Here is a 56,951-nt window from a genome sequence, read left to right on the forward strand (position 1 = left end):
CCATATGAGTCTTTCTAATGTGAGTTTGGTCGCTTTTCATTATAAGTCATATGGGACTTTTTTCATACAGTCAAAAAGCCCTATAATATCTGAATGAGATTTACCCACTACAGATATTATAGAGCCAATAAAAATTTATTCTGGGTATTTTTTTATTTTTTTGAAAATAGCGGAGTTTTTAGGCGGCACTCCTGCTTTCTCTTTATTTAGAGCTGAAATTTCAGAAGATTTTTGCTAAAATAGAAAGGAATTAATAAAAAGGAGCCCATCAATCGTCATGGCAAATCAACATATAGACCCACAACTCAAACTCTTTTCACTAAGCTCAAATACTGATATTGCTGAAAAGATTGCCAAAGCTGCGGGTCTGCCACTTGGAAAAGTATCTTCCCGTCAGTTCTCAGATGGCGAGATTATGATTAATATTGAAGAATCTGTCCGCGGAGATGATATTTTCATCATCCAATCTACCAGCTATCCCGTTAACGATCACCTCTGGGAATTGCTCATCATGGTTGATGCCTGCAAGCGCGCCAGTGCCAACTCAGTCAATGTGGTCATTCCTTATTTTGGCTACTCACGGCAGGATCGTATTGCAGCTTCTCGTGAGCCCATCACAGCCAAACTGGTCGCTAACATGCTGGTCAAGGCTGGAGTTGAACGGGTACTGACTTTGGATCTTCATGCCGTTCAAGTACAAGGTTTCTTTGATATTGCGGTAGATAACCTCTTTACCATACCGCTTTTTGCTAAATATTACACTGAAAAAGGACTGAAAGGTTCCGATGTTGTTGTTGTCAGTCCAAAAAACTCAGGTGTTAAACGTGCACGCAGCCTTGCTGAGTACCTAGATGCGCCAATCGCCATTATTGATTATGCCCAAGACGATGCTTCGCGCGAGGAAGGTTATATTATTGGGGAAGTCACAGGTAAAAAAGCAATCTTGATTGATGATATTCTCAATACTGGTAAGACATTTGCTGAAGCAGCTAAAATCCTTGAACGTGCTGGTTCCACTGAAATTTATGCAGCTGCCAGCCATGGACTCTTCGCAGGCGGTGCAGCAGAAATTTTGGACGTCGTTCCTATCAAGGAAATTTTAGTGACCGACTCTGTTGCTACCAAAGAAAAGATTCCTTCAACCGTTAAATACCTGACAGCCAGCGGTTTGATTGCTGATGCTATTGTTCGTATCTACAACCGTCAGCCGCTCAGTCCGCTCTTTGCCTACACTTCACATGAGGATTAAGAATGATCTACCTAGATAATGCAGCCACAACACCTATTGGTTCCAGTGCTGCTGATGCTATGACCCGTGTTATGACTGACACTTTTGGAAATCCTTCCAGCATCCACGCTTATGGCCGAGAGGCCTCTAAAATTCTGCGTCAGGCACGTGAGAGTATGGCAAAATTGCTCCAAGTTCCTGCCCGCAAGCTCATCTTCACCTCAGGCGGTACTGAAAGCAACAATACTGCTATCAAAGGCTATGCTTTAGCTAACCAAAACAAGGGCAAACATATTATTACAACTGCTATAGAGCATCACTCTGTTCTCCATACAATGGACTACCTGAGCGAACGCTTTGGCTTTGATATCACCTATATTCAGCCTGAAAATCAGGTAATCACTGCCCAGCAAATTGCTGATGCCTTACGATCTGACACCATTTTGGTTTCTGTTATGTATGCGAACAATGAGACTGGCCAGCTTCTCCCTATTAAGGAAATAGCAGAGCTTTTAACCGAACATCAGGCAGTCTTTCATGTAGATGCCGTTCAGGCAGCAGGAAAGTTAACGCTACAGCCAGAAACAATCGGTATTGACTTTCTCTCTATAAGTGCTCATAAATTTCATGGACCAAAAGGTGTTGGACTCCTTTACCATAATGATTTGCATTTTGATAATCTGCTTCACGGAGGAGAACAAGAAGATAAACGCAGAGCCAGTACAGAGAATCTGATTGGAATTGCAGGCATGGCCGCTGCTTATACAGAAGCCAACCAAAATATGAAAGACAATTATGCTGCCATTGAGGAGCTTAAAACAGCCTTTCTAAACCATTTGAAGATAGATTATAAACTCAACATGGCTGGTGCAAATCTGCCGCATGTTATCAACGTCAGTTTTCCCAAACAAAACAACAGCACCCTTTTAACTTTACTAGATCTAGCCGGCTTTGCTGTTTCTACAGGCTCTGCCTGTACAGCAGGAACTGTGGAGCCCAGTCACGTCCTTCAAGCCCTTTATGGCAAAGATTCGGATAGGTTAAACAATTCCATCCGAATCAGCCTTTCTGATCAAAATACCCGCTCAGAAGTCATCGCACTGGCAGAACAGCTTAACAAAATTATAGGAGAATAACATGGCATTTGAAACCTCTGTCCACTTGGCTGATAGCAAATACAGCTATACCCTTAGTCCTAAAATCAAAAAATACACCTTACGTGATACTACCTTCATCCAAAATAAAATTGGACATTACGAGCTCAGCAGGATTTTAGAAAAAATCCCCAATTCTGGAGAAGGTTTTCCCCTTAAAATCACTATCAATAATGATTTGACTGCTTTCAAACTCAGCATCACAGACAAATCTGGTCTGCGCAACGTGAATATCTTCAAACATGAGGAAAATCATATCCTACAGGAAAAATTTTACTTTCTCATGCAAAGTTTAGTTGACCGCGATATTTTTGAACAGACCGAGGTCTAAGCAAATCATTTGTCAAATGGCTGTTCTAAGTTTATAATCTTTCTATACTTTCAATATAAGGAGAACGATATGATTGAAGTAACCATTCTAAATGCCAGCAAGCAAGAACAAACTATCACTTACGACAGCTATGACGAATTCGAACGGGCTCAGTTTGCCTGCCTGACAGCTGTTGCTGATTACTATAAGGTTATCAAACTCGTTTATAACGGGCATGAATTGGACTACTCAGATAATTGGGGTAACCTCTACTTCTATCTGTCACAGCTGGAACGCAGCCAATTTGAAAATTAATCATAGAAAAAACCTATCAGCAGATAGGTTTTTTCTATCTTAACTTGTCAAAGAGTTGTTGCATTTTTCACAAACTTTTTCTAAAATAGTAATAACAGGAAGGAGATTATGATGACATTTGAAAAAAACATTCCAAACGCGACAGCCAAACGGCTTTCTCTCTATTATCGCATTTTCAAACGTTTCAATCGCGAAAATATTGAAAAAGCAAGCTCCAAACAAATTGCTGATGCTATTGGAATTGATCCAGCAACAGTTCGCCGTGACTTCTCTTACTTTGGTGAATTAGGACGCCGCGGTTTCGGTTATGATGTTAATAAACTGATGACTTTTTTCGCCGATATTCTCAATGATAACTCCACGACCAAGGTTCTCTTAGTAGGAGTCGGCAACATTGGCAGAGCCCTGCTTCAATACCGCTTTCATGAGCGTAATCGTATGCAGCTGGTGATGGCTTTTGATACTGATGATAATGCTTTAGTTGGCAGCAAAACAGCTGACGGCATTCCTATCTATGGCATCACTCAGCTTAAGGAAAAAGCAGAGCAAGAAAAAATTCAAACAGCCATTTTAACAGTTCCATCTAACAAAGCGCAAGAAGTTGCCAATGAATTGGTTTTGGCTGGTATCAAAGGAATCCTCTGTTTTTCTCCTGTCAATCTCACCCTGCCTAAAGGTGTGGTGGTTCAATACGTTGATTTGACCAGCGAATTACAAACGCTTCTTTATTTCATGAAAGAAGAGGACAAGACAAGGAGTTCAGATGACTAAACCCATAATAGGAATTACAGCAAATGTTAGACCAAATCCAGCCCATGATGACATTGAATGGTCATATGCCCCTACTGGCTTTGTTCAGGGTGTTCAACGTGCTGGAGGACTCGCTTTACTATTACCTGTATCAGAAGTTTCAGAAGCCAAAACTTATGTCAATATGATTGATAAACTCCTTTTGATTGGAGGACAAAATGTTGACCCCAGATTTTACAATGAAGAAAACCTAGCCTCAGAAGACGATTTCTTCTTAGAAAGAGACCTTTTTGAATTGGCTTTGATTGAAGAGGCTGCGAAACAAAAAAAACCGATTTTTTCCATTTGCCGTGGAACTCAGCTGATGAATGTCGCTCTTGGAGGAACTCTTCACCAAGATATTGAAAACCACTGGCAGGACAAACCTTCTGATTATCTCTATCATGAAATGATTGTTGACAAAGAAAGCAAATTAGCTGAAATTTATGGCACCAAAACCGAAATCAACTCTTTCCATCATCAAAGCATCAATCACTTAGCCTCTGATTTACGCATTATTGCTAGAGACCCTAATGACAACACCATTGAAGCTGTCGAATCTATATCACCTGATTTACGCTTTTTAGGCGTCCAATGGCATCCCGAACTCCTTTTAGACAAACGAAAAGAGGATTTAGAGCTCTTTTCTTATGTCGTCAATGAACTTTAAAAATCGCGATTTTCCTCCCGAAATGAGTAATAAGCAAATTTACCAACGATTATGTGATCAAGGAAGCAAATTCCCAAATCATCACAGGATCGTTTTATTTTGTTTGTAAATTCCATATCATTGGAACTTGGCTCAACAGCTCCTGAAGGATGATTATGAATCAAAATTAAAGATGTTGCCATTAGTCTGCAGGCATGATGCAAAATCTCACGAGGCTCTGCTATGGATCTACGAACGCTGCCAATAAAAACAGTTTTTTTCTGAATAATGCGGTTTTGTGTATCAAGGTAGACAGCTACAACATGCTCCTGCCGTTCATCACCTAGTTCAATCATCATCTGATGAGCCATCTGTTTACTGGACATGATTCGTTCGCTTTTAGCAATTTCTGATTTATGAATTCGCTTAGCAAATTCTAGCATGGCTTTCAGTTCAATAGATTTGACTTTACCAATACCCGAGATTTGCTGTAGCTCTTGCAATGACAGAAGTGAAAAATCGGTAAGACTGTCCATATCAGACAAAATTCGGTTAGCCAAATTGAGCACAGATTCCTGCTTGGTTCCTGTCCGCAGCAAAATAGCTAGAAGCTCCTGATTTGACAAATGCTCTGCTCCTTCTTGCATCAAACGCTCACGCGGTAAGATGGCAACTGGATCATATTGAATCGTATACATAAAAACCTCCTTATCTTACTATTCGTAAAATTAGGAGGTTAATTTATTATACAGCCTGTGAAAATATAATTCCCAAATAGCTAAGCGATGGAATGATAGAAATAATAGCTAATAGCAGCATATACCAATTTTTAGATAAGCTAATTCTAGAATTTATAGAAAAAATTAAAAAATAGATTGGAATAAAATATCGTGATTGAACTCCGTCAATTATAGGTGAACCTATTAGAGAGAATTGTAAATATAAAATTGTGAAAACTAAAATAACGAAAGAAGCTGCAATAGCATATTTGATTGTCTGAAAACTATAGTAAAATATTTTATGATTATCAATGGAAAGCCTAGTAGTGTTTCCTTTCCAAAATATAGCCATTAAAAGAGCAATCAAACCAAAAATAGAAATATTTTCAGGTATATTAGTAATATCTAAACTATCTGTATAACCAATTGAAAAATCAATGAAACGATAGTGAATAATTGAATCCTTCAATAAACTAAGATAACCCAAAATATCAGACCTAATATGAGACAATTGCTTAAAGGTATCTACATTTCTGCCAAAAAATGCTCCTGTATTAACATCTTTAACAATTGCCAACCATAACAAAGTTAAAATAGCACAGAACACAATTGTACCACTCAAAAATAAAACTTGCGGTATCTTTTTTTGAGTATATAAAATAAAAATGATTGGCAGGAATAACCCCATTAACACAAAAATAGGAATTTTACCCATAACAAGTAAGATGGATAATATCATAATAGCTAAATAATCATTTATAGTCAGTGCTTTTCCCTTATTGAGTATTTGCTGCATAATATGAAATACATAAGCTGTAAACAAAGAAGCTATAGCTAATAGATAACCATCTGCTGAAATAGATGTTAAATTAACAATAGTGGTCGGAATGACCATAACAATACCTAGTGTAATTTTTCCAATTGGGGTAATGCGAATAGCTAAAGTAATTAGCCCAAAATAGAAAAGAAAACCTATAATACGCATCCAAAGATATTCAGTAACTGGTTTTATGCTAAACGTCTGAGATATTTTAGCAACCACTATATAAGGTAAATAAGAGAAAGGGGTATAGGGAACACCGTTTGTAGCTGCAAAAAATTCTCCTTCTTTGGAAAAAGGAATATCTGAGTAACGCTGTTGCCATTCATTATCTATCACATTCCCCTCAGTAGAATTCACGAATGATTCTACTCCACGATCTAAAAATTGTCGTTGTGTCTTTGAAATATAACCACCCACCTGTGACATATCACCATTATTAGAAACAACCAGCTGACCTGTCGCCAACTGAATACTCCTTGCATAATGCGATGATTCATCCAAACCAGACATCGGACCTTTATAGGCAATAGTAATAAGACACATTATAAAACTAAAGAATAGGAAAAAACAGATTAAAGCTCCTGTTTTATCATCCTCAGTGTTAAATAATTCCTTTAACATAAAATCTCTCCCTATTTAGCAGGTACCCTAATATAGTAACAATATTTCTCAATATTTTTGTCTATAATCAACTTTTAGTTTTCTTATTTACTTATGACGATCATAATAATCATAAATTTTTAATTCATATTGCATACGATTTTGACGAACAACAGTATCTAGAATAAAACCTGATACAAATGATAATGCCGATAAAATCATAAAACCTGTTGCTAAAATAGCTGATGGCATCTTATCAATAAACCCAGTTTCAGCAAATTCAGCAACAACTGGAATTCCCACAATTAATCCAAGAATGAAAAAAATAAGAGAAACAAGACTGAAAAAAAGCAACGGTTTATAATCCTTAAATAAATTGAAAATCATCTTGAGTACTTTGAAACCGTCTGAAAATGTATTTAACTTGGATTCAGAGCCTTCTGGACGATCCTGATAGGTAATCGGCACTTCTACCAACTTAAACCTTTTATCTAAAGAATGAATGGAGAGTTCTGTTTCAATTTCAAAACCAGGAGATAAAACTGGAAAATTTTTGACAAACAAACGATTAAAACCACGATAACCAGTCATAATATCTTTATAATTCCCTTTATAGAGCTTATTAACTAAAAACTTGACCAGATTATTACCAAAATCATGGAAACCTCGTTTATTTTCCTGCGTATATGTTCCATTGGATAAACGATCTCCAATAGTCATATCAGCTATACCTAATTGTAACGGTTTAAGTAACTTCTCCACTTCATCAGCCGGATAAGTGTTATCTGCATCTACCATAATATAGTAATCTGCCTCAATTTCACGAAACATTGAACGAACAACATTTCCTTTTCCCTGACGTGGTTCGAAACGAACAATGGCACCTGCCTCTCTGGCCAATTCATTTGTTCGATCCTTTGAATTGTTATCATAAACATAAATGTCAGCCTCAGGCAACACTCGTTGAAAATCCTTAATAACAGTTTGAATTGTTAATTCTTCATTATAGGCCGGTAAAAGCACAGCTATTTTTTCCATTTATAAATCTCTCCATTCAAATAATACTCACTAAACATTGTTTTTTGTAATAGGCTAACCCTTTTCTTTGATAATATAAACGGGTCTTTTTTTGGTTTCTAAGAAAATTTTAGCGATATATTTACCAATAATTCCTAATGCTAGCAATTGTAATCCACCAATAAATAAGATGATACAAATAGTTGAAGCCCAGCCAGAAACACTGCCACTTCCAAAAACCTTCTCTATAATAACGATAAAAATCCCTATAATTGAAGTTAGAAATGAAGCACCTCCTGCCCACATAGCAAGATTGAGCGGAGCTTCTGAGAAATTGATAAAACCATCCATAGAATAACGCAGAAGACTCCAAAAATTCCAAGAAGTTTCTCCTGCAATACGCTCACGATTTTCATAAGCGACATAATCAACATCAAATCCTACCCAAGAAAAGAGCCCCTTTGAAAAACGATTAACTTCTCCAAGTTCTAAAATACTATCAACCACCTGACGGGTCATCAATCGAAAATCACGCGCGCCATCAACCATCTCAGTACTCGAAATTTTGTTAATCAGCCAATAGAATGTCTTGGCAAAGAAAGAACGGATAGGAGGCTCGCCCTTGCGATCTGCACGGCGTGTACCAACCACATCATACCCTTGCTTTATCTTGGCATACATCTCAAGTAAAAGCTCAGGAGGATCTTGCAAATCAGCATCCATCACAGTGATAAAATCACCATCTGCTGCTTCTAATCCTGCTAATAGCCCTGCTTCTTTCCCAAAATTACGAGAGAAAGAAAGATAATGAACATTGTCAAAACGAGCAGACACTTCTCTAAGGATAGGCAGTGTTTTATCTTTAGAACCATCATTGACAAAATAATAATCGAAAGTCAATTCGTCTGACATCTGCTTTTCAATTTTCTGAGTCTCTTCCAGAAATGGATAAATGGTCTCTTCCTCATTATAACAAGGAATGACTATTGAAAGTTTTCTCATTTCTTCTCCTTACATATTTTAAACAAGTTCAACTCAAATGATTTTTACTGTAATTTTTTAGCACATTATTTTCTTTAACCAATGGGAAAGCTTCTTTTATAAGAAGCAAAATAACGACTAATATCGCAAAAACTAAGGGAATATATGTTCTTAATTGGGAAGCATAAATAGTTGGGGATAAAGATACCAGCATTCTCGTTGCATACCCCGAAACCAATATAACAACTGCAATTAACCCTTTTACTTTTTCCTCAAATAAGAAAAATATAATTATTGCCAATGCCACTAATAATACAGTATAAACAATTAATGGATATAAGTTTTCTTTAATACTAAAGTAAAGCATATCTGCTCTATTATTTTGACCATCAATAATTCGCTGAATTGCTGTAAATAGATTGGTGATGCCTAGTCTATTTATAACTATTGTATATAGAGTTAATCCTGTTATGGTTGTTGCTAGAAATTGTCTTTTGAGAATAGATAAAACTATAATAACAATTAGAAGCAGCATGAAAATATTTAATTCCGCCGTTACAAAAAGAATCCTATTTGTTTCTAAGTACCCTTTTAAAACTTTTGTTAACAATGACAATTTTTCAAACCCAGGGTACCAAGTAGCAATCTCCTGAGTCAACCGTTTGTCAGAACCGGGAGAAAGTACAACCGATATAAGTCCTGCAAGCGAAAGCAGAAATACAGCAGCATACCTCCAATCAATACTCCTTTTCCTAACGAATTCTAACACAAGGAAAAATCCTGAGAGAATAAAACCAAAAACAGTAAACTGCTCTTGCATAAACGCGAAAGCAACAGCAATAAAAGCTAGCAGTATTAAAATTTTATTTTTTTGACTTAATAAATACCAGCCAATAACCAGTGAAAATAATGGAAATAAATAATTAGTTACGGTAGGAATTAAACCCGCACTGGTAAACAGCAATCCAGGAAAGGTTACAAGTAAAATTATAGGAAAAATATACGAAGCATAACGATAATTCTCTTCTATTGGAAAAATAACTTTATTCAAAGAATATAGAAATAAAAACATTGCTCCTAAGAAAGTGATATCAAAAACTATATAATGATGCCCCGACATAAACATTGTTAGGGATTCAATAAGCAGTCTGCTTGACCAAGTTTGATAGCGATAAATGGCATATTCAAAAAATCCATATTTTGTTGATTCTGCTGCAAAAACTGTTTGATCGCCAGAGTCATTGATATAGACGATTAACTCTAGTGTGAAAACAGCGCTAATAATAAGGTAAAACAATAATAGTTGATAATTATTTTTAATAAAACGCGTTGCCTTTTCCATAAATACTCTCTTTCTACTAACTTATCGTATGTTGAAAAATCCCTTATAGTCATTAATATACCCTTTTCCTGCAGTTATATCATACTGTAAGAGTTTCAAATCCTCTGCTATTCTCTTTTGCTGAGCAGAGAGTTTTTTCTTATCACCTGCAGGAATATTATTCAAAACTTCTGTCAATAAAGCATAGTAAGGAGAAACTTTGGAATTGGTCTGAGTAAGAAGTTCAGCTGTAAAGTCACTAGAAGTGACATAAGGGTAGTTTAACTTCTTAGTCTGGTAATTACTCCAAATGAAATAATCTGTTTGATACTGACTTTCTGGAGCTGTACTAAAAATACTTTCAGGATATAAACCTGGCAGATGATCTCCATAAAAAACAACAGTTACCTTATGATCCAACTGGGATAATTGATTTAAAAAGTTTTGAGTTTCTTGATCCGTATACGTCAATAATCTTGCATAACTAGACAACGAATCATTTTCTTCTTTTGTAAGCCCTTTTCCTGTAGCTATAACATCACTCGGTTCGGACGATGACCAAGGAATATGATTCTGCATAGTGATAACAGAAAAGAATTGATTTTGAGAAGTATCTAAATTATCTAAAACATTTTGGTAAGTAGTTTTATCACTAACATTAAGTCCTACATTCTCAGAATTAGCAATTTTATCCTTTGTACCATTTGAGGCAATAAAAGTTGAAAAGCCTAATTTATTATAAATATATTTTCTGGAATAATTGGATGCTTCTGACGGATGGATAACAATTCTGTTATCTGCCTTGAATTGATTACTTATAGAAGGAAAAATAGCCATATCAGGAACAACTTCAGTATAAAGAGTTGATACTGATGAATTAAAATTATAATAGGGCAGACCTGTTAAGGTTTGGAATTCCATATTTGCAGTACCACCACCATAACCGTCCGAATGCATCAATCCGCTAGTGGTTTTTGACTCAATCTGATTAATGTTAGGAATAACATCACGGCTAAGGCTAACGCCTTGAATACGAGTAGGATTCGCAAAACTTTCACTTAAAATATAGATAACTGTCTGATCAGAGATGCTTGCTTTCCGTTCTTTGTTCATTTTACTAGCTTCGTTATCATATTTTTTAGCTAATTTAAGAATACGCTCTTTACTGTACCCCTCAGGCCTATCCATAATAGATTTAGTTACCTGTTTTGTCCAAACATACATTAAGGATTTGTAACTGGCATTTGAATAAAAGCCTTGATAACCTATATCAACCCAGTTATTAACTTCAGATACTACAGGAATTCCATTTAGAATTTTACTATCTTTCTCATTTCTAAAAATAACAAAAATGCTAAACCCAAGAATACAAATACAAGAAATGAGCCCCACTCTTGCATGAATGTTAGAGGTTATTTCCTTTTTAAACAGCCGTTTTCTAAAAAATAAATATAAACCAATGACAGTTGCCAGAATCACTATCGTGCTAATAATAAAACCAGTGCTTACAAAACTAATGAGTAAATCTGGATTAGTAATCCAAGTGAAATCAGTCACTAATAGTGGTTCATTACGTAAGTCTGACTTAAGAATATTAACAGTTGAAACAATTGTACCTAAAATCGCAATAATAAAAGTCATTAATAAATAGCGATTAACAACCAAATAAAGGAAAAAACCTACTGCTGTTAACACCAATATCTGGTATACTGTTGCTCCCGGAACAATATAACGCCCCAATAATTCAGCATCATTTCTTAAACCATATTGAAAGCTGTAGTTAAAAACAATCGCAAAGAAAAGGCTTGAAGCAAAAGCTAAAGAAAGACTTGAGCGGTTCTCTATGATATCCCTATAAGCATTAATACAGCTCTTAACAATGACACTAAAAATTATTAGCGCTGCTAAACTATATATAAATAGAATACCTTCATAGGTTAATGGAGAGCGACTTAGATTATTTAAGGATTCATCCAATGATGTGTTGTAAAGTTTATCGCTCAGGATATAAGAAACAACTAATCCGCTCAAAAGCTGGTCATCTTCAGAAAAATTCTCTAAAAATGCATCAAATTTTTGGGAAAAGTGCGAACGCTTACCCTTTGTAAGGTAACTTAGCAATATTGCAAAAGCTACAATTAAAAATAAAGTTGGAAAAAAAGAAAATTGAAAAAAATGATTCTTAGCTAAGTCCAACAGTTTAAAGGACTCATTATTCAAATTTCGAGTGACATTTAAAAAATAGGAAACTATTATATAAAAAATGTACCCCAATAATAATTTGCTAATAAACGATTTATTTAAATTTCTAGATAAATAAATTGCTAATCCTATAATTGAAAATAGATAAACAACTAAACTTATTCCGCCAATGATCTGAAATAAAGGAGAGAGTTTCTCCCAATCTTTCATTAAGAAAAATATATTCTTTAAAGCAAAATTAAGAAGCAAAATAAGTAAAAAAATAATTGTGTTATGCTTTTGTTTTCCCGTTACAAAACTTTTCAGTTTCTTCATCATTTAACTTTCTCCAATGAACGTTTGATAATGTATTTTATCGCACGCGCAGGTCCTAAAAATATATACTTAACCGCACCTTTGATACCACCCATATAATTGAAATCAACATAAGTATGCGGAGCACTGCTGCCACGTTCATTGTACAATTTATTATCTACAAAAGGTGTGATATCAATTGGATTTTTAGAAATCTTGAAATCATAATGTTCATTCCAAGCGATATAAATTAGCAACCGTTCGATTGCATGCAAAATAGAATTCTGCGGCAGCGGCTCTTCTGGCACATCTTCATCTGTTAGATTTAAATCAAAAAGAGGCTTCAAGGCATCATATTTGAACCAGACAAAAGTCCCGTAGCTCATGACAAAAGTGTGAAAACGATTGAAATCAATAGGTTTTACCATTCCCATTTTTTTCCAAAGTTCATTCATTTTCGGTGCAATGAGATTTTCATTCCAAGCATCTACAATTTTATTGTATCTAAAGAAAGTTGGTATATCTGCGATGACCAAACCAAGTTTGTCATTGTCAAAACCTGATAAGATACTATCAGCCGGTTTAACCATCATCTCAATTAACTCTTTACGCCAAGACTCTCCTGCCCAGAAATCTGCTTCTTTTGATTTTTTAGTATGAAAATGACCAATATAATCATAGTCAGCAAGATTTGATTTTAATTTCAGCATAGGCAGTACGTCACGGCCGATATTTCCCGTTACAAAAATGCGTGCCTGAACATGATTATGAAGCAATATCTTCTCAATATCAACTTCTTTTTCCTTAACATCTGTCGTAATGAAAAGATCATAATCAAAATGAAAGGCTTTAAAAGCATCTAAAAATTCCTGCAGCAAGTCAACATAGAAGACATGCAAATGAACAGCAACTTTTTTAGAAAACGTCTCAGGCAATTCTGCTGGTTTAAGGTACTTCCGTGCTAGTAGGTATTTGAAATCTGGAAAATTGATTTCAGACATATGTGAAACAATCAAATCAACAGGATAAGCAGATATACGTTCGATTTCATCCAACAGATAAGGTGTAATGTGCTGGTTGTTATCAATTGCTTTTACCTTAATGAAAGGGACTCTGTGATTTAGGATAGCTGTCGGATTATAGTAGGAGAAATCCGCATGCAGCATGCCCTCAGTTGGTTCATTAATCGTGTTAAAGATCGTTTGATACTGAAAGCCAGCCTCCAACAAGGTTGTCGTTACCTGAGTTTCATAATCGTCAATAACCTTTTGAACATCCGTATGATTTTGGATGTTTTCCCAGAAATCATGAAAAGCATCAGACTGCAGGACAGCTTGCTTAAAAGTAATGAAGTAACTTTGGATATGTTCATTAAACTGCTTGGTAGCACGATTATTGGTTAATCCCCAAAAATCAGTCTCCGCTTGATTTTCATAATGAAAATAATAATCCTTAATATCCCACAAAGGTCCAAAGCAAGTATCATTCATAATGGTAAGGACATCATAATCATTTAGATTGTCAAATCCCACATGATTCATACCATCACGCCAAGCAGCAAAATCAAAACCAACATTGCTTCGTTGCAAAAAGTCATCCATTAAATTCTGATTACGCAGCTTTTCTTGATCTTCAGATGATACCGTACTATTGGTAATAAAGACCACTCGTGAAAATAAGGGACGCATCTGAGTCAGCTGATAATAGACATGTGAACTGACACGATTATATTTATTAAAGTGAACATACAAAAGCAGTCGCTTCATTTTTTTCTCCTAAATAAATTGATAAATTTGGTCGGGATAGTCCAACGGCGAGAAGTCACTACAGAATTATAGCGATAAACCATTTCTTCCAATTGCTTCCTCAGCTTCTCATTATCTGATTCAAGATTCGCAGCCTGATTTCTAAGTATCTTTAATTGTTTCATATCAGTATCATATTCAAGCAACTGCGAGGCTATCTCTGAGCCAAGATACTGACTGGTCAAGGGCTGATCCGTATTAAACAGTTCAAAACTCAGACTATATTCTTCAGAGTCTGTATGGCGAAGATCATAAATCAGTTGAGGATCTGGCTCTCCAAAAAGGTAGGACTGTCCTATTTTAGCTCCATTAGACTGAGAGGGTTCAAGTTCTGTTCCATATGCCTCATCAACCAAACTGACTGATTTGACATAAATTGGTAATTCTGACAAATCTACACGTAGAAGACTACAATCTGCCGGAACTTGAAGGGTCTGCTTTTGTCCTGGTTTAAAGGGCAATTGCAAAGCGGTCTCATCTGAAAAGGGACTATCTGGACGCTCCGTGAAAACCGTAACATACTGTCCATCCAAATAATGATTGGGAATGTGGCTACGAGATAATGCTTTTTCAAAGTCATTATATTTCCTAAGAAGAATACAAAGAATTGCTTTATAGTCCACATCCGAATACTTATCTAAGTAATAATATTGTGTTTTAAGTAATTTATCAAAGCGATTCTGAAGATCTTTGAAATTTTGAGGACGAGAGTCAGATCCCTCATTAACACGATAGGCAACTGTTACTTCTGGTAAAAAGCTGAATGTTGTTTGATGAAACAAATCTAATTGTAGATTGAAAGTATCATCAGCTGTCTGAATATCTTCATCCAACATACTATTAACACTTAACATTAATTCTCTCTCAACCAACCATGTTGAAGGAGCTGTAAACCCACGTGTAGCAATCATCTTTTCATATGTATCAGCAATATCAATGATATGATTTGAAAATACTGATTCTGCAGTAACAACACTATCAGAATCTACAAAATCAATATCTGTTCCACACCATTTTGAATCAGGAAAACTATTTAACAATTGAACTTGTTTTGACAACTTATAATCATCAGTCCAATAATCATCCCCATCACATCTAGCTATATATACTCCGGAGGCCAACAAACAGGCTTTCTTCCATGTTTTGGTTATACCTAAATTTTCCGTATTATATACACTAGTAATTATTGAAGGGTACATTTCCGAAAATGATTGGATAATTTCTTTGGAATTATCTGTTGAATTATCATCAATAAGAATAATTTCAAAACTTATTTCTTTTTGTTTTAGAAAACTTTCAATAGTTTGATTGAGCCATTGCCCTTTATTATAGACTGTACAAATAACAGAGACAATTGGCTTATACTCCACATCCTTCTTCATATTCTATCATTCCTCTACCTTGATAAAATTTCCCAAGTACCATTTCGTTGAATGATACCAGAAGCTGAATCTCGTGCAGATAAGTCATCTAAAGCAATATCATCACGATTAATAACAATGATTGGAGAGTTTTCTGAATTTGCAAAGGCATACATTTCTTTAGATTTTCCTAAAATCGTCACTTCAAGTTTCAAATTCATATCATTGACATGTTCTAAAGAGCAAGTGTATTTGAAAGATTTATGTCCAACTCCTTTTGTAGGAATATCTAAGGCATTATCATTATACATCCAAATTTTACGATCCATATCTGTCAAAGAAAAAACAATATGTGTCTCTACATCTTTGAGAACATCATAAGAAATCTCAAATGCTACCTTATCTTTAGGAGTTGTCTTAGCTGGTGATATAAGCTTAACTTTTAAATTATCTACCATCAACTCCGCTTCTTTCTTCTCACTTGAGTCACTATCGTTAACTTCTTGAGGTGCAGCTGAAACTGCATTATCAAAGCTATACTGATTAGCCACATCTTCTGGCTCACCGTAAGCCTTGACTAGGCCATCATCAATCAATACCGCACGGTTGCAGTATTTTTTAACAGCAGCCATATCGTGTGTTACTAAAATAGTCGTTTTTCCTGAAGACTTGCGCTCCATGAAATAGTCATTACATTTGCGCTGGAAGGCTTCATCACCTACAGCAAGAACCTCATCCAAGATAAGGACATCGCCCTCTGCCTTGATGGCAACAGAAAAGGCCAGCCGAACTTGCATCCCACTGGAGTAGTTCTTAAGCTTTTGGTTCATAAATTCGTGCAGCTCAGCAAAATCAACAATATCATCATACATAGCGTCCACTTCCTCAGTTGTAAAACCAAGCATAGCACCATTCATATAAACGTTTTCACGGCCAGTCAATTCAGGATTAAAACCAACACCAAGCTCAATAAAGGAGACCAATTTCCCATCAATAGTAATTGTTCCTTGTTCAGGCACATAAATCTGTGAAATAATTTTAAGCAAAGTTGACTTTCCAGAACCATTTCGTCCAACGATACCAAAAAAATCACCCTTTTGAACATCAAATGAAATATCTTTTAAAACATGCTGCTCACGATAACCTTTTATCCCTTTGAAACGATTAACCAAGGCCGTACGTAAGCTCTGAGTTGCCTCTGTTGGCAAACGAAAATATTTGCTGACATGATCAACTTTTACTGCAATTTGATTTTCTGACATTATAGAATCTCCGCAAATTTCTTAGCATTTTTATGAAAAATCATATACCCTAGAATAAAAATAATAAACGGCAAAATATAGGGAATCAGCCCCCAAAGATGGTGATTATAAAGATCCCAGCCACGTGTGCTGCCTTCATAAACAACGTAGTGGCGTAAATCTTGAATAATTTGGGCCAATGGATTAAGCATCATTACTTTTGCTACCGTAGGTAAGCCTTTTTGAAGAATGAAGGTCAATGAATAGATAACTGGGGTCGCATACATTCCGCCTTGTAAGACAACTTCCCAAATTGGTCCCAAATCGCGAAACTTAACAAACAATCCAGCTAAAATAAAAGCAATCCCTGTAGATAGTAAGACTAATTCGATGAAGAGCGGAATAATGACCAGAAAACTCCAGTTGATAGTAATACCATTGACCAAAGCAAAAACAAAAACAACGAGAAGGTTGATGACATAGTTAATACCAGCCCCTACAACCGATGAAATAACAATAATTTCTTTCGAAAAGTTCAGTTTACGCAGCAAGTCACCGCGATTAACAATGGACAGCATTCCCATACTAGTTGCTTCTTGGAAAAATGACCATGTCACCATTCCTAAAAGAACTCCAATAGCATAGTGAGGTGTCCCATCATCCAAACGCAGGAAACGAATGAAAACCAAATACATAATGGTAAAGAGCATGAGCGGCTTTAAAATTGACCACAAATGCCCGATTAGACTGCCCTGATAACGCAGTTTAAAATCTGTTTTAACCATTTCTCGCAAGAGAATACGGTTTTCTCTACTAAAAAAATTCATTTATTTTCTCCTATAAGCAAATTTGGTAATAATCAGCGTTCGAAAAACAAAGGTATGAAAACTGCGGTTTTTACGCAGATTGTAGGTTCTCAAGATATGAATCCGCTGAAAGAGTCCCTTATCCAAGATAGTAACAAACTGTTCAACTAAATCACGATCTGCCCGTGATAATTCTAAATCTAATAAGAGACTGGCTTGCTTTTGACTGGAATCAATCAGCCACCAATATTTCTCAACAAGTTTATGGGGACGCAGCCAATTTTTTAGACGTTTAGACCAAGTACGAGCCCCCAGTACGTTATTATCATGCTGACGGTAAAGCTCTGTAGGTCTATCCAGATAAACTAGGTGTCCCTTAGCAGCTGCTATCAGAGCTAAATACCAATCGTGCATAATTAATTGATCCGTTTGTGTCCAAAGCTTTGCCAAGGCATGATTAATCATAGCCACACCGCCAGTTACCGTGTTTTCAGTCAATTCCTGTACAAGCTTCGTATTGGCATGGTCCGACTGCGTTCGAATCATACTATCGTGCATGACCTGTAAGTCTTGATTCACAATGGTTAGATCCGTATAGACTAAAAGCGGTTTATTTTTTGGATAATGCTTTGCTTCTGCCAAAGTCCACTCCAGTTTTTCAGGAAGCCAAACATCATCTTGATCGCAGAAGAAATAATAATCTGCTCTGCTATGTTTCAAAAGTGTAAAAAAGTTTTTAATAACACCAAGATTAGTTGGATCATCAGCATTAATAAAACGAATCCGACTGTCAGTCTCGGAAAATTCTTTTATAATCTGAGTTGTTCTATCCTTAGAGCCATCATCACGAATATAAAGCGTCCAATCTGAAAAGGTCTGCGACTGTATACTCTCAATCTGTTCCGCAAGATAAGCCTCACCATTGTAGGTGGACATGAGAATATTAACTTTCATTTAAAAATAAGTCCTCGTACTCTCCTACAATTTTCTTCCAGCTGTAAAGCTCTGTCATTCGTTGCTTAGCCTTTTGTCCAAGCTCTGAAAAATCACTTTCTGAATCCACCTGATTAATGAGCTGACGCAGGCTGGAGCTGCTTTTGCTCCAGTAGAGAGCCGTTTTATCAGCCACTGATTGGTTAAACTTAACATCCAGAACCAAATTAAGATCTGTCGTCGCAAGCGCTTCAAGAAGGCCTGGATTTGTTCCGCCCACTTCATGCCCATGGATATAGGCAAAAGCCTGCGCCCGCAAATAGCTCAGCAATTCTCGGTCGTAAACCGTTCCAACAAACTTAATCCGCGAGTCCTTATCAAAGCCCGTTTTTTCTCTGAGCTGTTCAAAGTAACTGCTGCCTTTGTGATTGCAAATAATCAGCAAATCCCGCTTAGTTTCTGAAGCCATAAATTCACGAATGGCTGTTTCGTAGTTGTTTTCGGGAACAAAACGTCCAACAATCAGATAATAGCCTTTTTCTTTGCTCTGCCATTGATCAAAAAACTGACGAACCAAAGGACTTTGACGAGTTAAAGGCGAAGGCGTCACATCTGTACCATAAGCAATAAATCGTGTTTTACTCCAAGGATAACTTGACTGGATATAATCCTCAATACCCACATTATCTGAAATAACTAGATCAGCCGTCTTGGTCATCGCTTTTTCTGCGTACTTGAGATAAATTTGAACAGGCCGCGACCATTTACTGCGCTTCCATTCAAGACCATCAGGATTGATGAAAAAACATCCACCTAAAGACTTGATCTGGCGAGCGAGTGGTTTCATAAAAGCACCAATGGTATTTCCCAAAATATAAAAAACAGGTTTTTTTATAGCTTGTTCGCGGCAAATCTGCAGACTATAACGAATCGCTTGGACATCATAAGTCATAACACGAGCAGGACCGAGCTTTAGGGCATTAATCGTAAAACAATCTGCCCCTAAGTAATCAAAATGAGTCTTGTGCTCCTCATCACTGAGACAGGCAACATGGTATTTAATTTTAGATGACTGTTGATGTTTCACCAATTCTTCAACGAAAGTCTCAAAACCACCATATTTAGCTGGCAGTCCGCGGCTTCCAATGATAAAAACATGCTGCATGTGCACACTTCTCCATTCTAAATTACAATCACTTTATTATATCATATTTGCCCCTTTAAGAGCTATAAATAGAGGAGGTTTATCCGTAATTTTCATAAGATAAGAGCCTAGATGGATGCCCATCTGCATTTTTGACCACAATAAAAAACTTGGATTACTCCAAGTTTCTCTTACTATAGCCGAATGCGTTCGCGTGTTTTCTCATAGGAAGACACAAAACGCTCAGTTACGCCTGGCTCTACTGTTTCCAATGAATAAGAAATTTCTTCCAATGAAGCTTCATAGTCATTTTCGACCTCAAACAAATGCAAAGAACGCTCAAAACTGCTCTGAACAGCTGGTTCAAATGAACGATAACGATTTGAATACTGCAGAAGCTGCTCTGTCAAAGTTGCATTTTGAACAACATTATAAGCAGTTTCTTCCAAATGATCCACCGCATGACGAGAGGCTTCTGTTAGACGCATAACAGACTCAATATTAACACGTTTGCGGTTAAGCTCTTCCATGAGAGTTTCCAATTGTGTACTGGTTGAAAAGAAAATACTAAGAAATTCCTGTGGAATCCCTGGCAAATTGCGTTTCTCCATAAAGCGTTTGATCACATGCAGCTTATTGATAAAGACATCCAACTCTTTGCGAGATTCAGAATCATTTTTCTCAACTGCTTTTAGATTTTCAAAAACTTCCAGCTGAGCACTTTCAACAGCAGAGAGGGTCTTTAAACTCTTATCAAACGTTTTCTCAAGTTCAGAAAATGGTTTATCTTGATCATCAAAACCTTCAAGTGTCGGGGTGATAGCCTCCTCAACACCTTTTAAATCGGTCTCAAAACCATGAACTTCTCCTGCATAAGCTTCATCGAAAATATACAGGGCATTAAGACGTTTGATTTCTTCTTGCAGCTGAGCATTGTTTTTCTTTGCATGCTCCAAGTAATCCGGCAAAACTTTTTTATGTTTCAAAACAGCTTTGTTCGCAGCAATCTCACGCTCGAAAATACCATAGAGTTCATCAATTTTTTCTTGAATATCAACGTTTTCATCTTCGGCACGGTCAAGGTCTAACGACACCAATTCAGTTGAATTAGAGCGAATAGCTTCACGAACCTCTTGAAAACGCTGTTCAATATTTTTCTCTGGAAAATGATAATTGTCTTCAAGAAGTTTACGATAGCCTGATTCCAAATCATCCAGCTGATCTGGAAAATCATCTTCCAGTTTAGCCACTATAGCAGGAACTTTTTCTGAAATTTGTCCCAAAGCAATGGTGTGCTCTTCTGCACGATCAAGAATAGCTGCTGCTTCTACAGGATCGCCTGATGAATTGAGGGTTACAAACTCCGAGAATTCTGCTTCTATATTTTTAAGCTGGTTATTAATTTCGGTCATGGTTGTACCAAAATTATCAGCATTCTCCTCAATAGAGCTCTGCAATTCCTCATACAAATCAAGAGCATGTTTAACGCGAGCGCTATTTTTTTCTTCCTGCTCTTTAAGAGTTGAAAGTGCCTCACGAATAGCCTTCATATCTTCTTCAATCAAGCTAAGTTGACTTTCAATGTTCTTGATTTCATTGCCGGCTTTGATGAAATGGAAACTATCGTTAAGATTCTCAGCTTCAAAAATATGATTTTCAATATCAGCAAAAGAATTAGTTGCGATATCAGTCCATTTTTGATTCCATTCACGGAAATTAATCTGACTTTGACCAATCAAATGCAGTTCTTTTACAGCTTCAATTTCATTATTAATCGGCCAATCAAATAAATTTTGCTTGCGTTCTTCAAAATCAGCAATCCGCGAATCATTTCGTTTTCTAATAATAATACCGACTAAGTAGGCTGCAATCACTAAAAGGACTATAGCTACAATCAGTATAACAATTCCGCTAGACATTCGTATCTCCTTAATAGTCTATTATAGTCATAAAGTCATAAATAACAGTACGATTATATCATAGTTATCTTGGCAATGCACCCTTTTGATGAGAATAATTAGATATCTAGGGTACTATAAACTGCATTTTCTTCGATAAATTCGCGCCTAGGCTCAACTTTATCTCCCATAAGCATATCAAAAATTTTATCAGCCTCCGCAGCATCATCCACTGATACACGCGCCATAAGACGATTATTAGGATCCATAGTAGTTTCCCAAAGTTGATGATCATCCATTTCACCAAGCCCTTTATAACGCTGAACAGTCGGTTTGGAACGGCCTGTGCTATATTTTTCAATAGCCAGCCGCAGGTTTTCTTCCTGCTCATTACCCGGCTGAATATATTCTTTCACTTCCGCTCCTACTTTAATACCATAAATAGGCGGCTGAGCAATGTAGACATAGCCTGCTTCAAGAACAGGACGCATAAAGCGATAGATAAGGGTCAGCAAGAGGGTTCGAATATGAGCACCGTCAACATCGGCATCTGTCATGATAACCAATTTTTGATACCGAGCTTTGGAAACGTCAAATTCTGCACCAAAGCCAGTTCCCATAGCTGTGAAGAGACTGCGAATTTCCTCGTTCGCTAAAATTTTATCCATGCTGGCTTTTTCAACATTGAGAATTTTTCCGCGAATAGGCAAGATTGCTTGGAATTCGCGATTACGTCCCGACTTAGCTGAACCTCCAGCAGAATCCCCTTCGACAATGAACAGTTCGTTCATTTGAGCATCATTTGAAGAACAATCAGCTAGTTTACCTGGCAGATTTGAAATTTCAAGACCAGATTTTTTACGTGTTACCTCTCGTGCCCGCTTAGCAGCAATCCGCGCCTTGGAAGCCAGCACACCCTTTTCAACAATCTTTTTAGCAACAGCAGGATTTTCCAATAAGAAGCGGCCAAAGGCTTCACTGAAAAGACGATTAGTGATTTTAACGACTTCTGAATTTCCAAGCTTGGTTTTGGTTTGTCCTTCAAACTGCGGATTAGGATGCTTGACAGAAATAACAGCTGTCAGTCCTTCACGCACATCTTCACCGGTTAAATTATCATCTTTTTCTTTGAGAATTTTATTTTGACGGGCATAATCATTAATGACACGGGTCAGGGCTGTTCGGAAGCCTTGCTCATGCGTTCCACCTTCGTGTGTATGGATATTATTGGCAAAGGACATGACTGTTTCATGGTAACCAGTAGTATACTGCATGGCAACCTCAACAGAAATACCATCTAATTCACCATCTGTATAAATCGGCGTCTCAAAGATAACATCCTTGTTTTCATTGATATATTCAACATAAGAGGTAATCCCGCCTTCATAGTGGAATTCTTTTTTCTGAGCCATTCCTTCACGTTTATCAGTGATAGAAATGCGCAGCCCTTTATTTAAGAAAGCCAACTCTTGAATACGTTTAGCTAATTTGTCAAAATCAAATTCAGTTGTCTCTGTGAAAATTTCTGGATCAGGAGTGAAGTGAACTGTTGTTCCCGTACGATCAGTGTCTCCAATGACTCTAAGATCCGAAACAACAATCCCTCGCTGATATTCTTGGAAGTGGATCTGACCGTTTTTATGAACTTTCACATCCAATTGTGTTGATAAGGCATTTACAACCGAAGAACCCACACCATGGAGTCCTCCAGAAACCTTATAGCCGCCGCCGCCGAATTTTCCTCCGGCATGAAGAACCGTAAAGACTGTCTCAACAGCCGGTCGGCCTGTTTTTTTCTGAATATCAACGGGAATACCACGCCCATCATCAACAACAGTAATGGAATTATCAGCCTCAATATAAACTTGGATATGGGTAGCAAAACCCGCTAAAGCCTCATCAATAGAATTATCAACGATTTCCCAAACCAAGTGGTGAAGGCCTTCCTTAGAGGTTGATCCAATATACATTCCGGGACGCATCCGCACAGCTTCCAGTCCTTCCAAAACTTGAATCTGGCTAGCATCATATTCTTGAGCCTTGGCTTCAAACTCTTTTAAATCATCAGTCATGTTACTTAACTATCTCCGTTAATTTTTTACTGCCGTCCACCATCAGGGTATCTAGCCCTGCTGCCTGACCAGCTTCACTGTCAATTAGCCGGTCTCCAATAACCAGCCCATTTGTAATCTTATATTTTTTAATCAAGTAGTTGATGCTGTCTGGACTTGGCTTTCTAGCAAATCCATTGGCTGCTGTCACCACCTCAGTAAAATAACCATCAATATGAGCAGCCTTAAGAATGCTGCGCACTTGCTTGCCGCGATGGGAAACCAAAAAATTACGACCACCATCAGCAACTATCTGAGCCAAAACCTCAGCCGCACCAGCGAATAAAACTGGCTGAGCTAAATGTTGAGCTTCTTCTTGTCTATAGGCATTTATAAAATCGGGAATATCAGTAGCAAAATAAGCTACTGCAGTATCTGTTGACTCTTTCAATTTATCATAAACAACAGACTGCTCAGCTGTCTTCCCAAATTGAGCTAAGGTCGCGACAAATGCCTGTGTGGACACTTGGTAGTTATCCAGCAAAGTCCCTCCCAAATCCCAGATATAGTCACTATAATTCATAAACTTAATTATACCATAATTTATCCTAATTTTGCTATATTTTCACTATTTTCAAACCAAAAAACAGCCCTATTTTAAAATTAGAGCTGCTATTAAAGGACTAATAAAAACATAAAGGATACCAGTCACAGCAATGGATAGACCAGCCATGGCTCCAGCTATATGACCGTATTTAAAGGCTGCTCCGGTACCTACCGCATGGCCCGTTCCACCCAGAGCAAGTCCTATAACTACAGGATCTTTAATTCCCATCCACCTAAGTAAAACCGGTCCCAAAACAGATGTCAAAATACCTGTAATAACAACTGCCACCAAAGTTACTGTCATAATACCTTGCATCTTTTCAGAAATTCCTACTGCCATTGCTGTTGTGACAGATTTTGGGAAAAGCGAAACTGCTAAAAAATAATCCAATCCAAATATTTTAGCCAGTAAAGCAGTGTAGACTGTATTAACCAGACAGGCTGCCGTGCTCCCCAAAAGAATACTTTTATAATGATGTCTAAGAAGGGGAAGGTTTTTGTAAAGAGGAATAGCTAATGCAACAGTAGACGGTACAATCAAACTGTTAAGGTAGGAACCGCCTATATAGTAATCATCATAGGAAATTCCTGACAAAGTCAGAAAAACGATAATCATACCTGTTGCAAGCAGCAAAGGGGTTGTTATAGGATGAGGAAAGCGCCTAAAAATTAACAAGCCTAAAGTATAAGCCAAGACAGAAACTGTCAGTCCAAAAAGAGGATTACTGTAAATATCACTCATGAGGTTTCTCCCCAAAATCTCCTTCAAAATGTTTCTTAACAAAAGCAACGACCAAAGCGATGGTTACAATATTAAGTGCCAAAGCTCCCAAAATGATTAGTGCAATTGGAAACAAATAAGATGAAATATCGTCCCAGCGCTCCATAATACCGACTCCGGCTGGCAAAAAAAGAATCGTCATATTGGCCAGTAAAAATTGAGCCACAGCATTAATGTGACGAAGCCTTAAGAGTTTAAAATAAAGGGCTAAAAAAAGCAAGAAAAGTCCAATGATACTGCCAGGTATGGGCAGGTTAAAAAATGTTGACAAAACCTCGCCTATAAGGGCAAAAAGACAAATCAACATAAATTGGACATAATATTTCATTGAAAATCTCCTCACAAAGGGCTTTTCTTATTAGTCTACTCCTTCTGCTGATAATTTCAAGTCTTTTTCAAAAAAAATCCAGCCATTTTCATGACTGGAATCGTAAACAGATGCCACCACCGAGAATCGAACTCGGAACGGAGCATTACCATTGCTCTATTATACCATTTAACTATAGCGGCAACCATTTAATAATAGCATAGCCTAAAGGAGATTGCAAGAACAAAATTCACTTTTTGAAAAGTCAATCCAATCCCAGACTGGCATAAGACTTGCGGTAACCAATTTGAATTAGCTTCCCGTCCTTAATTAAGATTGGACGTTTGATAAGCATACCATCAGATGCTAAGAGGGCCACTGCTTCATCCACAGATAAGCTCGGCAATTTTTCTTTAAGATCTAAAGTTCGGTAAGACTGACCGCTAGTGTTAAAAAAAGCTTTTAATTCAAGTCCCGATTCGTTTAAAAGTGTCTGTAAAGAGGCAGCCTTAGGCGGAGTTGCTTTGATGTCAATAGCTTCAAAATCAAGTCCCAAATCCGTCAGTTCCTTTTTGGCTTTACGGCAAGTTGTGCATTTGGGATATTCATAAAATGTATACATAAATCTTCTCCTCTAGTAGTTAAATTTCTTATACTTTATGTTCAAAGATTGGAGCCAGTTCTGAAATTCTATAACATCCCCAACAATAAAGGAACCTTTCAAAATCGGAATAAACAGTTTTCCTTTGAAGCGCAAAATAAACATATCTTCACATTCTAAAATGGCTGTGATATCCTGAAATGAGATGCTTAAGGCTTTTTCTTGATTTTTATAAGTTACAATCTGAGATGAGTTTCTTTCAAAATGGTAAGCCAATCTGGGAATACTCCCTTGATACAGTACCTTAACTCTCTCTTTTTCAACATTGATAGATCGCTTCATTAACCAATAGAGAAATATCATATAAAAGACAATAGCACACGGAAATAATAGATAAAGCCAGTTCCCTGTCCATAAAGCGGCCAGAGTCCCTGCAATAGCTATAAAAGGCATGAGAAAAAATCAATCTTTTGTACATTGATAGCCCGAACATATTTTTTCATAATTTTTTCAATTAAGTCAAAACTGTAGTCATATTCGTTGATAAATTTATTCATTCTCTCCACCTTTATGGGTTTCATGCTCCAAAAGCCAGATTTTGCGCTCAAGGCCGCCAGCATATCCTGTCAACTTTCCATCTGCCCCTAACACTCGATGGCAAGGAACGATAATAGACAGTGGATTTTTTCCAACGGCTCCGCCGATTGCCTGCGCAGACTTGCACTTTAAAGAATCAGCCAACTGACCGTAAGTCACCGTCTGTCCATAGGGAACTTCTGCTAACGCCGCCCAAACTTTATGCTGAAAATCTGTCCCAGTAGGAGTCAAAACCAAATCGGAAAGATCAGGGTTTTGAGCTGCAAAATAGGCTGTCAGCCAAGACTTGGCTCGGTCAAGCATATCATTGGACTGCACAGCTATTTCTCTATCCTCATAACCGCGCAGCTCGTATTTTTGACCTGCAAAATAAACACCTAGAAGTCCTGCATCATCCGCCAATAAAATCATCTGACCCAAAGGTGAATTGTAAAACTGTTTTCTTAACATAAAGCCATTATACCAAAGAGTGTTAAGAATGGTAAGGAAAAAGCAAGGAAAATAACTGCCTTACTTTAAGTCTCTACTAGAGTTTGCCTTCCTTCCACAGCTGATTAATTTTTGGTTTACCCTCAGCGTCTAGAAGGGGAGTAAATGATGACGATGATGTAATACCGCCATTAACAAGGTATTCAACTCCTGTTTCTTTGTCTACAATAAATTGAAAAAGTTGATATTTATTATTAAAGTTCAGTCCCCAAAAACGTTCTGCGAGTTCCTTTTTGTATGTTTGCAGCTCTTGTTTATCCATTGATTGCAGCCTCCTAAATTATTTTTTTCATTGTAACAAATTTCAAGAAAAAAAGCAGAAGGTAACCTTCTGCTCATTAACTATTATTTTCCTTTAATTAGGCGCACACGAACAATATTATCATTGGTTTCAAATTTTGCGACTAAGTCATCAATCTTAGACTTATCTGTTTCATCAAGATCTAAAATAGTATAGGCATAGTCACCTTTTGAACGATTGAGGATATTGTCAATATTAATATTAGCATCAGATACCAAAGTTGAAATACGAGCCACAATATTTGGTACATTTTTATTAATCAGAGTAATACGGAAAGGGGCATCTAAAGCTTGGTGCATATTAGGGAAGTTAACTGAATGGGTGATTTCCCCTGTTTCCATAAACTGACGAATTTCCTGACTGGCCATGATAGCACAGTTAAGCTCAGCTTCTTCTGTTGAACCGCCGACATGTGGAAAAACTGTAATCCCCTCTTTATTAAGCAGCTCCTCAGTCCCAAAGTCAGTAATATAGCGTTTAACAACACCAGTCTCAATAGCATCAAAGAGCGCAGCATTGTCAACCAATTCTGCACGGGCAAAATTGATGATAGTCGTTCCTTTTTGCATAAGAGCAAAGGCTTCTTCATTAAATGTTCCTTTGGTATCATCTGTCAAAGGAACATGAATGGTAATGTAATCACAGTTAGTGAAAATTTCCTTTAATTCCTTAACGCGTCTAACATGATGTGAGATATTCCAAGCGGCATCAATAGAAACATAAGGATCGTAACCAAATACAGTCATACCTAAGCGGCGAGCATCATTAGCAATACGAGAACCTATAGCTCCAAGTCCAATTACACCAAGACTTTTTCCACGTACTTCTGTTCCTGCAAATTGTTTTTTACCAGCCTCAACCTGCTTAGGGACATCAGCTCCTGAGAGAGTATTTGTCCAAGCATTGGCTGAAATATAGTCCCGTGCTGATAGCAGAATAGATGCTATAACAGCCTCTTTTACTGCATTGGCATTGGCACCAGGTGTGTTGAACACCACAATCCCAGCTTCTGATGCCTTGTCAATAGGAATATTATTAGTTCCAGCACCTGCACGGGCAATGGCTTTTAAATTAGAGGGAAATGCCGCATCATGAAGATTTTGACTGCGAATAATATAAGCATCCGGATTATCGGCCAAATCACCATCAATCTGGAAATTATTCCCCAATTCTTTCAAACCAATTTGATTAATATTGTTATACGTTTTTACACTAAATACCATATTTTTTTACCAGTAAAGCCTCTTCTCAGGCCTCTTTCTTTAGTTAATTTCTGATTCTGCAACTTCTTGATAGAAGGCTTTTTCGTGTTTTGTCTTAATTTTTTGGTAGGCTAAGCGTTCACCATCAATAGGAACCTTACCACAGTAGACATACCCCAACTTCTCAAGAATATGTTGCATAATTTTATTTGCCTCATGTGTGTCACAGCGAAAATCATGAGCATTTTGACCTTCAATCAACCCCTGCAAAAAGGTCTGTGCAACCTTTTGCCCAGAGAAATCTGACAAGACTGCAAGACGGTGAAAGGTAATATAACGATGATTATGATGTATCCAATCCCCATCGTAAATCTTATCGTAAGCAGTTTCCCCACTGTCAATCACTGCAGCATAGGCCACAATCTGACCGTCAAGAAGCGCAACATAGCCCCATCCTTGCAGAATATCGTTGAAAATGTCGTTTTCACTGGGATAGCCGCTCTCATTCTGCCATTGACTACTGCCTGATTCAGCCAAAAACTTCCTAGCTGAGTCAATAACCTCCATAACAGGGGCAATTTCATTTGGAAAAGCTTGTCTAATTTCCATTTTCTACCTGTTCCTATCCAATTGGCGAAAGTCCCTATTTCTACCAATAAGTCTTTGTCAATAAGTACGGAAGTCTGACATTATTTGTTTTCTGCTTCAAATTTTGCCATAAAGTCAATGAGATCCAGCACACCTTGGCGTGGGAAAGCATTGTAAAGACTGGCACGCATGCCGCCAACAGAGCGATGGCCCTTGATATTTTTGAAGCCAAGAGCATCTGCTTCTTTGACAAATTTAGCATCCAAGTCTTTGCTTGGTGTGACAAATGGGATATTGGCAACCGAGCGATCTTTAGCAAATTTGACAGGGCTTGTGTAAAATTCTGATTGCTCAATGAAGTCATAGAGCAGACCCGATTTTTCACGGTTGATAGCTTCCATCTTATCAACACCGCCAATGTTATTTTTGACCCAGTCAAAAACCAATTTTGAAATATAGATATTATAAGCTGGTGGTGTGTTGTAAAGAGAACCTGCTTCTGCTTGGATGCGGTAATCAAGCATAGCCGACAGCTGCGGCTCGTCATTCAAGAAATCATCACGCACGATAACGACAGTCACACCAGCAGGACCGATATTCTTTTGCGCACCAGCATAAATTAGAGCAAAGTCTTCAACATTGTAACGTGCAGCTAAGATATTTGATGACATATCTGCCACGATTGGCACACCATTGGTATCAGGAAGATCATAGATTGATGTTCCTTCAATGGTATTGTTGGTCGTGATATGAACATAAGCTGCATTTGGATCAATAGCTGTTGCATCAAACTCTGGAATATGGTCATAGGTTGTATCCTCTGACGAAGCCAAGAGAATTGGTTCAAAAGGAATTGTCTTTGATAGTTTAACCGCCTCTGTGTAAGCTTTTTTACCCCAAGAACCGCCAACAAGGTAGTAGGCTTTCTTTCCTTGTGCAAGATTGAGCGGCACCATGGTAAACTGTAGCGAAGCTCCTCCTTGTAAAAACATGACCTTATAATTATCTGGAATAGCCATCAATTCGCGTAAGGTCTTCTCTGCATCTTTAATGATTTTGTCAAATTCTGGAGATCGATGGGACATTTCTAGCACGGACATACCGGATCCTTGATAATCAAGCATTTCATCACGTGCTGTTTCAAGCACCGGTTTGGGCAAGGTAGCAGGTCCTGCTGAGAAATTGTAAATGGTCATAATGACACCTCCAAAATAAAATTACCCCTATTATATCACAATTTTCTGACAATGGTAAAGCTCATCCAGCTGATTTTGTGAATCTTTTCGCAAGAAAAATCTAATTGAAAGTTCTAAAATGAAGTTAGCCACTTAAGGGTATTAAAAAACACCTCAGAGAGATATAATTGTCATCACAACAACAACAATTATAAAGACTCTGAGATGCAAGTTTATTATACACCAAAAGGGAAATAGTTGACACTAGCTGACCATCGAAATATTGAACGGTGGCTAAAATCATGTCAAAAAAGCTTTAACAATCATCTGACAGCAGTGTTTTTACTTTTTCTATCAAGGCATCGGTCATGCGACGGGGACCGCGAATATTAGTGACACCATTTTCTTTAAGACAATCCCTGCTCAACAGCTCATCATCTAAAGTCTTCAGCAGTTTCAGACGCATTCTATTCTTGCTTCCATTTTTATCGCTGTAAGCATCATTAGTAATATCTGCATCTAAAACATAACAAAGGTAGCGGAGCGACTTGATTGGTGCTGTCATGTAAATCCCTACATAATCCCCTTTTTTAATTCTAGCTTTTTGTGTCCATAAAATCTCTTTTGAGGCTGCAAACTCTGCATCAATATCATAATAGTTAAGATTAGCTGGAATAATCCAATACTGGGGCTGACCAGACAGTCTATCATTTATTAGAGCAACTAGCTGACGACTTTTCGAGACTAATCCCCAGAGCTCTTCATCGGAGAGACTGTCGTCTAAAACAACCGAAACCCAAGATTTTTTATTCATATGATAACTAGGATAGATACCATCTTTTTTTAATAGATCCGAAAGTTTATCTGGTCCAACCTTGAGGTTTATCACTTCTGTTTGCTGCTCTGCCATTTCCCCATCAAAATCAGCCAGCTTCCCCTTAGCCAATGGAAAAATCAGCGCATACCACTTGCCGCCAACACGGTAAGAAACGTAGTCAGGGTACCTTTCAAATGGGTGATCATAGACATCTCCCCACTCATCTGCGATACGGCTAACTAGACGGTTAGTCTGTCCTTTGGAAAATGGCTGTGCTGTAAAACAGCTAGTGGCAATCTGTTGCAAAAGATTAGAATAAGCATCGCGAACCTGTCCTACAAAAGTGCCCACTGCCTGAGAGGAACGAAAAATTTCGTAGGGCTCACCGAGATCTTTATCAATGATCTGCCCGCTGACTTCGCCTTTTTCATCTACTCTCAGCCTTACTTCAAAAATTCCTTCCATCAAATCCTGTTGATAAATTAAAGAGGTCTCCTCTTCCGTAAAACCAAATTCAAGCAGACGCTTTTTGTCTGCTTTTCTTTTTATAAAATAGTCCTTTTCAAATGTCATTATTTTTACTTCCAATCAACTGCTGCGGTAAACATTAGCTATCTGATGCGAAAAGAGGCAGGACCTAAGTGAACTGCACCCCAATCGTTAGGTTGATTGTCTAACTTTTGGGGTGCCGTTCATAAGTCCAACCTCTTTTTCATTTGGTTGATTGACGCAGACTAAGACCATGGTTGAGAAAGACATCCTTTTCTTCCAATTCTTCCTTGTTCATGATTTTAGTCAGCATGCGCATGCTGACAGCTCCGAGATCATAAAGCGGCTGACTGATTGAGCTGAGATTAGGACGCGTATAACTGGTAATCGGTGAATCATTGCTGGTTATGATTTCAAAATCTTCCGGCACTGACTTACCAGCAGCAAAGAGTCCATTCAAGAGGCCTGCTGCTAATTCATCCTCGCCAACATAGGCAGCCGTCGCACCTGAATTGAGAACGCGTTCAGCCATGTCAAAACCATCTTGATAGCTGTATTTCGCTTCAAAAACCAGACCTTCGTTGTAGCTGAGCTGATTTTCTTCGAGGCCTGCCTTATAGCCTGCCAGACGGACTTTACCATTAATATCATCAATTAGAGGGCCAGAGACAAATGCAATTTTCTCGTGGCGTTTAGCCAGAGTATCAACGACATCTTTAGTAGCTGATTTGTAATCTATATTAACGCTGGGAATTTGATCTTCTAAATCAACCGTTCCTGCCAAAACAACTGGTGTACGTGAACGTGAAAACTCCGCACGAATCTTTTCAGTCAAATGGTAACCCATGAAGATAATACCATCAACTTGTTTCGCAAAGAGTGTGTTAATGACATTAATTTCCTTATCATCGTCTTCATCACTTGAAGCCAAAACGATATTATACTTGTACATGGCGGCAATATCGTCAATCCCTTTAGCCAAAGCTGAAAAATAGCTGTTAGCAATATTTGGAATAACGACACCAACTGTTGTCGTTTTCTTGCTGGCAAGACCACGTGCTACAGCATTGGGACGATAATCTAAACGGTCAATAACTTCCAGAACCCTTTTACGAGTGTTTTCTTTAACATTTTTATTACCATTTACAACACGGGATACCGTCGCCATGGAAACACCAGCTTCTCTGGCAACATCATAAATAGTAATCGTATCATCTGTATTCATGATTAGCATCTTCCTTTCTAATTTAACAATTACATTCTCGCATTTTATTATAACAAAAATTGAAAACACTTTCAAATATTTCGACTTTTTTTAGATAAAAACTTGAAAGGGGTTTAGAAAGCTTTATCAAAATGATGGAAACAATTTCAAGTTTTTTCGTTTTTCACAATAGCAAAGCAGCCAAACAGATTGGCTGCAATCACCTGAGCTGGTATTATTTTATTTGTTCAGAAAAAATAAATGGTTTTCAGAAAATTTTCTTTATCGCTTAAATAGTCAAATTTGAGCTTGCAATTTCGAGGGAAAAGTGACAGAATGAAAGTCATCATATCTTATAAGGAGAATATCATGCCCAAACTTGATCATATCCGCTCTTACCTTGATAAAAATGAGTCGCATCTCGCTATTTTTTCTGACCCCGTAACCGTTAATTATTTAACCGGCTTTTATTGCGACCCGCACGAGCGTCAGATGTTCCTCTTTGTCTATAGCGATCGTTCACCTCTTCTTTTTGTCCCAACCATTGAAGTTGCTCATGCGAACGCTATGCTTGATATGCCAGTCTTTGGTTACTTGGACTCTGAAAATCCTTGGCAGAAACTTAAAACCATTCTTCCTGACACTAACAGCGATAAGATTTTTGTTGAATTTAACCATCTTAATATTACTAAGTTTCAAGGCTTGCAGACGGTTTTTGAAGGACATTTTGAAAATCTAACACCGTTTGTTCAGCAAATGCGTCTCATCAAATCACAAGATGAAATTGATAAAATGATTGTCGCTGGCAAGTTTGCAGATAAAGCTGTCCAGGCAGGATTTAACAGCATTTCGCTCAATGTGACTGAAACGGATATTATCGCACAGATTGAATTTGAAATGAAAAAACAAGGCATTTCCAAAATGAGTTTTGATACCATGGTTTTAACAGGCAGCAATGCGGCCGATCCTCACGGACTTCCCGGAACAAATCACATTGAAAATAATGCCTTGCTCCTGTTTGACCTTGGAGTGGTTTCAAACGGATACACCTCAGATATGACACGAACAGTCGCTGTCGGACAGCCCGATCAATTTAAAAAAGATATTTATGAGATTTGCTTGGAGGCACAATTAACAGCACAGAACTTTATCAAGCCCGGTGTAACAGCTGCCCAAATTGATACTGCCGCTAGAAGTGTCATTGAAAAAGCGGGGTACGGTGACTATTTCAACCACCGTCTGGGGCACGGTCTTGGAATGGATGTTCATGAATTTCCATCTATTATGGCAGGAAATGATTTGATTATTGAAGAAGGCATGTGCTTTTCTGTCGAGCCGGGTATCTATATTCCTGGCAAAGTTGGCGTACGAATTGAAGACTGCGGTTATGTTACTAAAAATGGCTTTGAAGTTTTCACTGAGACACCAAAAGAATTGCTATATTTTTAGAATAGCTGCCTTGACAAAAATGAATGAGGAAGAACAAGTGACCTACCACAAAATGACTTACTGCTCTGATTGCGGGACAAAGCTAACTGATAAATTTTTAGAACATGAGGGCATCATTCCCTTTTGTCCTCAGTGTCAGTCTTTTTGTTTTCCTGTTTTCAATACAGCTATCAGTGCCATTCTTTTTAACGAAAATCATGATAAGGTTCTCCTAATCAAACAGTACGGTATGTCTGAACACATTTTGGTGGCTGGTTATGTCAGTCAAGGGGAAAATTTAGAAGATACTGTACGTCGGGAAATCCAAGAAGAGCTAAATTTAGAAGTCAGCAGCCTAGCTTTCAATGCCAGCCATTATTATCAGCGCAGCAATTCGCTAATGGTAAATTTTGCAGTGACCGTTACGGGTCAGCTGTGTCCTAATCATGAAATTGATGACTGGGACTGGTTCAGCATTGAAGCAGCAAAAAGAGCCATAAAAACTGGCTCTTTAGCTGAAAAATTTCTTCTGAATTATCTAAATAAAATATAACAGCTGATTGAGTTTAATCGCCACAGCAAAGCAAGTGACATAATAACATTTAAGCTGAGTAAAAAGCATTCCAAGAAGGAAATGCTTTTTTACTTTTGATTATTTAAAGTCTCTGTTGTATTTATTTTCGGTAATAAATCCAGCAGCATTAGGCCATTTTAGACTTGAAGCCAGACTTTGTAATGTCCTTCTACTATCTTGAACACGCTTTTTGACTAGGCAATATTTTGCAGCCTTGATGCAAAGAGCTATCCTTTTTGGGGATTATTTTTGATACATTTTGACTTGCAGATAGAGATCATTGTAAATGCCCAGCCATTCAGATCCTAAATTATTGTAGACTTCTAAGTTGGCAATAGTCTCATCATTTGGATAAAAGGCAGTATCATTTTTAATAGCGTCTGGAAGCAAAGTTTTAGCTACGGTATTAGGGGTTGAGTAGCCAATATACTGGGCATTTTGCGCAGCATTTTCAGGTTTCAGCATAAAGTTAATAAAGGCATATGCTTCATTAATATGCTTAGCTGTTTTTGGAATGACAAGATTATCAAACCAAAGATTAGAACCTTCACTTGGAACAAAATAGGCAAGATCAGAATTGCTATTAAGCATCTCACTGGCTTCACCAGAAAAGGTCACGCCAATGGCAGCATCACCCTGAATCATATAACCCTTCATCTCATCTCCAACAATAGCTTTGATGTTGGGCGTTAAGCCATTAAGCTTATCTTTAGCTTTTTCAAGTTCTTCCATATTTTTTGTGTTAAGGCTGTAGCCCAAAGAATTCAGAGCCATTCCCATGACTTCACGCGCACCGTCAACCATCATAATTTGGTTGCGATAATCGCTAGACCAAAGGTCATTCCAATGCTGCGGAGCTTTTTCCACCATCGTTTTATTATAAACAATGCCTACTGTTCCCCAGAAATAAGGGATGGAATAGTCATTCCCAGGATCAAAGCTGCGCCCTAAAAATTCATTCCCAATGTTATCAAGGCCTGTAATTTTAGACTTATCCAGTTTGATGAGAAGATCTTCATCAATCATCTTATCAATGGTGTAGTCAGATGGGACAGCAATATCATAAGTTGTTCCGCCCTGCTTAATTTTGGTATACATAGCTTCATTGGAATCAAAGGTTTCATACTGAACTTTAATACCCGTTTCCTTAGTGAATTGGGTCAAAAGAGCTGGATCAATATAATCACCCCAGTTGTAAATGACCAATTTATCCGAGGCCGAACCAGACTGACTTTCCATATAAAACGCGATTCCCCAGAGAATTAGAATAATGGCAATGATGCCGCTTAAAAAAGAATAAAGTCTACGCATCTTGCCCTTCCTTCCTATCTGTTGATATAAAATAATAGCCAACAACTAAGAGAACAGAAAATAAGAAAACAACCGTTGAAAGTGCATTAATATCAAGAGAAATCCCTCGACGGGCACGTGAATAAATTTCAACAGACAGCGTTGAAAATCCATTCCCTGTTACAAAGAAGGTCACAGCAAAATCATCCAGCGAGTAGGTGAAAGCCATAAAATAACCAGCAATAATCCCAGGCGTCAGATAAGGCAACATAACTTCTCGCAACATTTGAAAACGTGTTGCACCTAAGTCGTAGGCTGCGTTTACCATATCCACATTCATTTCCTTAAGCCTTGGCAAAACCATCAAAACCACTATAGGAATAGAAAAGGCAATATGGCTGAGAAGAACTGAGACGAAGCCCAGTTGAAAACCAATTATTGTGAAAAAAATCAGAAAACTAGCCCCAATCATAACATCAGGCGCCACCATTAGAACATTATTCAGCGACAGAATGCGATTTTGTAACCTGCGCCGGCTGTCATGGATAAAGATAGCTCCAAATGTCCCAATAATAGTTGCACAAAGCGAGCTTAGAAAAGCTAGCAAAAAAGTCTGAACTAAGATTAACATGAGACGGCTGTCTGAAAACATCGTGATATAATTAGCAAAAGTAAATCCTGTAAATGCATTCATATCACCGCCGCTATTAAAGGAATAGACAATCAGATAAAAAATCGGAAGGTAAAGAATCAGAAAAACAAGTCCTAAATAAATCCGTGCTATTTTTTTCATGAACGTCTCTCCTTTGTCAGCCACATGGTGACCAGCATGGCAGCAATAAGAACAACACCAATGGTTGCACCCATGCCCCAATTTTGTGTTGTCAAAAAATGCTGTTCAATAGCCGTTCCCAAAGTAATGACCCGATTACCGCCAATCAGACGTGTCAGCATAAAAAGACTGAGACTGGGAATAAAAACCGACTGTACACCAGAGCGCACACCATTTAAAGACAAGGGGAAGACCACCTTGGTAAAAGTCTGCCAGTCACTAGCTCCTAAATCTCTGCTGGCATTGATAAGATTTTTATCAATATCATCCAGCGCATTAAAAATCGGCAAAATCATAAAAGGAATCTCAATGTAGCTAGCTACAAAAATAAAAGAGAAATCTGTGAAAAGAATCTGCTGCGGAGCTATTCCGAAAAAGCCCAAAAAGCTGTTGATACCGCCCTTTTGACCAAAAATTCCCATAAAAGCGTAAGCTTTCAACAAAAGATTAATCCAAGTTGGCAAAACCACTAACATAAGCCAAAGCTGCTTATGTTTAAGCTGAGTGAGAATAAAAGCTACCGGATAACTAATCAGAAGCGTTACCAAAGTAATGACAGCTGCGTAGAAAATCGAATTAACGCTCATTTTGAGGTAAGTCCAGCTAGAAAAGAAAGTAGCATAATTATCAAAAGTCATCTGCCCTTTAACATCAAAAAAGGACTTGTAAAGCAAAAAAGCAACAGGTGCTATAACAAAAAGCACAATCCAGAGCAGATAAGGCAGCGAAAAAAGACTAGCGTTTTTCCTCATGACGCTCCTCCTCAATGGCATTAATCAAGCCGTCCTCATGTTCTTCGACATCCACGTACTCTTCAAGACGTGCATCAAATTCTGCCTCAGTCTCATTAAGACGCATGATGTGAATATCTTCTGGTGTAAAATCAAGACCGATAATCTCACCTTCAATGGCCTTACGAGTGGAATGAATTAACCATTCATTGTTTAGCTCATCATGGGCAATAATTTCGTAATGAACTCCGCGAAAGAGCTGTGTTTCTACTTTAACTTGCAGCTTCCCTTCTTCTGGCAAGGTGATTTGCAAATCTTCGGGACGAATAACGACTTCCACTGCTTCATTGGGACGCATACCGCCATCAACCGCTTCAAAACGTTTACCGTTAAATTCTACCAGATAATCTTCAACCATAATACCTGGCAGAATGTTGGATTCCCCAATAAAAGTGGCAACAAAATGGTTAATAGGTTCGTCATAAATATCAACCGGTGTCCCTGATTGAACAATTTCACCATCATTCATGACAAAAATCCAATCAGACATAGCTAGCGCTTCTTCTTGATCATGCGTGACAAAAACAAAAGTAATGCCCAGACGCTGCTGCAAGTCGCGCAGTTCATACTGCATTTGCGTTCGCAGCTTCAAGTCTAGTGCTGACAATGGTTCGTCAAGCAGAACCAGACGAGGCTGATTGATAATAGCGCGGGCGATAGCGACACGCTGGCGCTGACCGCCAGATAATTTCTGAATGGAGCGTTTTTGATAACCATCTAGCTGCACCATTTTGAGTGCTTCTGTCACACGTTCTTTGATTTCTGTTTTGGGAACCTTTTTCAATTTTAAAGCAAAAGCCACATTATCAAAAACATTCATATGCGGAAAAAGGGCATACGATTGAAAAACGGTATGAACATCACGTTTATTGATGGGAACATCATTAATTCGTTTTCCATCAAGCAAAACATCTCCAGACGTAGCTTCCAAAAGCCCAGCAATGATATTGAGAATAGTTGATTTCCCTGAACCAGAAGCTCCTAAAAGTGTATAGAATTTCCCTTCTTCCAATTCAAAATTGATATTTTTTAAAACCTGTGTGCCATTGTCTTCAAAGACTTTTGACACATTCCGAAAGGCAATAATTGCGTTAGTCAATGGACATAAAACCTCCAAAATAAGAAAGGGGCCAAATGCCAAATCTGCATTAACCCAAGTTTGGTTGAAACAAAGTGAGCTATTTTAGGATCTTTAAAATGACTGCTCTGCTATTAAAAAGCCATAAAGAATGGCAACTCTTACAAATAGAAAAACTTCCGACTGCCTTTAACAGACTGGGGGAAGTCATTTACTCACGAAGCAGCGCTTCTTACTTTATGTCAGATGCTCACCAATAATACGAACTTCCGGCTCCAGACGAACGCCGGAATTAGCTTGAACCTTTGTGATAACATCAGCGATTAAATCTTCGTAATCCTTGGCAGTGCCGCCAGCAACATTGACCATAAAACCAGCATGCTTGGTTGACACTTCCACGCCGCCAATCCGATGCCCTTTGAGATTAGCTTCCATGATAAGCTGTCCGGCAAAATGACCCAGAGGACGCTTGAAAACGGAACCGCAAGAAGGGTACTCCAGAGGCTGTTTGAGCGCACGCAAATGATTAAGACGCGTCATTTCATTTTTTATCTGGTCGTAGTCTCCTGGTTTTAGGGCAAATTTAGCTGAAATAACGACATCGCCAGTCTCTTGAAGAATGGAACGACGGTAGCCAAAACGCATGTCATGCGCTTCAATCGTTTTAATATCTCCTTTTGGCGTCAGCACCTGCGTTGACACCAAAATATGAGCAATCTCACCGCCGTAAGCACCAGCGTTCATAAAAACAGCACCGCCAATACTTCCAGGAATACCAGCCGCAAACTCAAATCCTGTCAGGCTGTGAAAACGTGCAACCTTAGTTGTTTCAATCAGATTGGCACCCGCTTCTGCTTCAATGGTATAACCATTGATGGCCACCGAATTCAGTTTGTCAAAAAGGATGACAAAACCGCGAATGCCGCCATCTCGGACAATGAGATTACTGGCATTGCCCAAAACCAGCCAAGGAATGTTCTTTTTATTGGCAAATTTGACAATACGGCTGAGTTCGTAACGATTACGCGGAAAAGCCAAATAATCAGCAGGCCCGCCAACTTTGGTAAAGGTATAATTTTTCAGTGGTTCATCGAAACGAATATCAATGCCCACCAAGTCTTCTTTTAGTTCATTTAACATGTTTTTTCCATACATTTCCATACTAAAAAATCGGCATAAAACCGATTTATATTATATCAAAAAATTTCTAACTTGACGACAGAGATCCTTCATTCAGAGTAAAAATATTCATCCGAGCTATTTGGCATAGCCTTTTAATAAAACAACCCCAGTCTGATCCAATTTTTCCAAAGCAGCGGAATAAGAAGGTTCGCCCGTCGGATTAGACAGTCCCTCTGCAATTTCCAATAGAGGTACCAGCACAAAAGCACGCTCTGTCATAAAAGGATGCGGCACCTTGAGATTGTCTTCATCAATGACCCTGTCACCATAGATTAAGATGTCAATATCTACCGTCCTAGGCCCCCAGTGCTCATGCCGTACTCTGTCCAGAGATTTTTCGATTATTTGACAATGGCGGAGCAAGTCTTGCGGCTCTAGCTCTGTTTCTATCTGACAAACCAGATTGAGAAAGTCAGCTTGATTGGTCATTCCCCAAGCAGCTGTTTCATAAAAAGATGACACCTTGACCAATGCCGTTCTAGGCAGCTCATCCAAAGCAGCTAGCGCTTTCTTAAGATAATCTTGTCTGTCGCCCATATTTGAACCCAGACTTAAATACACTTGGTTCATCGGCTGCGCTCCAATTCGATACCGACACTTTTATAGTGCCCTTTAATTGGCGGATTTTCTTTGCTGATACGAATTTTAATAGCCGAAACAGATGGAAACTGGACAAAAATATCCTCACAGATAGCACCTGCCAGACGTTCGATCAGAGTGTATTTTCTTTGCTCTGCCTGAAGCTGGATGGTTTCAAAAACCAAGCCGTAATGAACTGTATCTGCCAGCTCATCCGACTGCGCAGCTTTAGTCAAATCCACAGATAGCTCCGCATCAATAACAAACACCTGCCCCAGCTTTTGCTCTTCCTCAAAAGCACCATGATAGCCGTAAAAACGGCAGCCTTCTAAAATAATTTTGTCCATATTTTCCCTTTTAACGAAACCGTTCTTATACCAGCTGGCTGATTACCTTGACAATATCAGTGTTATCAGCGACATTGTGAACGCGGACAATCTGACAGCCTTTGGCAACAGCATAAGCAGATAAGGCTGCTGTTCCTTTATCGCGCTCCAGCGCAGCCGTATTGCCCCCTAAAAGATAATCCACTACCCGCTTACGGGAAATTCCAAAAAGAACAGGGTAGCCTAATTGAGTTACTTTATCCAGTCCCTTAAGCAAATCAAGGTTTTGCTGCGCCGTTTTAGCAAAACCAAAACCGGGATCAATCCAGATATTTTCTCTGGCAACACCTGCATCAAGCGCTGCCTGTGCACGTTTCGTCAGAAAATCACAAACGTCTTGTGTGACATCTTCGTAGACCTCTTCTTCTTGATTGTGCATGAGGATTATAGGGACTTGTTTTTCTGCTGCCAGAGCCAGCATGTCCCCATCGTAGAGCCCTGCCCAAACATCGTTAAGAATATCAGCACCAGCTTCGAGAGCTGCTTGCGCTGTTTCAGTTTTATAGGTGTCAATACTGATGAGGACATCAAACTTTTCCTTAATCGCCTTGATGATTGGGACAATGCGGTCAATCTCTTCTTCTGCTGATACAAATTCAGCCCCAGGACGAGTCGACTCTCCTCCGATATCAATAATGGCTGCGCCAGCCGCTATCATGTCTGCAGCCTGCGCCAGCTGATGCTCCAGAGTCGGGTAAGAACCACCATCAGAAAAAGAGTCAGGCGTTACATTGAGAATCCCCATAATACAGGCTTCACCTGCAATTTCGTGTTTACCGATAAACATGCTTACCTCCTAAAAATCACGAATGAGACTGAGAATTTCGCTGCGTTCAGCAGAATTTTCCTTATAAAGGCCTCGTGCTACCGTCGTCACAGTCTTACTTCCTGGCTTTTTAATGCCGCGCATAGTCATGCACATGTGTTCTGCTTCTACCATGACAAAAACTCCCCGCGGTTTAAGTGCTTCCTCAAGAGCCGTTGCCACCTGCTCTGTCAGCCGTTCCTGTAATTGTGGACGGCGTGCCGCCACTTCCACTGCACGCGCCAATTTTGACAAGCCTGTCACCTTATCACCCGTAGGAAGATAGGCCACGTGAGCAAAGCCGTAAAAAGGAACCAAGTGGTGTTCACACATAGAATAAAAAGGAATATCCTTAACCAAAACGACTTCGTCATGTACCTCTGAAAAGACCGCTGTGAATTGATCTTTGGGATCCTGACCTAAGCCTGAAAACATCTCGGCGTACATTTTTGCAACACGTTTTGGAGTCTCCAAAAGTCCTTCACGCTCTGGGTTTTCACCCAATGCTTCTAAGAGTTGATAGATTGCTTCTTCAACTTTTTTCTGATTTGACATGCCTGTCTCCTTTTAGTCTAATGGCTCTATTATAGCCTATTCTTGAGGACTTTTCAAAAGAGCTTGACGCACCTGAGAGATAAAATAAAGAGAGCCGGTTATCACATAAAGGTCTTTATCACTTTTTTGATAATGCTGCGCCAACCATGTTTGAAAGTCTGCTACCCTTGGATAAGCGGACGGATAAGCCTCGAGTGCCAGAGCATTTGGATAAGAAAAACTCGTTACCGTCACATCTTCATAGACCGATAACTGCTCCAGCATACTGTCAATAGGTTTAGTATCGATAGCCGAAAACAACAGATGAATCTGCTTATCTACGTAACGTTCCTGCAGCAAAGCAACTAAGGCCGCAATGCTTTCATTATTATGAGCACCATCAATCATCAGATTAGGAAAAATGAGTTCTGTTCGGCCAAGCCAGAAACTCGTTTTAAGCGCAGCTGCAATGACAGCTGTGGTAACCTTTGGATAGGATTCAGCCAGCAACAGGCTGGTCATGATTGCCAGACTGGCATTAGAAACTTGGTGCTGACCATTCATAGCCAAGCTCAAGCCAGAAAGTGCGATATCTCCGTAGCTAAAATCAAAAGCAGAGCTATTGCCCTTAGCTTCAAAATCACGTCCCAATTCATAGACCTTAGACTGAGTTTCCTTGGCTTTTTGGTAAAATAGCTGACGCACATCAGCCCGATTTTCCGCAAAAATAAAAGGAACATTTGTTTTGAGAACATCAGCTTTCTGCGCAGCTATGTCTTTATAAGTCTCCCCCAGAACCTTCTGGTGATCCAGACCAATAGAGGTGCAAATGACCGCCAAGGGATTAAAACTGTTAGTCGAGTCATCACGTCCACCCATACCCGCTTCAATAACCGCAAGATCCACTGGATGGTATTGACCAAAATAAACGAACATGATGACTGTTATAATCTCAAATTCTGTGGCTTCTTCGTGGTTCGTTTCACGCGGCAGGCGCTCAACAACAGGTTTAACGCGTTCAACCAGCTTGACAAAATCATCTTTAGACAGCATGTGTCCATTGATTGAAATGCGTTCTCTGAAATCCATAATAAAAGGAGACGTAAAGGTGCCCACCTCATAACCCGCTGCTGTAAAAATATGCTGCAAATAATTGACAGTTGAACCCTTCCCATTAGTTCCTACAACATGAATACCAGCTATATTCTTTTGAGGATTGCCTAATTCTTCAAGCATCCAGGCCACACGTTCTAAGCCGGGCTTGATTCCAAATTTTAGCTGACTGTGAATCCAATCCAACGCTTCTTGATAAATCATAATGCTTCTTTCTTTTTTCTTTTCATTATACCATGAAAAGAAAAGCAAACAAAAAATCAAGAAGGAAACCATGCATTGCCTTTAACCTTTTTGAGGATTGTTTTAAACAAAGCATTTCTATTTATGTTTCAAGAGATAGTTTGGGACTTCGTCAATAGAACTGATTAGTTTTCTCTTGATCAGCACAATCAGTAACGCATCAACTAAAAATCCCTCACTAAGATGATACTCCTAGCGAGGATCTGATGTCTTGTTTTTATTTTCCTGCTGGTGCTGCGAAACAATCATGCCTGTCTGCCCAGCTTCTTTGTCATTCAACCTTACCGCCTTCTACGACAAGATCTTCTGCATTTGCGGCATCACCATAAATTGGTTCCAAGGTCTCTTCATAGTCGGTATGGAAGAAATTTTCTTTGCCTAATGTTTCGATCTCATTATTAATCCATTTCAAAAGCTCTGTATTGTCTTTTTGAACAGCAGGTGCAATGGTGTCAACATTACCCAACGCCTTGATCCCAACCTTGTAACCATCATTTTCCAACGCCCAAGCCAGAACTTCTGTATTATCAGTAGAAAGAGCATCGCCTCTGCCATCAAGAAGGGCTTGATAAGCCTCACTGTACTGGTCATATTTTTGAAGATTAACATCAGGATAATTGCTTTCAAAATACGTTTCAGCAGTTGTTCCTTTGCCAACAATCAAAGTTTTACCCTTTAATTGATCAACAGAAGTAATAAGAGCATCGCTTGGGGACACAACGCCTAGAGAAACTTTCATATAAGGTGAGGCAAAATCAACTTGTTTGCTGCGCTCTTTTGTCACAGTAAAATTAGCCAAAATAATGTCAACCTTAGCCGAAGTTAAGTATTCTACACGACTGGCCGGATCAACAGCGACAAACTCTACATCTACTCCAAGATCTTTGGCCAGACGTTTAGCAAAATAAACATCATAGCCTTGATAATCTCCTTTGTCATCTACATAACCAAACGGTTTTTTATCAGAGAAGACCCCTATTTTGATTGTTCCTGATTTTTTGATTTCATCCAATGTTCGTGCTTGGGCTGTGTTGCCAGAAGCAGATGCATTATTGTTTCCCTTGCCTGAAGTTCCAGAACAGGCGGTTAAAATCAAGGTAATGGTTAAAAGACTAGTTAAGATTAACAAATATTTTATAGATTTCATAAAAAACTCCTTTTATTGTTTAAATCAAAGATAAGAAAGGAAAGCCCGACAGGGTTCCAGCGATAAGCTTGGTGAAATAAATAGCTTAAAGATAATCACACCGCACCCGTTACATTACTATAGTCAAATACGGTTAAGAAATCGTGAGCTCGCTGTGTTTTAGGGTTGGTAAAGAAAGTTTCTGCATCGCTTTTTTCAATAATTTTTCCCTTGTCTATAAAAATGACTTGATCAGCAATAGCACGCGCAAACTGCAGCTCATGAGTCACAATCAGCATAGTTCGGCCTTCTTTGGCCAATTCTCCCACCAAGTCCAGTACCTCACGAACCATTTCAGGATCCAGCGAAGCCGTTATTTCGTCCAGCAGCAGCACCTCAGGCCTTAAAAGCAAGGCTCTTATGATTGCCACGCGCTGCTTTTGGCCTCCAGAAAGCTCGCTAGCATAGCTGTGTGCCTTCTCTTCTAATCCGACACGTTTTAGCAAATGCAGGGCTTCTGCTTTCACTTCCTCTTTGGAGCGTTTCTGAGCTTTGGTTGGACCTAACATAAGATTGTCTAAAACATTCAAATGCGGAAAAAGATCATAGCTTTGAAAAACCATGCCCACTCTTTGGCGCAATAGAGGCAGCGATTTCTTATTTGTCAAAACAGATTCACCCCGTAACTTTACTTGCCCCGATTGGATAGTTTCCAAACCGTTAATGCTTCTAAGCAATGTGCTCTTCCCACAACCAGATGGTCCTAAAACAACCAGTACCTCTCCTTCTACAACCGATAAAGAAATATTATCCAAAATAACCTTATCACCATAAGACTTGGTTAGCTGATCAATTTCTAAGATAATCTCTGACATACTTACTCCTTCCATAGATGCTCAAGATAAATAGACAGACGTGAAATAGGAAAACAAACAGCAAAATACAAAAGAAAAATAAAACCATAAATCCAAATAGCTGCACTTGGAATCGTTAAGCGATTGCTTTCAATAATTTGCTGCCCAACCTTAACAACTTCAACGACGCCAATCAAAACAATCAAAGAAGTTGTCTTAATCATGCGAGTAATAAGGTTAACAGCTTGAGGTAAGAGACGGCGTAAGAGCTGGGGTAAGATTACATACCGGTAGAGCTGCAATTTTGTCAATCCTAAGGCCAGACCAGATTCAAATTGATGCCGAGGCAAAGACGTCAGAGCTCCTCGAACGAGGTCTCCCATCTCAGCAATTCCCCATAAAGAAAACACAATGACGGCTGCTGTAACACCGGATAGATTAATATTAAAAGTTCTGGCCAAACCAAAATAAACCAAAAACAGTAAGACTAACTGCGGCATAATACGAATGCATTCCAAATAAATCCGAGACAGAAACCGCAGAGACCTAAAACGAGAGGCCATAACAAAACCTAAAACCAAACCGCCAGCAATTGAAATAAGAATGGACAAAAGAGATATGCCAATAGTAACCCCTAATCCTTCCAGCAAACGCAGCGAATTATTTCCCTGAAAGAGAACGCTTAGACCCGAATCCTTCATGACGCAGCCTCCTTTCTAACCAAGCAAAAACCAGTGAAATCGGCAAAAGGACAATTAGATAAGCGATTACCAACATAAGAAGTGCTTCATCTGTCTCATAATACAGTCCTATCAAGTCTTTTGCTACATACATAAGATCTGCCAGAGCAACTACCGAAAAAACAGAGGTTTCTTTGATCAAAAAAATAACATTAGCCGTAAAGGAAGGCAAGGCCACTGCCAGAGCCTGAGGAAAAATCACATAACGAAAATTTTGAGCAAAAGTCAGTCCGATACTAAGACCAAGCTCTATTTGCGTCCTAGTCACTGCCTCAAGTCCACTGCGAAAAGTCTCCGCCATATAGGAGCCACCCAGAAATATCAACCCAGCTACAGCACAGGTCTCTGGATTTAAAATAAGGCCAATCTTAGGTAAACCAAAATACAAAAAATACAGTTGAATAAGAAGCGGCGTATTTCGGGACAATTCGATATAAACCTGACTAAGCTGAGATAAAACTGGAATTTTATACAGCTTTATCACACTAATCAATAATCCAAGTCCAGTTGCCCCTAAAATCCCCCAAAAGGCCAATCTGACTGTCAGCCATAAAGCCTCTTGATAAAGAGGAACATTCTGCTGGATGAAATCCCCATTTAACATAAAATAACCTCGAAAGCCCTTTCTAAATTATTTTCAGTATAACTTTTTTCATTTGGCCTGTGAAATCTATATTTTTTATGACTGGATATAATAAAAATTTATAGTATAAAAAACAGCAGACACCTATCCGCTGTTTTATTATGTTATGTTTAAAAGTTAAATCATTAAAGCAAATCATCCAAACTTGTTGCCGGTCTGCCGAGAATTGTTTCAATATCGTGAGAAAGCCCCTTAAGTTCTCCCTTAGCAATGGCCGTGTAAGTGGATACCCAAGAATCGTATTCCCAATCTTGGGCTGGCCAAGCCTTACGGGATTGGTAAGCTTCTTTCACTGTTTCTGAAATGTAGCTGTATTTTTGCCCTCTTTTCTTAGAGGCCTTATCTGCTATTTCCTGCATGCTCAGAGCTTCTGGACCAGTCATGTTTAATGTCTGGTTAGCATAAGCTTTTGGATTCTTTAGAATTTGAACAGCGACAGCAGAAACGTCTCTGCGAGACACAGCAGAGCATTTCCCAGAGCCAGCTGGTCCTTTAATCTCCCCATACGCATCTAAAAGTCCAATGAAAAATTCCAGATAGAAATTATCACGGATAAAAGTATAGGTCAGTCCTTGTTTCTTGATGAACTGCTCGGTAGCTGCATGGTCACGCGCCAAAGTGAAGGTACTGTCTAGTTTAGCGTCATAAAATGAAGTGTAAACAATATGGCTAACACCTGCCTTTTTGGCTGCTGAGATAAATCCCTTGTGTTCATCCAGCCGTTCAATTCCTTCCTTTGCCGACACCATAAAAAGAACATCAACTCCTGTTAGAGCCGCCACCGATTCTGCTGAATCTTCATAGCTTGCTTTGACCAATTCAGCATTGTCATAGCGTTTAGCTCGCTCAGGACTGCGGGCAATATGTCTTGCTGCAACACCCTTTTTTGACAGTTCTTCTGCCAGAAGGCCGCCTAAATTTCCTGTCACACCTGTAATACCAATCATTGTAAGTTCCTCGTTTTTTCATTTTTCTTAATTATAGCAGAGCAAAGAGAAAGTTTCAGCAATTTGTCATATAAAAAGAAGCCAGAACAAAAGTTCTGCCTCTCTCTAAGTAATTTAAGCAGAGCTATTTTGGAAAAATTGTACTGACTTTGGCCAGTTCAGCTCTTCCACAAAGCTTTATTATAGATGCTTCTCCGCTTTTTTATTTTATCCAATATAACTAGTCAGTCTTTAACTTTTAAATCAGACTGTGCATTTACAGCCAACTTGATGATTGACATTCCAGAATGAGACAAGCTAAAACTAGCCTTCTAACTGTTTAGGTTAAGATTGTTGTTTTTTTCAAATGCAGACTTGGCATCATCATAGTCTGACTTTGCCTGCTTAGCATTTGACGATGAGAGTTTTTTATAAACTTCTTTTTCAATCAACTTACCCTTAGCATCATAGCTGGATACCGTTAGTTTATCCCCATTAACCGTATAGGTTTTCTTGGTTTTCTCATCTTTATAATCTTTATATCTGTCACTATTATTTTTAATATAGCTGTTTATCATTTCCTGATCGGCGTACGGATAAATGCTTTTAACAACCTTCGTCAGTTTTTTCTCCATTTTAGAAGAATTTTGCGTATAGGTAAAAGCTTTGTTCCATTGGTCAATTTCCTGATAACTGCCTAGGTAATTATTGGCACTTAGACTAGGTTCTCCGCTATTGCCTTTTTCATAGTAATAAGAGTAATTGCTTACCTTTTTATTTTTTACAGCCAGAAGAGCCATATAGACTTGATTTTTTTCCTTATATGCTGCTAAGGCATCCGTCATTTTTCCAGAATCTTCATCTAAACTTTGATAAGAAACGAGCTGCCAAGTTCCTTCAATGTTCCCAGAATCATAGCGCCACCAAGCATAAACACCTGCAGTGCTAGCACCAATAATCAGGATAATCGCTGCAAGAAGACTGAACATCAAACCTTTCTTGGACTTCTTAGCTTTAGCTGACTTCTCTGTTTTTTTCACCTTTAAAGCTGCTTTAACTTTTTGTTTATCCTTTTTAGCTTGTGCCTTAGCTGCTGCTTTTTCAGCTTTGGCAGCTTCTTTTTGAGCTTTGACCGCTGCTTTTGATTGAATCTTATTAGGTTGAGACTGTATTTGAGTCTGAGAAGCTGCCGCCATCACGTTAAGCTCGGAATTGCTAGGACGGTTTGAAAATACAGGAATTGCTGCTTTTTCAAATCCAACTTGTTCTGATTGTACAGATTGATTTTGCTCATTTAAAGCTGACTCTGACTTCTCATCCACAGGTATATCAGATGATTGGAAAGATTGCCTCACAGCAGGTGTGACAGGACGAAATGCCTGTTGAGAAGTGCTTTGAGCAGATGGCTCCGGTGCCATAGACTCTTTGAAATTCGATTGGGACTGAACAGGTGCTGAACTCGGTTGAGACTGTGTTGATTGAACAGAACTCTGCGGCTGCGTTAGCTGAACTGATTGTTGTGTCTGAGGTTGAGGAGTAGCATTTCCTCGAGGATCAAACGGAGTCGCCGAAAACTCTTGATTAGAAGGTTTTTGAAGCAGTTTCTCTTGAGATTTTCTTTCTGCAGCTTGAGCCGCTTTTTGAGCTTTAGCTTTCTCTTTTGCTTCTTTTGCCTTAGCCTTTTCAGCTGCACGCTGTGCTTTGGCTTGAGCAGACTGCATTGCACGTTCCGCTTTTAGTCTGGCTTTTTCTTCCTTGGCTTTTTTCTTAAGTTCCTGTGCCTGACGTTTTTCAACTGCCTTTTGGGCATCTTTTGTCGCTTGAGTTTGGACGGTTTGATTCATTGGAAATGGCTGCGCTTGCTTAGTTGAATGAAACACAGCTGTCTGACCGAACTGTTGAGGCGGCGTCTGAGTCTGTGGCTGAGCTGAACGATTTGACGGGTGAACCGCTTGCGATTCTGAGATGACAGGTTTAGCACCTTGAGGCATTGAACTAGCTGCCTGCGACTGAGTCTGTGCTGGAGACTGTTTTAGGTTTTCCGCTTGCGGCTGCAAAGTTGAACGATTAGCAGCTGCTTGAGAAGTGGGTTCCATTTTTCTATCAAGAACAAATTCTCCTCTGTCTAAAGCAGTTTTAAACTCTGCAGGACTTGGCTTTCGACCATTAATCGTTTCAAAATAGGCTAGCCAGTCTTTTCTATTCATAAAATCTCTCCTTTTTATAACCACTATAATGATTTTATTTTACCATATTGTCAGCCTGATGGAGCGCTAATCTTGACTTTTCCGATGAAAAAATAGATAAATGATAATGCTCCGCTATTTTCAAAAATCCTAAATTACACCCTTTTTGATATAATAGAAGAAATAATCTCAAAAGGAGACATGAATGACTGTCAAAAAAGACGAGCTTATGCTTTACAAACGCATGCCCAATTGGACGGCTCAAACGATGCCAGAAGCCATTAAGAGGCGCCACAATACCAAAGTCGGAACTTACGGAAAGCTGACTGTTTTATCAGGCCAGATTAAATTTATCGAGATGACCGAGGATGATGAAGAGCTGGCTGAACACATTTTTACGTCTGATACTCAAACACCTTTCGTTCAGCCTCAAGTCTGGCATCGGGTCGAAGCATTAACAGAGGATCTGGAATTCTATTTAGAATTTTACTGCCTGCCTGAGGACTATCTAGCCAAAAAATACGGCCTAACAAAGACGCATTCGGAAGTTATTGAAGCAGCTCCGCGATTTTCTCAAAAAAGCGATATTCTTGATCTAGGCTGCGGTCAAGGGCGTAACAGTCTCTATCTGAGCCTTTTGGGACATCAGGTTAAATCAGTGGATGCCAACGGCCAGAGTCTGGCCATGTTGGAAAATATGGCGGCTGAAGAAGGAATACCCGCTGCAATTGACTGGTATGATATCAACGAGGCCAATCTTACAGAGAACTACGATGTCATCATTTCCACGGTAGTTTTCATGTTTTTAGACCGTCAAAGGATACCGGCTATTATTGCTGACATGCAAGAGCATACCAAAATTGGCGGTTACAATCTGATTGTCTGCGCTATGGATACCGAAAATTACCCTTGTCCAATGCCTTTTAGTTTTACTTTTAAAGAGGGGGAACTGGCAGACTATTACAAGGACTGGGAATTAGTCAAATATAATGAAGACCTAGGTCAGCTCCATAAGGTAGATGCCAATGGCAATCGTATTAAACTGCAATTTGCTACCATGCTGGCCAAAAAGATAAACTAATACTCCTTGAAAATCAAAACTATACGTCGTTGACTTCAGCTTACCGTACGCCAGTACAGCCTGCGCTTTGTCGCCTAGTCTATTTTTGATTTTCTTTGAGTATAAGTCAGGGCTTGACCCTGCTTTTTTGATGTAAAAAAGACCCAGCAATGATTTCTGCAAAATCACCACTAGGTTTTATGCTTTGTTTTTACTGCATTGCAAAATGCTGGCGCACAAGAGGGGCAACTTCTTGACCATAAAGTCTGATAGCAGTCATTACTGCTTCGTGGGGCATAGAGCCAACCGGCAAATGAAGCATAAAGCGGTCAAGCTGCAGTTCTTTGATAAGCCTAATTATTTTTGCAGCAACCTGCTTTGGGTCGCCAACAATCATAGCTCCGTCTGGACCAACCGCATGCAAATACTGTTCCTTAGTCATCTCTGTCCAATGCGGGCGCCCTTTAGCGATATTATCCACGGTTTGCTTAGTTGGGTAAAAATAGTGATCTATGGCTGCTTGATTGTCCTTTTCGATCCAACCCCAAGAATGAGCAGCAACCTTCATTTTCGGCAGGTCATGTCCGTACCTCTCACCAATCCCTTTATAAATGGAAACCAGTTTGACAAAGGCCTTCGGATTACCGCCAATAGTTGCATAAACAATAGGCAGTCCCTGCTCTGCAATCCTTACCGTAGAATCTAAATTACCTCCAGTAGCCACCCAAACAGGGAAATCCTCTTGGATTGCTCTTGGATAGACAGGCCTGTTATCAACAGACTGAGTGTATCGTCCTGTCCACTTGAGATTAGTCTGTTCTCGGATAGCTAAAAGCATAGCCAATTTTTCATTAAAAAGCGCATCATAATCATCCAAATCATAACCAAATAAAGGGAAACTTTCAATAAAAGACCCACGGCCAGTCATAATTTCAGCTCTGCCATTTGAAAGCGCATCAATAGTTGCATACTGCTGATAAACGCGCACAGGATCAATAGACGAAAGAATCGTAACTGCACTGGATAGACGAATATTCTTAGTTTTAACCGCTCCTGCTGCCAAAATAATCTCGGGTGCTGATACTGCAAAGTCCTCGCGGTGGTGCTCACCAATAGCATAACTATCTAAACCAACTTGATCGGCTAATTCGATTTCTTCAACAAGCTGGCGAATACGCTCGTCGTGAGGAATGCTTTCCTTGGTTTCTTCAAGCCTTGTTGTTTCCCCAAATGTCGTTATACCTAACTCAATAGTCATCAAATCTTCCTCTTATTCATTTGTTATTGACAATGATTTTATTACTAATTAGTGATACATGCAAAGAAAAAGCTCAGCAGCAATGCAATCAAGACAAATAATCCTTCCCCACTGATTCAGATCTTTTAAAATAGGCAGGAGGCTTCTTCCTTTTGATGATAGATAATACTCTGTATGAAGCGGCATTGTTTTCAAGTCAATCTTACCTACTAGTCCTTCTTTCATAAGTGCCTCCAAGGCTCTTGTCAAACTCATCCTTGTAATTCCTAGAACTTCTCTTTGGAGCTGATTAAAACGGATGGTCTGGTGTTTATGAATAACCCAGAGAACATTCATTCGCCATTTTCCTCCGACTACATCTAAAACTTTAGACATACTGCAGTTCCATTCTTTATTTGTCAGCATAATTTCCTCCCAATAACGTAACAAAAATGTGCCTACTGTTCAAACCGTTTCATCTCTATTATAATGAGTTCATTACAAAGAAACAAGGAGACTCACTATGTTTATCGTTAATTTAACCTATATCAAAGATTTAGAACAGGTAGAGAAATATCTGGAACAGCACATTCAGTTTTTAGACACATTTTATCAATGGGGACATTTCATAGCCTCTGGCAGAAAAGTTCCAAGAACTGGCGGCATTATCCTCTTAAAAGCAGAAACATTGCAGGAAGTTAGCGAAATCATCTCCCAAGATCCCTTCAAGATACATGGCATAGCAGATTATGACATTATTGAATTTGTTCCAAGTAAGTTCTCAGAGGCTTTCTCTCAGCTTATCAACTAGTCCAGTAAGCCTCTTTCTCGCATCGCATCGCTATTTTTGATAGAATAAGGGAAAATAAATCTAGAAAAGGTATCAATATGAAGCTAATCTCATGGAATATTGACTCTCTCAACGCAGCATTGACCAGTGATTCTGCACGTGCTTTGCTGTCACGCGCCGTTGTTGACACACTCGTCACTGAAAACGCCGATATTATCGCCATTCAGGAGACCAAACTTTCTGCTAAGGGACCAACCAAAAAACATGTGGAAATTCTAAAAAATTATTTTCCCGACTATAAAATCGCTTGGCGCTCCTCTGTCGAGCCTGCGCGCAAAGGCTATGCGGGTACCATGTTCCTTTATAAGGCAGAACTAAGTCCAACTATCACCTATCCAGAGATTGGTGCCCCGACCACAATGGACAGCGAAGGCCGCATTATTACACTGGAATTTGATAATTTTTTCGTCACACAGGTTTACACGCCAAATGCGGGTGATGGTCTTAAACGCTTAGAAGACCGGCAAATCTGGGATGAAAAATACGCAGCCTATCTGGCAGAACTAAATAGTCAAAAACCAGTCCTTGCAACTGGAGACTATAATGTTGCTCATAAAGAAATTGACCTTGCTCATCCTTCTGCCAACCGTCGGTCGCCAGGCTTCACAGATGAAGAACGGCAAGGGTTTACAAATTTGCTAGATAAAGGCTTCACAGATACTTTCCGCTATCTTCACGGCGATGTTCCAAATGTCTACTCCTGGTGGGCACAGCGCAGTAAAACCAGCAAAATCAATAACTCAGGATGGCGCATTGACTACTGGCTGACTAGCGAGCGGATTGCAGATAAAATCATCAAATCCGATATGATTGACTCAGGCGCACGCCAAGATCACACACCGATTGTCTTGGAAATTGATTTATAAACTAAAATTAACAATTGAACAAAATCCTGAAAATAAGAACCAAATGCTGTACCGCACAGTACTTGGTTTTTTCAATTTGACACTAAAAATTTACTATGACAGCCAGTGTTTTTTTTAACGATCTTTTCGCCCTTGGTTTTCTCTGGATAATAAAAAAACTACAGCTTATTAGTCGCAATCATAAATGACATCTCTTACTAAAAAAATACAGTCATACTGTCTCTGCAGTTTCTCACAAAATGCTTCTAAGTATATGACAGAAGCTAAAAGCCTTATCACATCAGAAGATATCGTTCATTTCAGCATTCTACGGCTGTTTAAATAAAATTTTACTTGCTGTCACATCTCGTGAAACTCACTCCTATTAGAACTAACTTTTTTCTTGATTTTTATTCCACTTTGTATTAAACTTTCAACACATATTATTAAAAGGAGTTTATCATGTCTATTTTAGAGTTGCGGGATATTCATAAATCTTACTATCTTGGCAAAGAAAAATTCCCCGTTTTAAAAGGAATTGACCTCTCTTTTGATCAAGGGGATTTTGTCAGTATTCTCGGTGAATCCGGCGGTGGAAAATCAACACTCATGAACATCATCGGAGGTTTAGATCGTGATTATGAAGGTGATGTCCTTATCAATGGAACACGCCAGAAGGATAAAAAAGAAAAATCTATGGATCAGTACCGCAGGGAAACCATTGGTTTTATTTTCCAATCCTTTAACCTGATCAATTACTTGTCTGTACTTGACAATGTCATGATCAGCCTTCGCATGACCAAGCTCAGCCATTCTCAGCAGGTGAAACGCGCTAATGATTTGCTCAAACAGGTTGGTCTGTACGAGCATCGCAAGAAAAAGCCAGCTCAGCTATCCGGCGGACAAAAACAGCGTGTGGCTATTGCCCGTGCATTGGCCAGCGATCCTGATATCATTATCGCTGATGAGCCAACCGGCGCTCTGGACAGTCAAAATACCAAAGAGGTCTTAAATATTTTACAGGGCATTGCGCAATCGGGTAAAACCATTATTGTGGTAACTCATTCTCAGGAAGTGGCAGACAGCGGTACACGAATTGTTCGGCTGACCGATGGAAAAATCACAGGAGATGAACGGCTGCGGCCATCATTTTCTAAGGAGAAGTCTAAGGATAAATTACCATCTCGTCCTCTTAAACGTTTGGCCACTTGGAAAATGGCTTGGTCGCATTTTAGAACTGCTTGGAAACAGAATCTGATTATTACCATCGGTACAGCTATTGGGCTCTTTTCAGTTATGTTCTTTCTAGGGCTTGGAAATGGGGCAACACGCTATATGAATTCTTTCATTGACGGATTGACCAATCCGCAAGCTTTTCAAGTATACAAACCAGACCTCTCCACGATAACCAATGATGATATGGATAAGATTAAAGCCGTAGATCATATCAAAGACGTTCAAAAAGGTTATATGAGCTCGACTTTCGATATTAGCTATAAAGGTAAATCAGCAAATGAATTGAGTCAGGAGAGCGGCCCTAGCAATATGGGAACCTCAATGACATTTATGACAGTGTCAGATACTGTCTTAGCTTCCAGTATTTCCAGCAAATCCTATCCAAATGACAGCCAAATTGTTCTATCGGAAACACAAGCTCAGGCCTTCGTCGGCAAAGACGGTGACACCGAGGATATGGTCGGTAAAACGATAACGCTTACGCTGCAAATGGGCAATAATCTTATCGTAACTAAAGATTTTACCGTATCTGGTATTCAATCTAATATGACTATGGTAACTTATAGTGCCTTAGAAAAGGCTGTCGCTGAAGCTGGAGGGACATTATTACCCAACCTTGCAACAGCTGTTGTTGACGACCTCAACAACACTTCAGATGCTCAAGATGCTGTCGCTGCTATTAAAGAAAATGGCGTGGCTCTTTATACCGTTACCTCAATTGGTGACCTTTTAGATAACATTGTTGAGGTAACTAGTCTTGTCAGTATTGTTCTGGCCATTATCGCCGGAATCTCACTCATTGTTAGTGTGCTGATGATTGTTGCTACAACTTATATGAGCGTAACTGAACGTACGAAAGAAATTGGCGTACTCCGTGCTATGGGTGGCCGCCGCAAAGACATCCGGCGTCTCTTTGTCAACGAAAGTTTACTGCTGGGACTCTCAGCAAACATTCTTGCCATTGCTACTGCTTTTCTCGCTCAATGGGGCGTTAATAAACTTGTTGCCAATATTATTGACAGTGATATTATTCAAATCTCAGCAGCCTCCATTACCGTAACCGTCATCATGGGACTCTTAATTGCTCTTATCGCCTCCATTGCTCCATCAGCAAAAGCGGCTAGACTTAATCCAATCGAAGCCTTAGCTGCAGAATAGAAATCGTTATTATTTGAAAAAACTAATTGTGCCATCTTATCTCTACCTCAAAAGGCATGGGAAACCTTTTGAGGTAGAAATAAAACCAAACAGCTTTATGGCAAAAAGGGGTGTAAAAATTGATTACTTAGTACTTGAACGGTCTGGGCAACGGTTTAAGACTGGAAATAGAGTTTGTAGAGTAACTATCAAAAAGTACCTAATGAATTAAACTATACAGGAAAATTCTAAGTTGACAAGTAAGACTGCAAAAAAATAAGAATCTGGGAAAAAGTTTCCAGATTCTTTTGTTTACCATATGCTTTTTTAAATACACTCCGAACACCACACCCCCTACGGTCCATCGGGGCCGTCTGAATCGCTCGGGCCTTTTGGTCCTTTTGGTCCCTTGGGGCCTTTAGGATCCTTTGGCCCTTTTTCGGGACCCTTGGGTCCATCGGGGCCTCCGCCTCGGCCT

At 38.9% G+C, this 56,951-nt stretch carries 56 protein-coding genes and 1 tRNA gene; 12 read left to right on the forward strand and 45 right to left on the reverse strand.

Annotation, left to right across the window (positions count from 1 at the left end; all coding sequences use genetic code 11):
- The first annotated feature begins 277 nt into the window (after window positions 1-277).
- The 6 genes from ACVRZ8_RS07375 to ACVRZ8_RS07400 all read left to right on the forward strand — a co-directional run bounded on the left by ACVRZ8_RS07375 (window position 278) and on the right by ACVRZ8_RS07400 (window position 4,466).
- Entirely contained in the window at window positions 278-1,249 is a 972-nt protein-coding gene (locus tag ACVRZ8_RS07375) for a ribose-phosphate diphosphokinase (protein ID WP_447448675.1), read from the forward strand.
- 2 nt (window positions 1,250-1,251) lie between these two features.
- Window positions 1,252-2,364 carry a cysteine desulfurase family protein gene (locus ACVRZ8_RS07380; RefSeq protein ID WP_447448676.1) on the forward strand — a complete coding sequence of 371 codons (1,113 nt, stop codon included), beginning with the start codon at window positions 1,252-1,254 and terminating at the stop codon, window positions 2,362-2,364.
- Between the two features lies 1 nt (window position 2,365).
- The gene (locus tag ACVRZ8_RS07385) at window positions 2,366-2,713 is read left to right on the forward strand and encodes a DUF1831 domain-containing protein (RefSeq protein WP_447448677.1); all 348 of its coding nucleotides are present in this window, start codon (window positions 2,366-2,368) and stop codon (window positions 2,711-2,713) included.
- Between the two features lie 69 nt (window positions 2,714-2,782).
- Complete coding sequence (locus ACVRZ8_RS07390; protein WP_447448678.1) at window positions 2,783-3,007, forward strand: DUF4649 family protein; 225 nt, start codon at window positions 2,783-2,785, stop codon at window positions 3,005-3,007.
- A 111-nt stretch (window positions 3,008-3,118) separates the two neighbouring features.
- Window positions 3,119-3,778 carry a redox-sensing transcriptional repressor Rex gene (locus ACVRZ8_RS07395; protein WP_447448728.1) on the forward strand — a complete coding sequence of 220 codons (660 nt, stop codon included), beginning with the start codon at window positions 3,119-3,121 and terminating at the stop codon, window positions 3,776-3,778.
- Window positions 3,771-4,466, forward strand: coding sequence for a gamma-glutamyl-gamma-aminobutyrate hydrolase family protein (locus tag ACVRZ8_RS07400; protein WP_447448679.1), 696 nt, complete (start codon window positions 3,771-3,773; stop codon window positions 4,464-4,466). Before ACVRZ8_RS07395 ends, ACVRZ8_RS07400 begins: the two co-directional genes overlap by 8 nt.
- On the opposite strand, the gene radC is transcribed toward ACVRZ8_RS07400, so the two are convergent.
- The 27 genes from radC to ccpA all read right to left on the reverse strand — a co-directional run bounded on the left by radC (window position 4,463) and on the right by ccpA (window position 32,819).
- Window positions 4,463-5,143 (reverse strand): RadC family protein, encoded by a 681-nt coding sequence (gene radC / locus ACVRZ8_RS07405; RefSeq protein ID WP_447448680.1) that lies wholly within the window; start codon window positions 5,141-5,143, stop codon window positions 4,463-4,465. The two genes, ACVRZ8_RS07400 and radC, sit on opposite strands and share 4 nt — an antisense overlap.
- Before the next feature lie 46 nt (window positions 5,144-5,189).
- Window positions 5,190-6,608: a DUF2142 domain-containing protein gene (locus tag ACVRZ8_RS07410; RefSeq protein WP_447448681.1), complete on the reverse strand. Its 1,419-nt coding sequence runs from the start codon at window positions 6,606-6,608 to the stop codon at window positions 5,190-5,192.
- An 87-nt stretch (window positions 6,609-6,695) separates the two neighbouring features.
- Complete coding sequence (locus ACVRZ8_RS07415; protein ID WP_447448682.1) at window positions 6,696-7,625, reverse strand: glycosyltransferase family 2 protein; 930 nt, start codon at window positions 7,623-7,625, stop codon at window positions 6,696-6,698.
- A gap of 54 nt (window positions 7,626-7,679) precedes the next feature.
- Window positions 7,680-8,606 carry a glycosyltransferase family 2 protein gene (locus ACVRZ8_RS07420; RefSeq protein ID WP_447448683.1) on the reverse strand — a complete coding sequence of 309 codons (927 nt, stop codon included), beginning with the start codon at window positions 8,604-8,606 and terminating at the stop codon, window positions 7,680-7,682.
- A gap of 28 nt (window positions 8,607-8,634) precedes the next feature.
- Entirely contained in the window at window positions 8,635-9,927 is a 1,293-nt protein-coding gene (locus tag ACVRZ8_RS07425) for a DUF6056 family protein (protein ID WP_447448684.1), read from the reverse strand.
- A gap of 21 nt (window positions 9,928-9,948) precedes the next feature.
- The gene (locus tag ACVRZ8_RS07430; protein ID WP_447448729.1) at window positions 9,949-12,423 is read right to left on the reverse strand and encodes an LTA synthase family protein; all 2,475 of its coding nucleotides are present in this window, start codon (window positions 12,421-12,423) and stop codon (window positions 9,949-9,951) included.
- Entirely contained in the window at window positions 12,423-14,168 is a 1,746-nt protein-coding gene (locus tag ACVRZ8_RS07435) for a rhamnan synthesis F family protein (RefSeq protein WP_447448685.1), read from the reverse strand. The genes ACVRZ8_RS07430 and ACVRZ8_RS07435 overlap by 1 nt, the downstream gene beginning before the upstream one ends.
- Window positions 14,165-15,589, reverse strand: coding sequence for a glycosyltransferase family 2 protein (locus ACVRZ8_RS07440; protein WP_447448686.1), 1,425 nt, complete (start codon window positions 15,587-15,589; stop codon window positions 14,165-14,167). Before ACVRZ8_RS07440 ends, ACVRZ8_RS07435 begins: the two co-directional genes overlap by 4 nt.
- A 14-nt stretch (window positions 15,590-15,603) precedes the next feature.
- Complete coding sequence (locus ACVRZ8_RS07445) at window positions 15,604-16,830, reverse strand: ABC transporter ATP-binding protein (RefSeq protein ID WP_447448687.1); 1,227 nt, start codon at window positions 16,828-16,830, stop codon at window positions 15,604-15,606.
- A complete protein-coding gene (locus tag ACVRZ8_RS07450) occupies window positions 16,830-17,636 on the reverse strand; it encodes an ABC transporter permease (RefSeq protein ID WP_447448688.1) in 807 nt (268 codons plus the stop codon). Before ACVRZ8_RS07450 ends, ACVRZ8_RS07445 begins: the two co-directional genes overlap by 1 nt.
- Entirely contained in the window at window positions 17,637-18,569 is a 933-nt protein-coding gene (locus ACVRZ8_RS07455) for a glycosyltransferase family 2 protein (RefSeq protein WP_447448689.1), read from the reverse strand.
- Entirely contained in the window at window positions 18,559-19,713 is a 1,155-nt protein-coding gene (gene cps2T / locus ACVRZ8_RS07460; protein ID WP_447448690.1) for a beta 1-4 rhamnosyltransferase Cps2T, read from the reverse strand. Before cps2T ends, ACVRZ8_RS07455 begins: the two co-directional genes overlap by 11 nt.
- Window positions 19,714-19,886: 173 nt before the next feature.
- Window positions 19,887-21,611 (reverse strand): septation ring formation regulator EzrA, encoded by a 1,725-nt coding sequence (gene ezrA / locus ACVRZ8_RS07465; RefSeq protein ID WP_447448691.1) that lies wholly within the window; start codon window positions 21,609-21,611, stop codon window positions 19,887-19,889.
- Between the two features lie 98 nt (window positions 21,612-21,709).
- Complete coding sequence (gene gyrB, locus ACVRZ8_RS07470; RefSeq protein ID WP_447448692.1) at window positions 21,710-23,662, reverse strand: DNA topoisomerase (ATP-hydrolyzing) subunit B; 1,953 nt, start codon at window positions 23,660-23,662, stop codon at window positions 21,710-21,712.
- 1 nt (window position 23,663) lies between these two features.
- The gene (locus ACVRZ8_RS07475) at window positions 23,664-24,224 is read right to left on the reverse strand and encodes an HAD-IA family hydrolase (RefSeq protein ID WP_447448693.1); all 561 of its coding nucleotides are present in this window, start codon (window positions 24,222-24,224) and stop codon (window positions 23,664-23,666) included.
- Window positions 24,225-24,293: 69 nt separating this feature from the next.
- Complete coding sequence (locus ACVRZ8_RS07480; protein ID WP_447448694.1) at window positions 24,294-24,989, reverse strand: LrgB family protein; 696 nt, start codon at window positions 24,987-24,989, stop codon at window positions 24,294-24,296.
- The gene (locus ACVRZ8_RS07485; protein WP_447448695.1) at window positions 24,982-25,356 is read right to left on the reverse strand and encodes a CidA/LrgA family protein; all 375 of its coding nucleotides are present in this window, start codon (window positions 25,354-25,356) and stop codon (window positions 24,982-24,984) included. Before ACVRZ8_RS07485 ends, ACVRZ8_RS07480 begins: the two co-directional genes overlap by 8 nt.
- Before the next feature lie 111 nt (window positions 25,357-25,467).
- Window positions 25,468-25,538, reverse strand: a tRNA-Thr gene (locus tag ACVRZ8_RS07490).
- A gap of 62 nt (window positions 25,539-25,600) precedes the next feature.
- Window positions 25,601-25,957 carry an arsenate reductase family protein gene (locus ACVRZ8_RS07495; protein WP_447448696.1) on the reverse strand — a complete coding sequence of 119 codons (357 nt, stop codon included), beginning with the start codon at window positions 25,955-25,957 and terminating at the stop codon, window positions 25,601-25,603.
- A 12-nt stretch (window positions 25,958-25,969) separates the two neighbouring features.
- The gene (locus ACVRZ8_RS07500) at window positions 25,970-26,389 is read right to left on the reverse strand and encodes a hypothetical protein (RefSeq protein WP_447448697.1); all 420 of its coding nucleotides are present in this window, start codon (window positions 26,387-26,389) and stop codon (window positions 25,970-25,972) included.
- 96 nt (window positions 26,390-26,485) lie between these two features.
- Window positions 26,486-26,983, reverse strand: coding sequence for a methylated-DNA--[protein]-cysteine S-methyltransferase (locus ACVRZ8_RS07505; RefSeq protein ID WP_447448698.1), 498 nt, complete (start codon window positions 26,981-26,983; stop codon window positions 26,486-26,488).
- Window positions 26,984-27,059: 76 nt separating this feature from the next.
- Window positions 27,060-27,284 (reverse strand): DUF6440 family protein, encoded by a 225-nt coding sequence (locus ACVRZ8_RS07510; protein ID WP_447448699.1) that lies wholly within the window; start codon window positions 27,282-27,284, stop codon window positions 27,060-27,062.
- Between the two features lie 83 nt (window positions 27,285-27,367).
- On the reverse strand, window positions 27,368-28,546 hold the full coding sequence (locus ACVRZ8_RS07515; protein WP_447448700.1) for a phosphoglycerate dehydrogenase: 1,179 nt from the start codon (window positions 28,544-28,546) through the stop codon (window positions 27,368-27,370).
- A 39-nt stretch (window positions 28,547-28,585) separates the two neighbouring features.
- Window positions 28,586-29,134 (reverse strand): GNAT family N-acetyltransferase, encoded by a 549-nt coding sequence (locus ACVRZ8_RS07520; RefSeq protein WP_447448701.1) that lies wholly within the window; start codon window positions 29,132-29,134, stop codon window positions 28,586-28,588.
- 80 nt (window positions 29,135-29,214) lie between these two features.
- A complete protein-coding gene (gene serC, locus ACVRZ8_RS07525) occupies window positions 29,215-30,309 on the reverse strand; it encodes a 3-phosphoserine/phosphohydroxythreonine transaminase (RefSeq protein ID WP_447448702.1) in 1,095 nt (364 codons plus the stop codon).
- Between the two features lie 295 nt (window positions 30,310-30,604).
- Complete coding sequence (locus ACVRZ8_RS07530; protein WP_447448703.1) at window positions 30,605-31,678, reverse strand: MmcQ/YjbR family DNA-binding protein; 1,074 nt, start codon at window positions 31,676-31,678, stop codon at window positions 30,605-30,607.
- Window positions 31,679-31,817: 139 nt separating this feature from the next.
- Window positions 31,818-32,819 (reverse strand): catabolite control protein A, encoded by a 1,002-nt coding sequence (gene ccpA, locus ACVRZ8_RS07535; RefSeq protein WP_447448704.1) that lies wholly within the window; start codon window positions 32,817-32,819, stop codon window positions 31,818-31,820.
- Window positions 32,820-33,167: 348 nt separating this feature from the next.
- Between ccpA and ACVRZ8_RS07540 the strand changes: the two genes are divergently transcribed.
- Together ACVRZ8_RS07540 and ACVRZ8_RS07545 are read left to right on the forward strand one after the other, a co-directional pair.
- A complete protein-coding gene (locus ACVRZ8_RS07540; protein WP_447448705.1) occupies window positions 33,168-34,247 on the forward strand; it encodes a M24 family metallopeptidase in 1,080 nt (359 codons plus the stop codon).
- 19 nt (window positions 34,248-34,266) lie between these two features.
- Window positions 34,267-34,779 carry an NAD(+) diphosphatase gene (locus ACVRZ8_RS07545; RefSeq protein WP_447448730.1) on the forward strand — a complete coding sequence of 171 codons (513 nt, stop codon included), beginning with the start codon at window positions 34,267-34,269 and terminating at the stop codon, window positions 34,777-34,779.
- A gap of 264 nt (window positions 34,780-35,043) precedes the next feature.
- On the opposite strand, the gene ACVRZ8_RS07550 is transcribed toward ACVRZ8_RS07545, so the two are convergent.
- From ACVRZ8_RS07550 to ACVRZ8_RS07625, 16 genes are all read right to left on the reverse strand, one after another.
- A complete protein-coding gene (locus ACVRZ8_RS07550) occupies window positions 35,044-36,111 on the reverse strand; it encodes an ABC transporter substrate-binding protein (protein WP_447448706.1) in 1,068 nt (355 codons plus the stop codon).
- Window positions 36,104-36,883 (reverse strand): ABC transporter permease, encoded by a 780-nt coding sequence (locus tag ACVRZ8_RS07555; protein ID WP_447448707.1) that lies wholly within the window; start codon window positions 36,881-36,883, stop codon window positions 36,104-36,106. Before ACVRZ8_RS07555 ends, ACVRZ8_RS07550 begins: the two co-directional genes overlap by 8 nt.
- Window positions 36,880-37,674: an ABC transporter permease gene (locus ACVRZ8_RS07560; RefSeq protein ID WP_447448708.1), complete on the reverse strand. Its 795-nt coding sequence runs from the start codon at window positions 37,672-37,674 to the stop codon at window positions 36,880-36,882. The genes ACVRZ8_RS07555 and ACVRZ8_RS07560 overlap by 4 nt, the downstream gene beginning before the upstream one ends.
- Complete coding sequence (locus ACVRZ8_RS07565) at window positions 37,658-38,812, reverse strand: ABC transporter ATP-binding protein (protein WP_447448709.1); 1,155 nt, start codon at window positions 38,810-38,812, stop codon at window positions 37,658-37,660. Before ACVRZ8_RS07565 ends, ACVRZ8_RS07560 begins: the two co-directional genes overlap by 17 nt.
- Before the next feature lie 216 nt (window positions 38,813-39,028).
- On the reverse strand, window positions 39,029-39,931 hold the full coding sequence (gene murB, locus ACVRZ8_RS07570) for a UDP-N-acetylmuramate dehydrogenase (protein WP_447448710.1): 903 nt from the start codon (window positions 39,929-39,931) through the stop codon (window positions 39,029-39,031).
- Window positions 39,932-40,048: 117 nt separating this feature from the next.
- Window positions 40,049-40,543, reverse strand: coding sequence for a 2-amino-4-hydroxy-6-hydroxymethyldihydropteridine diphosphokinase (folK, locus tag ACVRZ8_RS07575; RefSeq protein WP_447448711.1), 495 nt, complete (start codon window positions 40,541-40,543; stop codon window positions 40,049-40,051).
- On the reverse strand, window positions 40,540-40,899 hold the full coding sequence (gene folB, locus ACVRZ8_RS07580; protein ID WP_447448712.1) for a dihydroneopterin aldolase: 360 nt from the start codon (window positions 40,897-40,899) through the stop codon (window positions 40,540-40,542). Before folB ends, folK begins: the two co-directional genes overlap by 4 nt.
- Window positions 40,900-40,924: 25 nt before the next feature.
- Complete coding sequence (folP, locus tag ACVRZ8_RS07585; protein WP_447448713.1) at window positions 40,925-41,725, reverse strand: dihydropteroate synthase; 801 nt, start codon at window positions 41,723-41,725, stop codon at window positions 40,925-40,927.
- A 9-nt stretch (window positions 41,726-41,734) separates the two neighbouring features.
- A complete protein-coding gene (gene folE / locus ACVRZ8_RS07590) occupies window positions 41,735-42,298 on the reverse strand; it encodes a GTP cyclohydrolase I FolE (protein ID WP_447448714.1) in 564 nt (187 codons plus the stop codon).
- A 36-nt stretch (window positions 42,299-42,334) separates the two neighbouring features.
- A complete protein-coding gene (locus ACVRZ8_RS07595) occupies window positions 42,335-43,594 on the reverse strand; it encodes a bifunctional folylpolyglutamate synthase/dihydrofolate synthase (RefSeq protein ID WP_447448715.1) in 1,260 nt (419 codons plus the stop codon).
- Window positions 43,595-43,904: 310 nt separating this feature from the next.
- A complete protein-coding gene (locus ACVRZ8_RS07600) occupies window positions 43,905-44,780 on the reverse strand; it encodes a cysteine ABC transporter substrate-binding protein (protein WP_447448716.1) in 876 nt (291 codons plus the stop codon).
- A 95-nt stretch (window positions 44,781-44,875) separates the two neighbouring features.
- The gene (locus ACVRZ8_RS07605) at window positions 44,876-45,634 is read right to left on the reverse strand and encodes an amino acid ABC transporter ATP-binding protein (protein ID WP_447448717.1); all 759 of its coding nucleotides are present in this window, start codon (window positions 45,632-45,634) and stop codon (window positions 44,876-44,878) included.
- A gap of 2 nt (window positions 45,635-45,636) precedes the next feature.
- Window positions 45,637-46,314 carry an amino acid ABC transporter permease gene (locus ACVRZ8_RS07610; protein WP_447448718.1) on the reverse strand — a complete coding sequence of 226 codons (678 nt, stop codon included), beginning with the start codon at window positions 46,312-46,314 and terminating at the stop codon, window positions 45,637-45,639.
- The gene (locus tag ACVRZ8_RS07615; RefSeq protein ID WP_447448719.1) at window positions 46,274-46,957 is read right to left on the reverse strand and encodes an amino acid ABC transporter permease; all 684 of its coding nucleotides are present in this window, start codon (window positions 46,955-46,957) and stop codon (window positions 46,274-46,276) included. The genes ACVRZ8_RS07610 and ACVRZ8_RS07615 overlap by 41 nt, the downstream gene beginning before the upstream one ends.
- 164 nt (window positions 46,958-47,121) lie before the next feature.
- Window positions 47,122-47,943, reverse strand: coding sequence for an SDR family oxidoreductase (locus ACVRZ8_RS07620; protein ID WP_447448720.1), 822 nt, complete (start codon window positions 47,941-47,943; stop codon window positions 47,122-47,124).
- Between the two features lie 311 nt (window positions 47,944-48,254).
- Window positions 48,255-50,129: a hypothetical protein gene (locus ACVRZ8_RS07625; RefSeq protein ID WP_447448721.1), complete on the reverse strand. Its 1,875-nt coding sequence runs from the start codon at window positions 50,127-50,129 to the stop codon at window positions 48,255-48,257.
- A gap of 184 nt (window positions 50,130-50,313) precedes the next feature.
- Between ACVRZ8_RS07625 and tehB the strand changes: the two genes are divergently transcribed.
- Window positions 50,314-51,189, forward strand: coding sequence for an SAM-dependent methyltransferase TehB (gene tehB, locus ACVRZ8_RS07630; protein ID WP_447448722.1), 876 nt, complete (start codon window positions 50,314-50,316; stop codon window positions 51,187-51,189).
- A gap of 190 nt (window positions 51,190-51,379) precedes the next feature.
- Here the strand turns inward: tehB and ACVRZ8_RS07635 are convergent, their stop codons facing one another.
- Window positions 51,380-52,426, reverse strand: coding sequence for an LLM class flavin-dependent oxidoreductase (locus ACVRZ8_RS07635; protein WP_447448723.1), 1,047 nt, complete (start codon window positions 52,424-52,426; stop codon window positions 51,380-51,382).
- A gap of 48 nt (window positions 52,427-52,474) precedes the next feature.
- On the reverse strand, window positions 52,475-52,831 hold the full coding sequence (locus ACVRZ8_RS07640; RefSeq protein ID WP_447448724.1) for a winged helix-turn-helix transcriptional regulator: 357 nt from the start codon (window positions 52,829-52,831) through the stop codon (window positions 52,475-52,477).
- A gap of 97 nt (window positions 52,832-52,928) precedes the next feature.
- Between ACVRZ8_RS07640 and ACVRZ8_RS07645 the strand changes: the two genes are divergently transcribed.
- The 3 genes from ACVRZ8_RS07645 (at window position 52,929) to ACVRZ8_RS07655 (ending at window position 56,494) form a co-directional block, all read left to right on the forward strand.
- Complete coding sequence (locus tag ACVRZ8_RS07645) at window positions 52,929-53,216, forward strand: YciI family protein (protein ID WP_447448725.1); 288 nt, start codon at window positions 52,929-52,931, stop codon at window positions 53,214-53,216.
- 77 nt (window positions 53,217-53,293) lie between these two features.
- On the forward strand, window positions 53,294-54,121 hold the full coding sequence (locus ACVRZ8_RS07650) for an exodeoxyribonuclease III (protein WP_447448726.1): 828 nt from the start codon (window positions 53,294-53,296) through the stop codon (window positions 54,119-54,121).
- A gap of 441 nt (window positions 54,122-54,562) precedes the next feature.
- Window positions 54,563-56,494 (forward strand): ABC transporter ATP-binding protein/permease, encoded by a 1,932-nt coding sequence (locus ACVRZ8_RS07655; RefSeq protein WP_447448727.1) that lies wholly within the window; start codon window positions 54,563-54,565, stop codon window positions 56,492-56,494.
- The last annotated feature ends 457 nt before the right edge of the window (window positions 56,495-56,951 follow it).

The organism is Streptococcus dentiloxodontae (genome assembly GCF_053206925.1).

Excerpts from the sequence above, each read along its gene's own strand:
- ACVRZ8_RS07375 (WP_447448675.1), top strand. The coding sequence starts at position 278 with ATGGCAAATCAACATATAGACCCACAACTCAAACTCTTTTCACTAAGC.
- ACVRZ8_RS07380 (WP_447448676.1), top strand. The coding sequence starts at position 1,252 with ATGATCTACCTAGATAATGCAGCCACAACACCTATTGGTTCCAGTGCT.
- ACVRZ8_RS07385 (WP_447448677.1), top strand. The coding sequence starts at position 2,366 with ATGGCATTTGAAACCTCTGTCCACTTGGCTGATAGCAAATACAGCTAT.
- ACVRZ8_RS07390 (WP_447448678.1), top strand. The coding sequence starts at position 2,783 with ATGATTGAAGTAACCATTCTAAATGCCAGCAAGCAAGAACAAACTATC.
- ACVRZ8_RS07395 (WP_447448728.1), top strand. The coding sequence starts at position 3,119 with ATGACATTTGAAAAAAACATTCCAAACGCGACAGCCAAACGGCTTTCT.
- ACVRZ8_RS07400 (WP_447448679.1), top strand. The coding sequence starts at position 3,771 with ATGACTAAACCCATAATAGGAATTACAGCAAATGTTAGACCAAATCCA.
- radC (WP_447448680.1), bottom strand. The coding sequence starts at position 5,143 with ATGTATACGATTCAATATGATCCAGTTGCCATCTTACCGCGTGAGCGT.
- ACVRZ8_RS07410 (WP_447448681.1), bottom strand. The coding sequence starts at position 6,608 with ATGTTAAAGGAATTATTTAACACTGAGGATGATAAAACAGGAGCTTTA.
- ACVRZ8_RS07415 (WP_447448682.1), bottom strand. The coding sequence starts at position 7,625 with ATGGAAAAAATAGCTGTGCTTTTACCGGCCTATAATGAAGAATTAACA.
- ACVRZ8_RS07420 (WP_447448683.1), bottom strand. The coding sequence starts at position 8,606 with ATGAGAAAACTTTCAATAGTCATTCCTTGTTATAATGAGGAAGAGACC.
- ACVRZ8_RS07425 (WP_447448684.1), bottom strand. The coding sequence starts at position 9,927 with ATGGAAAAGGCAACGCGTTTTATTAAAAATAATTATCAACTATTATTG.
- ACVRZ8_RS07430 (WP_447448729.1), bottom strand. The coding sequence starts at position 12,423 with ATGAAGAAACTGAAAAGTTTTGTAACGGGAAAACAAAAGCATAACACA.
- ACVRZ8_RS07435 (WP_447448685.1), bottom strand. The coding sequence starts at position 14,168 with ATGAAGCGACTGCTTTTGTATGTTCACTTTAATAAATATAATCGTGTC.
- ACVRZ8_RS07440 (WP_447448686.1), bottom strand. The coding sequence starts at position 15,589 with ATGAAGAAGGATGTGGAGTATAAGCCAATTGTCTCTGTTATTTGTACA.
- ACVRZ8_RS07445 (WP_447448687.1), bottom strand. The coding sequence starts at position 16,830 with ATGTCAGAAAATCAAATTGCAGTAAAAGTTGATCATGTCAGCAAATAT.
- ACVRZ8_RS07450 (WP_447448688.1), bottom strand. The coding sequence starts at position 17,636 with ATGAATTTTTTTAGTAGAGAAAACCGTATTCTCTTGCGAGAAATGGTT.
- ACVRZ8_RS07455 (WP_447448689.1), bottom strand. The coding sequence starts at position 18,569 with ATGAAAGTTAATATTCTCATGTCCACCTACAATGGTGAGGCTTATCTT.
- cps2T (WP_447448690.1), bottom strand. The coding sequence starts at position 19,713 with ATGCAGCATGTTTTTATCATTGGAAGCCGCGGACTGCCAGCTAAATAT.
- ezrA (WP_447448691.1), bottom strand. The coding sequence starts at position 21,611 with ATGTCTAGCGGAATTGTTATACTGATTGTAGCTATAGTCCTTTTAGTG.
- gyrB (WP_447448692.1), bottom strand. The coding sequence starts at position 23,662 with ATGACTGATGATTTAAAAGAGTTTGAAGCCAAGGCTCAAGAATATGAT.
- ACVRZ8_RS07475 (WP_447448693.1), bottom strand. The coding sequence starts at position 24,224 with ATGAATTATAGTGACTATATCTGGGATTTGGGAGGGACTTTGCTGGAT.
- ACVRZ8_RS07480 (WP_447448694.1), bottom strand. The coding sequence starts at position 24,989 with ATGAGTGATATTTACAGTAATCCTCTTTTTGGACTGACAGTTTCTGTC.
- ACVRZ8_RS07485 (WP_447448695.1), bottom strand. The coding sequence starts at position 25,356 with ATGAAATATTATGTCCAATTTATGTTGATTTGTCTTTTTGCCCTTATA.
- ACVRZ8_RS07495 (WP_447448696.1), bottom strand. The coding sequence starts at position 25,957 with ATGTATACATTTTATGAATATCCCAAATGCACAACTTGCCGTAAAGCC.
- ACVRZ8_RS07500 (WP_447448697.1), bottom strand. The coding sequence starts at position 26,389 with ATGCCTTTTATAGCTATTGCAGGGACTCTGGCCGCTTTATGGACAGGG.
- ACVRZ8_RS07505 (WP_447448698.1), bottom strand. The coding sequence starts at position 26,983 with ATGTTAAGAAAACAGTTTTACAATTCACCTTTGGGTCAGATGATTTTA.
- ACVRZ8_RS07510 (WP_447448699.1), bottom strand. The coding sequence starts at position 27,284 with ATGGATAAACAAGAGCTGCAAACATACAAAAAGGAACTCGCAGAACGT.
- ACVRZ8_RS07515 (WP_447448700.1), bottom strand. The coding sequence starts at position 28,546 with ATGGTATTTAGTGTAAAAACGTATAACAATATTAATCAAATTGGTTTG.
- ACVRZ8_RS07520 (WP_447448701.1), bottom strand. The coding sequence starts at position 29,134 with ATGGAAATTAGACAAGCTTTTCCAAATGAAATTGCCCCTGTTATGGAG.
- serC (WP_447448702.1), bottom strand. The coding sequence starts at position 30,309 with ATGACCATTTACAATTTCTCAGCAGGACCTGCTACCTTGCCCAAACCG.
- ACVRZ8_RS07530 (WP_447448703.1), bottom strand. The coding sequence starts at position 31,678 with ATGACATTTGAAAAGGACTATTTTATAAAAAGAAAAGCAGACAAAAAG.
- ccpA (WP_447448704.1), bottom strand. The coding sequence starts at position 32,819 with ATGAATACAGATGATACGATTACTATTTATGATGTTGCCAGAGAAGCT.
- ACVRZ8_RS07540 (WP_447448705.1), top strand. The coding sequence starts at position 33,168 with ATGCCCAAACTTGATCATATCCGCTCTTACCTTGATAAAAATGAGTCG.
- ACVRZ8_RS07545 (WP_447448730.1), top strand. The coding sequence starts at position 34,267 with ATGAATGAGGAAGAACAAGTGACCTACCACAAAATGACTTACTGCTCT.
- ACVRZ8_RS07550 (WP_447448706.1), bottom strand. The coding sequence starts at position 36,111 with ATGCGTAGACTTTATTCTTTTTTAAGCGGCATCATTGCCATTATTCTA.
- ACVRZ8_RS07555 (WP_447448707.1), bottom strand. The coding sequence starts at position 36,883 with ATGAAAAAAATAGCACGGATTTATTTAGGACTTGTTTTTCTGATTCTT.
- ACVRZ8_RS07560 (WP_447448708.1), bottom strand. The coding sequence starts at position 37,674 with ATGAGGAAAAACGCTAGTCTTTTTTCGCTGCCTTATCTGCTCTGGATT.
- murB (WP_447448710.1), bottom strand. The coding sequence starts at position 39,931 with ATGTTAAATGAACTAAAAGAAGACTTGGTGGGCATTGATATTCGTTTC.
- folK (WP_447448711.1), bottom strand. The coding sequence starts at position 40,543 with ATGAACCAAGTGTATTTAAGTCTGGGTTCAAATATGGGCGACAGACAA.
- folB (WP_447448712.1), bottom strand. The coding sequence starts at position 40,899 with ATGGACAAAATTATTTTAGAAGGCTGCCGTTTTTACGGCTATCATGGT.
- folP (WP_447448713.1), bottom strand. The coding sequence starts at position 41,725 with ATGTTTATCGGTAAACACGAAATTGCAGGTGAAGCCTGTATTATGGGG.
- folE (WP_447448714.1), bottom strand. The coding sequence starts at position 42,298 with ATGTCAAATCAGAAAAAAGTTGAAGAAGCAATCTATCAACTCTTAGAA.
- ACVRZ8_RS07595 (WP_447448715.1), bottom strand. The coding sequence starts at position 43,594 with ATGATTTATCAAGAAGCGTTGGATTGGATTCACAGTCAGCTAAAATTT.
- ACVRZ8_RS07600 (WP_447448716.1), bottom strand. The coding sequence starts at position 44,780 with ATGAAATCTATAAAATATTTGTTAATCTTAACTAGTCTTTTAACCATT.
- ACVRZ8_RS07605 (WP_447448717.1), bottom strand. The coding sequence starts at position 45,634 with ATGTCAGAGATTATCTTAGAAATTGATCAGCTAACCAAGTCTTATGGT.
- ACVRZ8_RS07610 (WP_447448718.1), bottom strand. The coding sequence starts at position 46,314 with ATGAAGGATTCGGGTCTAAGCGTTCTCTTTCAGGGAAATAATTCGCTG.
- ACVRZ8_RS07615 (WP_447448719.1), bottom strand. The coding sequence starts at position 46,957 with ATGTTAAATGGGGATTTCATCCAGCAGAATGTTCCTCTTTATCAAGAG.
- ACVRZ8_RS07620 (WP_447448720.1), bottom strand. The coding sequence starts at position 47,943 with ATGATTGGTATTACAGGTGTGACAGGAAATTTAGGCGGCCTTCTGGCA.
- ACVRZ8_RS07625 (WP_447448721.1), bottom strand. The coding sequence starts at position 50,129 with ATGAATAGAAAAGACTGGCTAGCCTATTTTGAAACGATTAATGGTCGA.
- tehB (WP_447448722.1), top strand. The coding sequence starts at position 50,314 with ATGACTGTCAAAAAAGACGAGCTTATGCTTTACAAACGCATGCCCAAT.
- ACVRZ8_RS07635 (WP_447448723.1), bottom strand. The coding sequence starts at position 52,426 with ATGACTATTGAGTTAGGTATAACGACATTTGGGGAAACAACAAGGCTT.
- ACVRZ8_RS07640 (WP_447448724.1), bottom strand. The coding sequence starts at position 52,831 with ATGCTGACAAATAAAGAATGGAACTGCAGTATGTCTAAAGTTTTAGAT.
- ACVRZ8_RS07645 (WP_447448725.1), top strand. The coding sequence starts at position 52,929 with ATGTTTATCGTTAATTTAACCTATATCAAAGATTTAGAACAGGTAGAG.
- ACVRZ8_RS07650 (WP_447448726.1), top strand. The coding sequence starts at position 53,294 with ATGAAGCTAATCTCATGGAATATTGACTCTCTCAACGCAGCATTGACC.
- ACVRZ8_RS07655 (WP_447448727.1), top strand. The coding sequence starts at position 54,563 with ATGTCTATTTTAGAGTTGCGGGATATTCATAAATCTTACTATCTTGGC.